Raw genomic sequence first — 57,671 nt, forward strand, 5'->3', positions numbered from 1 at the left:
GTGCCCGGACTCCTCGAGCCGGCGGACGACGAGCGCCGCCCGGGCCACCGCGAGCAGGCGCCGGTCGCGGCGGACCTCGACGAGCGTCCGGTCGGCGTGCTCCCGGCGCGCGGCCGTCAGGACCCGCTCCCACAGCCACGCCGCGACGAGCGGGGCGACGACGCGCACCCCGGCGGCCAGCAGTGTGCTCGGGTCGCTCTCCCACGACCGCACGCCGTCGACCTCGGGGCCGACGAACTCGTGCGTCCCCGCGAGCAGGCCGGACACCGCGGAGACCGCCCACACCGCGGCGGCGTCGGCGCCACCGGGCCGGCCCGCGAGCGCCGACGCGCGCGCGAGGAGCGCGGAGCTGACGAGCGCGAGCTCGAGGAACCCGGCGAGGCCCACCGCGGCGACGAGCGTGAACCCGAGCACGTCCATCGCGACGCTCGCCATGCCCTGCGCGGCGAGGAGCGTCGGGACGACCGCGGCGAGCGAGGCGACGACCGTCGCGTGCTGACGGGCGCGGCGGGCCGCCTGCTCGGCGGGGGAGAGAGGGGCGGCGGGTGCGCCGGCGGGGGCGGTGACCGCCGCGGGTGCGGGTGCGGGCGGGGCGTGGGTCGTGGCGGGCGTGCTCATCGGTCTCCCTCGACGGCGGCGGGCTCCGGCCGCGCGCCGGACGCCTCAGGTCACCCGTGCGTCGTGGTCCGTCGTCGTGCGCGCCGCCGCGACGTGGCACGGCGCGGTGGGCACGGGACGAGGGTACGGACGTGGGACGAATCCGTACAGATCGGGCGGCGTGGCGTCGCGCGGTGTCCCGGTGGCGGCGGCGTCGCGAGCCCGCGGGTCCCGCGGCCGAGCGGGTGAGGTCGACGCGCGGGGCGGCGGTGACCGGCGGCCGGACCCATCCGGACCGCCCGTCGCGCCGAACGGCGGTCATGGACCTCCTCACGCTCGCGCTGATCGGACTGGTCGGCGGCCTCATCACCGGGATCTCGCCGTGCATCCTGCCGGTGCTGCCCGTCATCTTCTTCTCGGGCGGCGTGCAGAGCGCCCGCGGCGGCGGGGGTGGGGCCGGGCCCGCTGTCGTGCGGACGCCCGCGCTCGCCGGGCTGCAGGTCGGGGCGATGGCCCAGCCGTCGTTCGGGACGGGCGCCGGGGCGGCGGTCGCCGGGCGCGTCGCGGGGGCGTCGGCCGCGGTCGACCGCACGGGGGACGACGGCGTCGGCGCGACGGGTGACGGCGCTGCCGGCGCGCGTCCCCGGCGCGGCCTCACGAGCGAGGCGTGGCGTCCGTACCTCGTCATCGCGGGCCTCGTCACGAGCTTCACGCTGTTCACCCTGCTCGGGTCGTTCGTGCTCGCGCTGCTCGACCTGCCGCAGGACCTGCTGCGCTGGGCGGGCATCGTCGTGCTCGCGCTGCTCGGCGTCGGGCTGCTCGTCCCGCGGTTCGAGGAGATCCTCGAGCGGCCGTTCCAGCGGTTCGCCCCCCGGAAGAACCGCACCGCCAACCGCAGCGGCTTCCTGCTCGGCCTCGGCCTCGGCGCGGTCTACGTGCCGTGCGCCGGGCCGGTGCTGGCCGCGATCACGGTGGCCGGCGCGACGGGCGACATCGGCGTCGGCACGGTCGTGCTCACGGTGTCCTTCGCGCTCGGCGCCGCGCTGCCGCTGCTCGTCTTCGCGCTCGCGGGCCGCCGCGTCGCCGAGCGGGTCAAGGCGTTCCGCGAGCACCAGCGCGGCATCCGCGCCACAGGCGGTGTGCTCATGCTCGCGCTGGCCCTCGCGCTGACGTTCAACGTCACCGACGCGATCCAGCGCGCCCTGCCCGGGTACACCGAGGCGCTCCAGGACCGGGTCGCCGCGAACGAGACCGTGCAGCAGCAGCTCGACCTCGGCGGCCTCGTGACCGCGGAGAACGAGCAGCTCGCGAACTGCACCGACGGCGCGACCGAGCTCGAGGAGTGCGGACCCGCACCGGCGCTGCGCGGCATCGACACGTGGCTCAACACCGAGGGCGGCGCGCCGCTCGACCTCGCCGACCTGAAGGGCCAGGTCGTGCTGCTCGACTTCTGGGCCTACTCCTGCATCAACTGCCAGCGCTCCGTCCCGCACGTCGTCGCGTGGGACGAGGCGTACCGCGACGCGGGGCTCCAGGTCATCGGGGTGCACACGCCCGAGTACGCGTTCGAGCGCGAGACGCGCAACGTGGTCGACGGCGCCGAGCGGCTCGGCATCGAGTACGCGATCGCGCAGGACAACGCGTACGGCACGTGGACCGCGTACCGGAACCGCTACTGGCCCGCGCACTACCTCATCGACGCGGACGGCGTCGTCCGGCACATCTCGCAGGGCGAGGGCAACTACGAGGCGACCGAGGCGATGATCCGCGAGCTGCTCGAGGACGCCGACCCGGGCGTCGCCCTGCCGGCGCCGACCGACGTCGTCGACACGACGCCCGAGGCCGAGGGCATCACGCCCGAGACGTTCCTCAGCGTCGGCAAGCGGTTCAACTTCGGCGGCGAGGAGTACCAGGAGGGCATCGGGACGTACACGTTCCCGGACCGCCAGCCCGCGGACTCGTTCGCGTTCGACGGCGAGTGGACGACCGACTACCAGGCAGCCACCGCGGGCGCCGACGCGCGGCTGCGGCTGAGGTTCACCGCGAACGACGTGTTCCTCGTGCTCGGCGGGGAGGGCACGGTGCACGCGACCGTGCGCGACGAGGAGGGCCGGGTCGTCGAGGAGCGGGACGTCGAGGTCGCGGGGGCGCCGACGCTCTACCCGCTGCTCGAGTCCGCCGACGGGCCCGTCACCGGGACCGTGGAGGTCGAGGTGCCCGCGGGGCTCGCGGCGTACTCGTTCACCTTCGGGTGACCGGGGCGCCGGGGACGCGCAGGGCGCCCGGCACGTGCGGCCGGGTTCCCGGCTGCGGCGTGCTCCGGACAGCGGCGTCCTCCGGACAGCGGTGAGCGGGCCGGCGTGGTCGTGGACCGCGCCGGCCCGCTCGTCGTCCGTCCGCAGCCCGGCCGCCTGCGCTCGACCGGCTGCGGTTCGACGGCTGCGGCGCGACGCCTACGGCTCGACGACGACCCCGCGCCAGAACGCGACGTGGTTCGTGATCTCCTTCGCCGCGTCCTTGGGGTCCGGGTACGCCCACGCGACGTCCTTGGCCTCGGGGCCCGCGTCGGCGACGGACCAGTAGCTCGCCACGCCCTTCCAGGGGCACGTCGTGTGGGTGTCGGTCGCCTCGAGCAGCTCCCAGTCGACCGACTCGGGCGGGAAGTAGTGGTTGCCCTCGACGACGACGGTGGCGTCGCTCTCGGCGAGGGTCTGTCCGTTGAAGGTTGCGCGCATGGGGCCAGCATGCGCCCGGTCCCGCCGTCCGACAACGGGACGACGACCGCCCCGGTGTGGCCGACGTCGCACCGGCGGCACGGCGACCCGGGATCGACGTCCTGCCGGCGCGGTGCGCGGGCGGCGATGATGGTCCGGTGCCCACGCAGCCAGCCGACGACGAGCTCGAGCTCATCCGCCAGTCCGGCGCCGCGCTGCGCGTCGGGCGCCTGAGCCTGTCCGCCGGCACCGGCTCCTACCGCGTCAAGGCGTCGATGGCGCGCGTCGCCCGGGCGCTGGGCGTCGACCGCCACGAGGCGCACGTGACGCTCACCGAGATCACGACGACCTCGCACCGCGGCAGCAGCTTCCGCACCGAGGTCGCCGAGGTCCGCACGATCGGCATCAACGCCGACCGGCTGTCCCGCCTCGAGGTCCTCGCGTCGCGGCTCGAGGCCGACGCCGAGCGGGGCCGGCTCGCGACGGTCGACGAGGTGAACACCGCGCTCGACGACATCGCGTCGCGCCCCCCGCTGTACCCGGCGCTGCTCAACGCGCTGTGGTCGGCCGTCGCGTGCGCGGCGTTCGCGTTCCTCAACAACGCCGGCCCCGTCGAGATCGTCGCTGTGGCGTTCGGCGCGGGGCTCGGCCAGCTCGTCCGGCGCGCGCTGCTGCACCGGGGCTTCAACCAGTTCGGGGTGACGATGCTCGCCGCCGCGACGGCGTGCGTCGGGTACCTCGCGTTCGTCGAGGTGCTGTTCGAGCTCGGCGCGACGGAGGCCCACCACCAGGCCGGGTACGTCTCCGCGGTGCTGTTCCTCATCCCCGGCTTCGCGCTCGTGACCGGCGCGCTCGACCTCGCGCGGCTCGACTTCTCCGCGGGGACGGCCCGCCTCGTGCACGCGCTCATGCTGCTGACGTCGGCCGCGCTCGCGCTGTGGGGCGTGTCGGAGGTCGTCGGGCTCTCGCCGGACCCGGTCGCGCCGATGGCGCTCGACCCGGGCGTCCTGCTCCTGCTGCGGTTCGCCGCAAGCTTCCTCGGGGTGCTCGGCTTCGCGCTCATGTTCAACAGCCCGTGGCCCATGGCGCTCGGCGCGGCGACCGTCGGGATGGTCGCGAACGTGCTGCGGCTCGTCCTGGTCGACTCCGGGGTCGTCGCGCAGGCGTCGGCCGCCGCCGCGTGCCTCGTCGTCGGGCTGCTCGCGGCCGTCGTCGCGCCCCGGCTGCACGTCCCGCGCATCACGATCTCGGTGCCGGCCGTCGTCATCATGGTCCCGGGCGTCACCGCCTACCGCGCCGTCTTCCACCTCTCCAACGGCGAGACGACCGACGCGCTCGTGTACGCCGTGCAGGCGGGGCTCGTCGTGGTGTCGATCTCGATCGGGCTCGCGGTCGCGCGGATGCTGACCGACCGGACGTGGGCGTACGAGCGCTGAGCGACGTGCCGCGGCGCCGGCCGGCGCGGGCCCCGGCGGCGCCCGGGGGCGGAGCGGGGCGGTTGTCCGGAAGGCGCTCCGCGGGTGCTCGGCGGGTGCTCAGCGGCGGCTCGGCGGGCCCGTCCTCACCGCTTTGCCGCGCACCGAGCCGGGCAGGTACCCTGTGCGAGCCTGGAGACGTCGCATAGCCAGGTCTAGTGCGCGACCCTGCTAAGGTCGTGAAGGGGCAACCCTTCCGTGGGTTCAAATCCCACCGTCTCCGCTTCTGATCGGCCCCGGACCACGCGGTCCGGGGCCGATCTGCGTCCCGGGCACCGCCCGCCGCTCAGCCGTGCGCGGCGGTGCGGAACCCGGCGGGCGGTGCCGAGACCCACAGGCACAGCATGAGCAGCGCCCACAGGGCCGCGGCGTGGTTCTCCCCGGCGTCGTGGCGGCGGAGCAGGTCGGCGACCGCCGCGGTGTCGACGACGCCCGCGTCGGCCAGCACCGCGGGGGTCAGCGTGTCGTGCAGCAGCGGGCGCAGGCCCCCGCGCAGCCAGCGCCCGAGCGGCACCGTGAACCCCTGCTTGGGCCGGTCGACGAGCGCGGGCGGCACGCGGCGGTGCAGGAGCTCGCGCAGCAGCGACTTGCCCACGAGCAGCTCGGGGGGCAGGCGCAGCGAGAACTCGACGACGCGGTGGTCGAGCAGCGGCGCGCGCGTCTCGAGGCTCACGGACATCGCGGCCCGGTCGACCTTCGTCAGGAGCTGGTCCGGCAGGTAGCCCGTGAGGTCGCTGACCATGGAGCGGTGCCGGAGCGCCACGTCGCCGAGGTGCCACGGCCCGCCCGGGTACGGCGGGACGGGACCGCCGGTCATCCGCGCGACGGTCCGCGGGCTCGTCACCGCGAGCAGGGTGCGCGCGACGTCGGGCGCGGACATCCCGGCGATCCGCGCGATGCGCCGGACCGACGGGGGGAGCCGGTGCGCGACCGCCTGGGCGGCCCCCCCGACGGGCGCGAGAGCCCGCGCCGGCGCGGCGTACCGGCCGAGCTTGTCGTAGCGCTCGTAGCCGCCGAACGTCTCGTCGCCCCCGTCGCCCGTGAGGCACACCGTGACGACGCGCCGCGCGCTCGCGGCCACGAGGCGCGTGGGCAGCGCGCTCGCGTCGGCGAACGGCTCGCCGTAGATCTGCGGGAGCTCGGGCACGAGCGCGAGCGCCGCCGACTCGTCGAGGTGCAGCGCGTGGTGCTCGGTGCCGAGGTGCTGCGCGACGAGGGCCGCGTGGGGGCTCTCGTCGTGCACCGCGTCGGTGAAGCCGACGGTGAACGTGCGCACCGGGCGCTGCGCCGTCTCCGTCATCAGGGCCGTGACCAGCGAGGAGTCGATGCCCCCGGACAGGAACGCGCCGACCGGGACGTCCGCGACGACCTGCCCGCGCACGGCCCGGCCGAGCAGGCCGTCGAGCGTGTCGAGCGCCTCGGCGCGGTCGATCTGCAGCCGCGGTGCCGCGAGGTGGTCCTCGGGCCGCCAGTACGGCTCGACCTCGACCCGGTCGTCGCGCAGACGGAGCACGTGTGCCGGGGGGACCTTGCGGATCGCGGCGCGGATGGTCCACGGCGACGGCACGTTCCGGAACGCCAGGAACAGGCGCACGGCGTCGTGGTCGAGGTCGGTCGGCACCCACGGCAGCCCGGCGAGCGCCGCGATCTCGGAGGCGAACGCGAACCGGCCGCCGACGTGCGCGTAGTAGAGCGGCTTCTCGCCGATCCGGTCGCGCACCAGGGTCAGCATGCGGTCGTCGCGGTCCCACACCGCGAACGCGAACATCCCGACGAGCCGCTCGACGCACGCCTCGCCCCACTCGACGAACGCCGCGAGGACGACCTCGCTGTCGGTGCGGGACCGGAACACGTGGCCGCGCCCGACGAGCTCCGCGCGGAGCTCGTCGTGGTTGTAGATCTCGCCGTTGAACGTCAGGACGTACCGGCCGCTCGGGCTGAGCATGGGCTGGTGGCCGGCGGGGGTCAGGTCGACGACGGAGAGCCGCCGGTGCCCCAGGACCACGCCCGGCCCGGCCCACGTGCCGCTGTCGTCGGGACCTCGGTGCGCGAGGCGCACGAGTGCGGCGTCGAGGTCCTCCGCGACGGCGCCCTGCGCCAGCACGCCAGCGATACCGCACATGCGTCGCCCCCCCGGGCTGGTCCTCGACCGCAGCGAAATCCACCATAGCGGGACGAATCACCCACCTCGGCGGGTCGTCCGGGGTGAAGTCACGATCCGAGACGGGGCACGGCGCCCGGGTGCGGGCGCCGTGCCGGAGCCTCACGCCACGTCGAAGAAGCGGCGCGTCGCGGGCAGCCGCCGCAGCACGAACCGGTCGAGCAGCAGCACGACGAGCAGCGACGCCCCGAACAGCGGCAGCGCCACGCCGAGGACCACGACCGCGACGGCCAGCAGCGGCGTCGCGCGCAGCGGGAGGGTGCCGCGCGGCGCGCCGGCCCGGCCCTGGCCACGCGGCCGGCGGCGCCACCACATGAGCGGCCCGGTCACGCACATCACGACGACGGCGACGCAGAACGCCGCGGTCAGCACCAGGTTGGGCGTGCCGAAGCGCCGGCCCTCGTGCAGCGCGATGCCCTGCGCGACCGTCTTGGCCAGCGCGGGGTAGTCGTCGTACCCGTACTGCGACACGACCGTCCCGCCGAACCGGTCGACGTGCACCGAGCGCTCCCGGCCCGGGTCGTCGAACGCGTACCCGATCACGCTGAGCACCCCGTTCTCGTCGCGCGGCAGGGCGACGGTCATCGGGTGCGCGAGCCCCTCCTGCGCGGCCAGCAGCAGCGCGGTGTCGACCGTGGCGACCGAGCGGGTCGGCGCGTCCGGGTCGCTCGTCGGGACGGGGCTCCTGCCCTGCGCCCACGGGACCTCGTGGGTGTGCGGGAGCGACTCGTCGAGCGTCGAGACCGGGTCGGACAGCGCGCCGTGGTCCTGGCTCCACATCGACGTGCCGGCGCGCGTCGCGAGCGACTGCACGTTCGCCCCCCAGATCCCGGTCCACGGCAGGCCGCTGACGACGAGCATCAGCAGGCCGCCGCCGACGAACGCGCCCGTCCAGGCGTGCGTGGTGCGCAACCGGGCCTGCCCGGTGCCGGCGCGGCGCTTGCGGGCCCGCGCGTGCCGCCCGCGCCAGAACAGGTAGTAGCCCGAGAGGGCCATGACGATCGCCCAGCACGCCCCGAGCTCGAGGACCGCGTCGCCGACCGCGCCGGCCATGAGGTCCGCGTGCAGCCGCACCGCGGTCCCGCTGAGCGTCGTGTCGGGGTTCAGGTCGCCGAGGATCTTCCCGGTCCAGGGGTCGACGAACACGTCGAGCGGCGTCCCCGCGGCGGTCTCGAGCGAGAACCGCAGCGGGTCGGTCTCGGTCGCCGGCTCGGTCATCGACACCACGGTCGCGTCCGGGTACGTCGCCGCGACGCCGATCCGGTAGGGCTCGAACCCGGCGAGCTGCGCGCCCTCCGGGGGTGCGTCGACCCGCAGGAGCTCGGGGTGCAGCGCGGGCTCGAGCTGGAAGCGGAACAGGTAGATCAGGCCGGTCACGGCCAGCACGAGCACGACGGGGATCACGAGGAACGACGCGTAGAAGTGCCAGCGCCAGAACGCGCGGAACAGCCCGCCGCGCGGGCGCGGGGCCGCGGGGGCGGTGGGCGTCGTGCCGCCCGGGGCGGCGGGTGGCTCGGGTGGGGCGAGGGTCGGGTCGTCGACAGCGGGCATGCGGGATCTCCGGGGGAGCGACGGGGCGCCGGGAGGCGGTGGGCAGGGCGGGATCGCCTGGAGTCGGTTGCGCGGGCGCACCCGCCCGGCGTGGTGACGGCCGGGGCAGGAGGACGCGCGACGTCGAGTCGTCCGGGAGACGACGCGCGACGCGACGACGGAGGCGGTCAGCCCTGCGGGGGACCTCGCCGGCACACGCCTCCCGCGGCGACGAGCGGGGGCTGGCCGGCGTCGAGCTGCCAGCCCGGCGACGGGGCGACGCGGTCAGCGAGCGTGGGCGCCCCGGCGCGGGGCAGGTCGCGCAGGGTGGCCCACGCCCAGAGCCGGGCGAGCAGGGCGTCGCCGTGCGCCAGCACGAGCGCGGTCAGCACGGTCGCGACGACGTGCCCGAGCAGCATCGGGAGGCCGGTGTGGTGGTCGGGTCCGGCGGCGGAGGCGACGTCGGTGGCCGAGGCGTGCGAGGCGTGCCCGTCGCCGTGCGGGCCGGCTCCGTGCGCGACGTGCGCCGTCATGACGCCGCCGTGGCCGGTGGCGTGCGCGGCGCCCGCGGTCGCCGGTGCGCCGGCGGTGCCGAGACTCAGCGCCTGGTGCAGGCCGAGCTCGAGCAGGCCGAGCGCGGTGGTGAGCGCCCCGGGACCCCACGTGCGGCGGGCCAGGACCGCGGCGACGGGCAGCACCGCGAGCCAGAGCAGCAGCACGGTTCCGAGCGCCGGGACGCGCCCGCCGCCGGACGCATGGGCACCGGCCGCGAGGAGCACGGCGAGCAGCGCGAAGACGGCGGCGCGGGCCACGCGCACGCGGCCGCGCCACGGGCTGCTCATCTGGCGAACGCTAGACCGCCGAGCACCCGCAGCAGAGCGAGCCGAAACGTTACGCAGATCGTCCCGCTCACAACGGCGGCCCTGTGCGGCCCAGGAGTAGGCGGTGCCCGCACGGACGCTCGGTTTGGGTCACGGCGCTCGGGCGGGTATCCTCCTACACGGCCCGCAAAGGCCACGCGCCCGTAGCTCAATGGATAGAGCATCTGACTACGGATCAGAAGGTTGGGGGTTCGAGTCCCTTCGGGCGCACAGCACATCACGAAGGCCGGCACCGTCACGGTGCCGGCCTTCGTCGTTCCGGGGGAGCCGGGCTCGCGTCGTCCGGGCGCCCGGCGGCGCCGGCCGTCAGAACCCCGTCGGCTCCCGCGGCGTGTACGGGGCCTCGAGGGTGCGGACCTCGTCGTCGGTGAGCTCGACGTCGAGCGCCTCGACCGCGTCCGCGAGGTGGTGCGGCTTCGTCGGGCCGACGATCGGGGCGTCGACCACCGGGTTGCGCAGGACCCACGCGAGCGCGACCTGCGCCATCGGGATGCCGCGACCCTCGGCGACCTGCTGCACCGCGTCGACGACCGCCCGGTCGCCGTCCCCGAAGAACCGCTGCCCGACGGGGTCGTTCGTGAAGCGCGTCGTGCTCTCCCCGAACGGCCGCGCGAGCCGGCCCTTGGCGAGCGGGCTCCACGGCAGGGCGCCGACGCCCTGGTGCGCGAGGAGCCCGAACATCTCCCGCTCCTCCTCGCGCTGCATGAGGCTGTACTGGTCCTGCATCGACACGAAGCGGGTCCACCCGCCGAGGTCGGCGGCGTGCTGCATCGTCGCGAGCTGCCACGCGTACATCGAGGACGCCCCGATGTACCGGGCCTTGCCGGCCTTCACGACGTCGTGCAGCGCCTCCATCGTCTCCTCGACCGGGGTCTCGGGGTCGAAGCGGTGGATCTGGTAGAGGTCGACGTAGTCGGTCCCGAGCCGCGTGAGGGACGCGTCGACCTGCTCCAGGATCGCCTTGCGCGAGAGGCCCTGGCCGCCCGGGCCGTCGTGCATCCGGAAGAACACCTTGGTCGCCAGGACCAGGTCCTCGCGGCGGGTGTACCGCCGGATCGCGCGCCCGACGATCTCCTCGGAGCTGCCGTCGCTGTAGACGTTCGCGGTGTCCCAGAACGTGATGCCGAGGTCGAGCGCCTGCCGGAAGACCGGCTCGGCCGCGTCGTCGTCGAGCGTCCAGGCGTTGGTGCCGCGGGACGGCTCGCCGAAGCTCATGCAGCCGAGCGCGATGCGGCTGACCCGGAGGCCCGAGGTGCCGAGGCGGGTGTGCTCCACGTGCTGCTCCGTCCGTCGTGGGGGCCGGGCGCGGGCCGTGACCGTCCGCGCCGGCGGTGCGTCCGTCCTACCGGACGTCGCCCGCGCCGCGCGAGCGGTACGCGGTCCAGACCGTGTACAGGCCGAGCGCGACGACGACCGCGCCGAGCCCGCCGATGACCCAGTTCCAGACGCTCGCGTCGCCCGAGGAGAGCGCGTCGTACTGGAAGCCGATGACGACGGCGCCGAGGACCGCGCGGTAGGTGCCGGTCCACCACCAGCGCTCCTGCGTCGGCGGCTGCGGCTCGTCCGGCTCGGGGGTCGTCTCGGGGGAGGGCTGCACGGAGGACATGCGCCCAGGGTCCCACGGCGGGGACCGCCGACCGTGACGGCGGGGACCTGCGGACCGGCGCCGTCTCGCCGATGATGGAGGGGTGACGGACACACCGGCGCTCAGCGGGCAGCTCCTGGTGGCGCGCTCGCGCTTGTCCGACCCGAGCTTCCACCGGGCCGTCGTGCTGCTGCTCGACCACGGCGACGAGGGCGCGTTCGGCGTCGTGCTCAACCGGCCCGTGCCCGTCGACGTGGACGTCGTGCTGCCCGCGTGGCAGGACGCCGTCGCCGAGCCCGCGGTCCTGTTCCAGGGCGGTCCGGTCGGGCTGGACGGCGCCCTCGGCGTGGCCGTGGCCCCGGTCGGCGCGGCCCTGCCCTCGACGGTCGACCGGATGGTCGGGCCGTTCGGGCTCGTCGACCTCGACTCGGACCCGGCGGACCTCGTGGGGCGCGTCACGGGCGTCCGGGTGTTCGCGGGCCACTCGGGCTGGGGTGCGGGGCAGCTCGAGGAGGAGATCGAGGAGGGCGCCTGGTTCGTCGTGCCGGCCGAGGCGGACGACGCGATGACGTCCGAGCCCGACGACCTGTGGCGGCGCGTGCTGCGCCGGCAGGGCGGCGACCTGGCGATCGTGTCGACGTTCGCGGAGGACGCGAGCCTGAACTAGCGGGACGGGTCGCGCCCGCGCGGACGAGCGTCCCCGCCCCGAGCCGCAGGGCGCGTCGTTCCCGAGCCGGACGCGCGACGGCGCCCGCCGACCGGAGTGGTCGACGGGCGCCGTCGGGCACGCGCCGGGGTGGCCGCGCGTGGCCGCGTGGTCGCGCGGTCCCGCGGTCAGGACAGCGAGGCGTCCGACGTCGCGAGCACCGGGTAGTCGACGTAGCCGCCCTCGTCGCCGCCGTAGAACGTCGCGACGTCCGGCTCGTTGAGCTCGGCGCCCGTGCGGAGCCGGTCGACGAGGTCGGGGTTCGCGAGGGCCCAGGTGCCGACCGTCACGACGTCCGCGATCCCGGTCTCGAGGTCCTTCACGCGGGTCGCGAGGTCGGCGCCGCCGCGGTTCACCAGGAGCGAGCCGGGCCACGCGGCACGGATCGAGGCCAGCAGGTCCTCGTCGCCCGCGTGCAGCACGTGCAGGTAGGCCAGGCCGAGCGGCGCGAGCGCGTCGACGAGCGGGCCGTAGACCTCGTGCGTCTGCGTCTCGACGATGTCGTTGTACGGGTTCCCGGGGGAGATCCGGATGCCGGTGCGCTCCGCGCCGATCTCCTCGGCGACGGCCGTGGCGACCTCGACGACGAAGCGGATGCGGTTCTCGACGCTGCCGCCGTACTGGTCCGTGCGGTGGTTGGTGTTGTCCGCGAGGAACTGGTGCAGCAGGTAGCCGTTGGCGGAGTGCAGCTCGACGCCGTCAGCCCCGGCGGCGATCGCCCGGGCGGCGGCGGCCCGGAAGTCCTGCACGGTCGCGGCGACCTCGTCGGTCGTGAGCGCGCGCGGCTCGGGCATCGGCTGCGGGCCGGTGGCCGTGAACATGACGCCCTCGGCGGCGACCGCGGACGGCGCGACGAGCTGCCGGTGGTGCGGGGTGTTGTCGGGGTGCCCGACGCGCCCGACGTGCATGAGCTGGACGACGAGGTGGCCGCCCGCGGCGTGCACGGCGTCGGTCACGAGCCGCCAGCCGGCGACCTGCGCGTCGGTGTGCAGACCGGGCGTCAGCAGATAGCCCTGACCGTCCTCGGACGGCTGCGTGCCCTCGGTGATGAGCAGGCCGAGCGACGCGCGCTGCGCGTAGTACGTGGCGTTGAGCTCGGTCGGCACGCCCTCGGGCGTCGCGCGGTCGCGCGTCATCGGGGCCATCGCGAGGCGGTGGGTCAGCGCGAGGCCGCCCACGGTCACGGGCTGCCACAGCGGGCTGTCCGCCGAGGTCGCGTCGTGCACGGGGGTCGAGGTCGTGGAGGTCATGGCGTGCTCCCAGGTCGGTCGTCCAGTTACCTGTTCGGACAGGTAAACGGGTCCAACCCGCATCTCGGTCAGGACATTCCCGGCCGTCCGAGGTTACCGAGCGGTAGTCTGCTGCTCGAGCAGGGAAGCGCCTGCGCCGACGCCGAGGAGGGGTCGCGATGGAGAGCTCGCTGCGGATGCCGAGCGCGGCGGCGACCGGCCCGGCCAGCCACGCGGTGTTCCGCGTCGCGCGACTGCACCGGATGCTCGCCGGCGCGCTGCTCCGGGAGATCGGGCTGCACCCCGGTCAGGAGCTCGTGATGATGCAGCTCTGGGACGCGGGGCCGCAGCGCCCGGCCGACCTGGTCCACGCGCTCGACTCCGACACCGCGACGATGACCCGGACCGTCCAGCGGCTCGAGCGCGCGGGCTTCGTGCGGCGCACCCCGTCGCCGACCGACCGACGCGCGGTGATCGTCGAGGCCACGCCGGCGAGCCAGGGGCTGCGCGAGAAGGTCGAGGTGCTCTGGGGGCGGCTCGAGGGATACACGCTCGACGGCCTGGCCGACGGCGAGCGCGCGCAGGTGCTCGACGCGCTCGCGGTGCTCGAGCGCAACCTGGAGGTCGCGACGTCGGAGCAGTGCGCGTTCCGGGTGGCGGCGCCGCGGGGGTGACCCCAGCGCTCGGTCAGTCCCAGAACGGGGGCAGGTCGTCCTCGTCGAGGGAGCTGGTCGGGGGGATGTCGGTCATCTGGCTCATGTCCACACTCTCGGCAGTGCATCGCCGCGACTGAGGGGACCAAAGGCCTGGACAGGGGGTGAGACCGGGCCGGTACGGGAGGCGGCGGGCCGGGAGCGGGCTCGGGGCCGACGGGGTGCTCGACCGCGTCGCGCGTCCCGGTGCTGGTGAGAGCCGCTGTCCGGGCGTCGGAGCAGTGCCGTGGGGACGCCGGCTGGACGGCCGGAGCGGTGCGGGAGGTGCGCCGTCGACGACTGTGTCGTCGGCCACGATCGCTCAGCCGACGCCGCCCGCGGAGACGAGGGACTCGACGGCCGCCCGGAGCCCGTCGCTCGCGCGCTGGGCGTCGTCGAGGTAGCCGGCCACCATCGCGCCGTCGCGCAGCATCATGAACGTGCGGGCGGCGCCGGCCGCGTCGGGGTGGCCGCTGCGCTCGAGCGCGTGGCGCGCGACGCCCTCGAGCCACGCGCGGTGCTCGACGACGGCGGCGTGCACGGGGTGCGCCGGGTCCGGGTACTCGGCGGCGGCGTTGATGAACGGGCAGCCGCGGAAGCCGGTGCGGCAGATCTCGCCGCCCATGCCCTCCACCATCGCGCGCAGCAGGGCTGCGGCGTCCTGCGGGTCCTGCGGCTCGACGCCGACGCGGGCGCGGACCTCGGCGTCCTGCGCGCGCAGGTAGGCGACGACGAGCTCCTCCTTGCCGGGGAAGTGCCGGTAGAACGTGGCCCGCGTGACCTGCGCCTCCGCGACGATCCGGTCGACCCCGACCGACGTGGATGCCCTCGGTGTAGAAGAGCCGCGACGCGGCGCGCAGCAGGCGCTCCCGGGCCGCCGAGGTGCGCTCGGGGGCGGGGGCGGTCGCACTGGTCATGGCGTCACAGTAGGCGGCGGCCGGGTCCCTGCCAAGGCGAAAAGAGGGAGAACGTTCGGTCTTGCGCGCGCGGCGGATCGGTGCGACGGTGGACACGGAAAGAACGATCGTTCTCCTGATGCTCCGCCGTCGCTCCCGCAGAAGGGTCCACACCATGAACGCCGTGTACACCGCCGTCGCCACCGCCACCGGGGACGGCCGCAACGGCCACACCCGCTCGTCCGACGGCCTCGTCGACCACGACCTCGCGACCCCGAAGGAGATGGGCGGCGCGGGCGGCGCGACGAACCCCGAGCAGCTCTTCGCCGCCGGCTACGCCGCGTGCTTCCACTCGGCGCTGAAGATGGTCGCGCGCACCCGCAAGCTCGCGATCACCGACTCCGCGGTCACCGCCGAGGTCGGCATCGGCCCGATCGAGCCCGTCGGCTTCGGCCTCACGGTCGCCCTGCACGTCGAGCTCGACGGCGTGGACCAGGCGACGGCGGAGGAGATCGTCGCGACCGCCCACACCGTCTGCCCGTACTCCAACGCGACGCGCGGCAACATCGACGTGACCCTGGACGTCACGGTCGCCTGAGGCCCCGGCCCCCGGCGGACGCACCGGCCCCGGCGCCCGGCGGACGCACCGGCCCGGCCGGCCCACCGGGCGCCGCGCCCTCGTGGTCAGCGGCAGGCCCGCTTCACGCAGCGGGCGAGCCCGCCCGCGTCGACCCCGTGCCGCTCGAGCAGCGCGCGCACGCCCTCGTCGGCCAGCAGGCACAGCAGCAGCCCGCACGTGTCGAGGTGCGTCGTCGTGCCGCCCGCGCCCGGGTCGATCACGACGGGTGGGGTGTCGTCGCCCCGCGCCCACACCGCGAGCGTCCGGAGCTCCTCGCGCGTGAACCGGTCGCCGCGCAGGTCGGCCCCCGAGGCACGCACCAGGACGCGGTAGACGCCGGACGTCGTCGTCGCGACCGACGTCGTGAAGGCCCCCGGCCCGGTGGACGGCATCGCCTGCTCCCACGGCGCTCCCGCGGGCGGCGTGACGTGGGCCCGCACGGAGACGCTGTGGCGCAGCGGCACGCCGCTGTCGGTGAGCGTCGCCCGCACCAGGCCCGACGACCCGGGGAGCCGTGAGGCCTGGCTCACCGCGACGCCGAGGTTCAGCGCGCTGCGGGCCTGGACGCTCAGCGTGTACGGGACGCCGTGCGTGTCGATCGCGAGCGTCACGAGCCGCAGGACCTGCGCCGCGAGCTCACGGTCCTCGAGCGCGTCGAGCCGGTGCCGCAGGTCCGTGAGCCACCGCTTGAGCCGGCCCCGGTCGACGGTGAGCACGACCTGCCAGCGGCCCTGCGCCGTGGGCGGCACCAGGACGTCCGCGGGGACGACCCGCAGGGCGCGGTAGGCGTCGCCCACGGCCTCCTCGGCGCCGGCCCCCGCGGTCACGGACGTGCCGTCGGGCGCGACGACCTCGACGTCGATCACGCCGACCATCTCCCCGAGCAGCAGCACGTCCGTGCGGATGTCCGCGCTCGTCAGCCGGAACGGCTCGACGGACCGGCCGCCGACCGGCACGAAGCCGTCCGGGTCGACGACGACCGCCGCGTTGGTGGCCCCCGCGAGGACCTGGGCGAAGTACTTCTGCAGCAGGAGCTGGTCGTGGACCCCGGGGTTGCCCGTGAGCATGACGTACCCGCCGGTGCCGTCGGCCAGGTCGGAGAGCGCGATGGGGTTGAGCTGCTCGGGCGTGCCGAGGCCGATGCCGAACACGCGGCTGTGGACCGACGAGGCGGCGGCGGCGATGGTCTTGTCGGCGGTCTCGTGGCCGTCGGTGAAGACGATCGTGGCGGTGCTGTCGTACTGGCCGGTGACCGCGGCCAGCTGCGCCGCCGCGAGCTCGAGGCCGTCGCCGATGGCCGTCAGCCCGCCGGGCGTGACCACGGTGTCGGTGATGGCGTCCGCGGCGAGCAGCCGCCCGGCGCCGCCGATCATCGGCCCGGCCGGGGCGACCGGTGTGGCGGGCGACGCGTCGACGTCGAAGCGCACCACGCCCACGCCGTCGGTCGCGTCGAGCAGCGCGACGAACAGCGGCGCCGAGTCGTGCAGCACGTCCATGCGGCTCTTGAGCGGCAGCCCGGAGGGCAGACTCACGCTGCCCGACCGGTCCAGTACCAGCGACGTGCCGACCGTCGGGTTCGGCACGACCGTCGCGGTGATGTCGACGACGAACACCTCGCCGGTGCTCGCCGTCAGGGTCGCGGTGCCGGCGGCGGCTGTCCCCGCCGCCCCGGGCGTGAACAGGACCCACACCAGCACGTCCCGCTCCTCGTAGCCCTGTGGCTCGGGCGACGTCACAGGTGTGTCGAGGATCGTGAACGGCCCGGTCACCGTGGCGTCCACGGCGATGCTCGCGACCGACCGGACCCGCAGGCGCACCGCGCGGGCCGTCGGCAGGTGCTCGACGACCCCCACGAACCGCAGCTGGTCGCCGGGCAGCGGTGCCACCTGCTCGACCGACGTCGGCAGCGTGTCGTAGGCGGGCGGACGGACCACGGACGGGTCCCGGCAGTCCTTGACCACGACGGCCGACGACGCGCCGACCCACGGCTCGATCGGCGCGCCGAACTCGACGGTCCCGTCCCAGGGCTGGAGCGTCGCGCGGATGCTCTCCGGCCCGGTCGTCTCGGACTGGTCCCCGTAGACGAGGTCCGGGTCGAGCCGCCACTCCTCGCCGGGCTGCGCCTGCCACATCGCGAAGAGCCGGTCGACGTTGCTGTGCAGCAGGAACACGAACGGGTCCTCGAAGGCCCGGTGCGAGTCCTGGATCGTGCTGCCGGACCCGAAGAAGCCGTGCGTCGTGTTGTGCGACGCCTCCACCGCGGTGCGGAACACCGTCCACTGCTGGGCCTGCGGCGTCCCGTCGGTGCTCGTGAGGATGTCGGCGTCCGGCTGCACCGCGGGTGCCCCGGCCTGGCAGAGCCGCACGACCTCCATCGGCGGGTCGGTGAAGCTGCCGGTCTGGTCCCGGCTGCCCGCGAGCACGCCGCCGTTGTGCAGCGCGGCGAGGGGCCCGTCGAGCATCCCGTCGGCCCGGCCCAGCAGCGCCGCGGAGAGCAGCGCGACGGTGCCGCCCTGCCCGTCCGACGCCGCGCGCGGGTCCTCCGTCCAGTCCCAGTAGTGCAGCGCGACGTCCGGGTCCGCCTGCTGGAGCAGCGCCTCGTACCGGTTGACGAGCTCCCGGTGCCACGGGAGGAACGAGTTGCCGCCGTGGTTGTGGGTGGCCTCGTGGATCTGGTCCTGCTTGTCCCAGTACGACACCCCGTCGAGGAACGTCGTCAGGTCGGCCTGGAGCACGGCGTCGACGTAGGCCTGCTGCTCGGCTGCGCTCAGGTGCGCGAAGTTCCGCCGGATCGGTCCGGACATGGTGCCACCCCCTCGTGGTCGTCGGGGGGAGGACGTCCGGGCGGCTGCCGCGATACGTCGTCGACGTGCCGGGATCAGCGGGGGCGGCCGCCGCGGCCCTTGCGTGCGCCGCCGTCTGCGGCGTTGCCGCGCCGACGCGCTGCCGCGGCGGCGCGGTCGCCGGTGGCGGACCTGCCGGTGCCCGACTTCGCGGTGCCGGACCTGGCGGTGCCGGACTTGGCGGTGCCCGACTTGGCGGTGCCGGACTTCGCGGTGCCGGACTTGGCGGTGGCGGACTTGGCGGTGCCCGACTTCGTGCTGCCGGACTTCGCCGTGCCGGACCTCGCGGTGCCCGCCGTGCCGGTCGCCCCCGTGCCGGAGCCACGCGCCGCCGGCTCGCCGCCGGCCGCCCGGCCGCGTGAGCTGTTCGCGGTGCGGCCGCGGACGATGCCGATCATCTCCTCGACGCGGTCGTCGTGCCGGTCGGTGACCCACGCGAGCGCGACGGTCGACGTCGGGGCGTCGGTCACGGGCCGGTACGTCACGTCGCGGCGGTGGTGCAGGCGCGCGAGGGACTGCGGCACGACGAGCACCCCGACCCCCGCGGCGACGAGCTCGACGGCGTCCGCGGTCGTGGCGGGCGGGTCCACGAGCGGCGCGGTGCCGGGCGGCTCGGCCCACGCGAGGACGTCGTCGGCGGGGACCAGCAGCGTCTCGTCGACGAGGTCGGCGGCGGTCACCTCGTCGGCCGCGGTCACGACGTGGTCCTTGGGCACGACGACGACGCTCGTCTCGGTGTAGAGCGGGATCGCGCTGAGCGCGTCGCGGTCGACCGGCAGGCGCACGAGCCCCGCGTCGACGTCCGGTCCGGCGAGGGCGGACCCCTGGTCGCCCGGGGTCGACTGCACCAGCGTGAGCGGGACGTCGGGCAGGCGCTCGGACCACACCCGCAGCCACTTCGCGGGGTTGACGCCCGGCACGACGAGGAGCCGGAACGGGGAGACGCCGTCGGGCGTCGGGGCGGTCGCGTCGTCGGGCACAGGCACCTCCGGTGCGTCGTCCGGTCGGGCGCCGGAGGGAGGCCGGCGCCGGGCGGCACGGACCCGGTCAGGCTACCCGGCGGCGTCGTGCGGCCCGGAGGGGCGACGCCCGGCGGCGTTCCGGGGGCCGACGGCGCGGCCCGGCCCGGCGGCGCACCGTCCCCACCCGGGCGACTCGTTACCCTGGGCCCTGTGAGCGCCGCGAAGAAGTCCCAGACGATGAAGCCCTCCACAGCGGCGCAGAAGCTCGACGTGTACCTGCCGGCCACGCCGCCGGAGTTCCGTGAGCGCGCCGAGATCTCCCGGGAGGAGCTCGCCGAGCTCCAGAAGAACCCGCCGCAGTGGCTCGTGGACCTGCACCGCGACGGCCCGCACCCGCGCAACGTCGTCGCCGCACGCCTGCGCGTGTCGATCAGCGGGCTCGCCCGCGGCGGCGTCACCGAGGCGCTGACCAGCGCGCAGATCACCGAGCTCATCGAGAACCCGCCGTCGTGGCTCCCGCGCGAGCGCGCGATCCAGGCGGAGGTGCGCCGCGAGGAGCAGCGCCTGCGCGAGCGCCAGCAGGGCATCGGCGAGCGCCCGGACGGCACGCGCGACGAGCTGGGCGCGGACGACGACGCCGTCGCGGAGCCGGTCGCCGACCCCGCGGAGTGACGCGCGCGGGGTGACGCCTGTGGCTCAGCGCCGCCGCACCACCACGTCGTGCACGGTGTGCCCGAGGTCGAGCCCGCGCTGCTCGAACTTCGTCACCGGCCGGTGCGCGGGCCGGGGCGCGAAGCCGCCCGCCGGGTTCTCCAGCTCGGGGTCCGCCGTGAGGACGTCGAGCATCGCGTGGGCGTACTCCTCCCAGTCCGTCGCGCAGTGCAGCGTGCCGCCCGGGCGCAGGCGTGAGCGCAGCAGCGCGACGTGCTCGGGCTGGACGATCCGGCGCTTGTGGTGCCGGGCCTTGGGCCACGGGTCGGGGAAGAAGACGTGCACGGCGTCGAGCGAGTCGGGCCGTACCCGGTGGCGCGCGAGCTCGAGCGCGTCACCGTGCGCGACCCGCACGTTCGTGAGCCCGGCCTGCTCGACGAGACCCAGCAGGTTCGCCAGCCCGGGCAGGTGCGCCTCGACGGCGAGGTAGTCGCGGTCCGGGTCGTCGGCGGCCATCGCTGCGGTGGTCTCGCCCATGCCCGAACCGATCTCGAGCACGAGCGGCGCCGACCGGCCGAACAGCGTGGCGGTGTCGAGCCGCCCGTCCACGTCGAGCGGCATCGGACCGTGCGCGTCGTCGTGCACCGAGAAACCGAGCACCGGCCACAGCCGCGCGAGCGCGTCCTCCCGGGCCGCACCCAGCGCGGCCCGACGCGGGTGGAACGTGCGCACCGGGGCGTGCGGCGTGGCGGCGACGTGCCGGAAGCCCTGCGACGGTTGACCCACGGGGCCAGGGTACGAGCCGGACGGGACCGGGGTCGATGCCGGCTCCGGAGGGCGGTCCCGGTGCCCGCTCCGCGACGCTCGTGGCTGCGACCAGCACGTTCGGACACGCCGAGCTGCCACGCCGGACAGCGTGCCCGCTTCCGCATGTTCATCCGGGGGCTTCCCACAAGCGCCTGTGAGGGCGCTAGCATCCCTGCCCGAAGGGGATTCGTCCTCTTTGCGCAGGGGGCACTGCGTGAGTCGACGCTGCCCTCTGCGGGCCCTCCTTTCCTCACGCCCAGCGCTCAGCCACGTCTGCCGTCAGCGACGGCAGCCCTGCTTGCGTGCCGGCCCGTGCCGGTTCGTCGGGCAGTGCTTCGCGATCTCCACCGGGGTGGTGGCGGTCGTCAGGGTGGGATCTCTAGGGGGCTCGTGGTGCGCACGGCGTGGCGGTCGTTGGTTGCTGGTCTCGTGGCTTCGGCAGTCGCGGTGACGGTGGGTGGGCTGCCCGCTGTCGCCACGGTGGAGGACGACACGTCCTCTGCCGACGTTCACCGGTCGTGGGCCGTGTCGCTCCTGACGTCGGGGACACCGTCGGTGCGGCGAGCCGCCGAGGCGGCGTTGCTGGGGTCGGACGCGGACCTCGAGGCGTTTGCGGACTCCGGGTTCGACCAGGCGCTGGATGCCGACTACCGAACGTCGGCGGACGTGCTGGCGAGCACGAACGGTCCGCACGTGAAGAGCGCAGCGTCCGCGGCCTTGGCCGGGTCGCCAGCGGAGCTGCGCGCGTTCGTCGACGGAGGCTTCAAGTCGGCGTGGTACGACGACGAGCGCCTGCGGGTGATCGCACTCCTGGAGGCGAGCGGGCCGCACACGTACGAGGCGGCGCAGGCGGCGCTGGACAGCTCCGATCCGGCCGCGTCGTCGGAGTTCCTGTCCTCGGAGCTGGCGACGGTGCAGTACAACGACGAGCGGTTGCTCGCTCTGACGATGGTCGACGGAGGGGAGAACAACAGCGGTCCGGCGCTGGACGAGGCGGCGCAGGTCGCTCTCGAGGGCACGGCTGAGAAGAAACCCACTCCCGAGGACCTGCACGAGTTCTTGGTGAACGGGCAGCACGTCGCGCGGGCACGCGATGAGGAGATGGCCACCGTCCGCGGACTGACCGAGCAGAGCAAGCAGGCCGGTCAGGTGACTGCGACGGAGTCGTTGGCAGCTTCGCAGGCGTCGGGGCGCGCGGAGAGCGCGGCGGAGCTGGCGAGATCCGCCGCCCAGGAGGCGTTGGCGGAGGCCAAGGCTGCGGGCGGTGCTGCGGAGGGGGCCTCGTCAGCGGCGGGCCGCGCGGCGGACGCGGCAGCCGCGGCAGAAGGGGCTGCTTCAGAGGCGGTTTCGGCGTCGAGCGCGGCGCTGCGCGCTGCGCAGGCTGCTGCAGACGGGGCACGGAAGGCGACGACGGCGGCGTCGTTGACGGCCCAGGCGGCTGCGGCTGCGCACTCAGCGGCCGCGGCAGCACGCACCGATGCAGGTCGAGCGGGTGACGCGCTCACGGCGGCCGAGGCCGCGCGGAAGGCAGCGGCGCAGGTGGCTGCCTTGGAGGCAGTCCGCAAGGAGCGCGATACGGCGCTGGACGAGGCCGCCAAGGCGGCGACGGCGGCGATCAGCGCGAGCGTGAACGCTGATGCGGCGGCCGTCGCTGCCGACAAGGCGTCCGGTCAGGCCGGCGTCTCCGCGGCGCAGGCGAAGCGGACGAAGGCCGCTGCGCGAGCCGCCAAGGCGGAGGCCGCGCGGGCGGCTGAGGCAGCCCAGCGGAGCTTGGGGTTCGCGCAGGCGGCGGCGGCGGCGTCGGACCAGGCCTTCGACTTCGCGCAGAAGGCCGGTGAGCACGCGACGCGCGCCGCGGCCGCTGCGGAGCAGGCTGCTGCGCAGGCCGGGGCCGCGGGTCAGGCCGCGGCCGAGTCGGCCGCCCACGCCGAGCAGGCCACCGCAGCGTCCGAGCTCGCGGTCGCGGCTGCACGGCAGGCGGAGGAGGTCCAGAAGCTCGCTCGGGATGCCGACGCCGCCCGGCTCGCGGAGGCGACGGATCAGGGAATCAGCGACGCGCAGGACGCCGCGGCCGCCGAGCGGGCTGCGGGCGCCGTGGCAGGGGAGATCGCTGCCGGGTGGGACCGAGGAGTGGCGTGGGACACCGAGGAGGACGACAGGGTCTCCCAGTCCACCCGGAACCTACTGGCGAAGGCGAGCGCTGAGGGCGCCGCCGTCCGTGATGTCCTGAGCTTCGGGCGACGGGCGGCGCTGGCGTTGGTGGGCACCGGCGGAGAGTGGACCAAGGCCGCCGCCGCGGAGGCGCTTGCCGGGGACGAGGTGATGCTGCGGTCCTGGCTCGCACAGGGTCGTACTCAGGCCGCAGGGCAGGACAACCGAGCGCGGGTATGGCACCTGGTCGACACCCTGCCCGACGGACCGGAGAAGACGGCGGCGCGGGCGTCCCTCGAGGGGAATGACGCTGCGGTCGCGACGTTCCTGAGGACTCGGGCGTACCCCGGCAAGGTCGTCGACGACCGCTCCGCGATGCTGCGGATCCTGGCAGCGAACCCCGGAGTGACCCTGTACAACGCGACGCAGGATGCGTTGGAGGGAACCCCGCAGGAGGCTCACGAGTTCCTCCGCACCGGGCAGCACGTCGCCCGCGCCGCCGACGATCGCTTGCGCATCCTGGGGATGCTGGAGACCGCAGGCCCTGAGGTCGAGGCTGCTGCCCAGGTCGCCCTGGCCGGCCCGGCGTCGTACGCGAGCTACTTCCTGACCGTCGGTCAGTACGAGGCGGCCCAACGAGACGCGGAGCAGGCCGCGCACGTCCACGCGGTGCAGGTCCTGGTCCGCGAGGCACAGCGGTACGCCGAGAAGGCTCTCGAAGACGCCGCCGAGGCGCGGCGCGTTGCCGCGGTGGCCAAGGGTGCGGCTGCCGAGGCCGCCACTCACGCCAGCCAGGCGAAGGCTGCAGCCGACCAGGCCGCCGTCTACGCCGACCAGGCCATCCAGTCCGCCGCCGCAGCCAAGACGTCCGCCGAGCAGGCAGCCGCTTCTGCCCAGACCGCCGAGGACGCCGCCACCAAGGCACAGGCCTCGGCGGACCGAGCAGCGCGCTCCGCGGTCACCGCGGGCGCTGCGGCGAGCCGTGCGGCGAGGGATGCCGCGTCCGCTCAGCTCGCGAAGTCGTCCGCGCGCGAGGCCGCTTCCGCGGCCGCACAGGATGCCGCGGCGGCCGAGCAGGCGGCCCAGGCCGCTGCAGCGACCTACACGGCTCGGGAACGCGAGGTGCAGCGCGCCAGGCGCAGCACCGAGCCCGGCAGCGCCCCCCGCGACGCCCCCGCCGGCGCTACGACCGCGAGCGAGACGCAGCGGTACTGGAACTGCCTGACGTCGGTCGACACCGCCCTGGGCTCCCCCGGCATGTGCAAAGACGGGCTCGTGGCCTTCGGCAAGGCGCTGCTCAACCCGGCCAAGTGCGACACGCCGTCGAACCGTGACTCCCTGGGCTGCCGGATGTACAGCGAGTTCCAGAAGGTCGCGGGCGGCAACGACGAGCTGAAGTGGGACCTCGCCCAGCTCGCCCTGGGCGTGTGCGGGCTGATCCCCGGCGCCGGTGAGGTCTGTGACGGCCTCGACGTGGCGGTCTCGGCCGCCCGCGGTGACTGGGGCGGTGCGCTGCTGTCCATGGGCGCGATGATCCCCGGGATCGGCGCGGCGGCCGGCCTGGCGAAGGTCACAAAAATGGTCGACAAGCTTCGCGGCACGATCAAGATGGTCATCGCCCAGGCCGATGAAGCGGCAGTCCTCGCCAACAGGGTGAGCGGTTGCTCCATCGTGAACATGGCGACGTCGCAGGCGCGCACGGCCCTGTCGGCCCCGGTTGCCGAGCGCCCCATGGCCCTGGCGCTCAACGTGTCGACGGCCCGCGCGGGTGGTGGGCCGTCGGACTGCACGCCGCTACCCAGCATCGACCCGGGGGCGGGGCTTCAGGTTGTGCACAATGGGCAGACCAACAAGCCCACAGGCACTTCCAACACGATCGTCGTCGCCGACCCTGCCGACGCTGCGGCCATCGCTCGAAAGACTGCCGAGGACACCGCGCGAGACGCGCGGAACGCGCGGGATGCCAAGGAGTTCGCCGTTCGCCAGTTGCCGATGAAGACGACCGCGGCCGTCGACCCGGTCACGGGGAGGGTCACGACGGGGTTCTCCGGCGAGTTGTTGACGCCGCCTGCGGGCTTGCAGGAGCGGATGCCCACCGAATCGGTCCGTCCTTGGCCGGTGAACAACTGTGGTGAGGTTGCTGCGTGCACAAGGCAACTAGAAGGAGTTGCCGACATCGTGGAGCAGCGAGCGATCCTCGACCGGCTGAAGATCATCACCGTATTCACTCGCACCGGCCAGGTCGACCCGCCGTGTCGGAACTGCGAGGTCTGGGTGCCGAAGCAATGACGATGAGCGCATTCGAGTTGCTCCACCGGGCAGGCTGGACGCAGTTTCGACGAGTCGACGTCGACGAGACCGTCAGCCGGTTGCAAGCGTCGGGGTACGCCGTGGTCCCTCCTTATCGCGAGCTCATCGCGCAGCTCTTGGGTTTGGTGGTCCTTTCCGAGGATGGCAAGAACTCGCTGGAATTCGACATGGACGGGATCGCCGCTCGCACTGACGCCGAGCTGTGTGAGGCGTACGGCGAAGACATCGGGCGAGCGGTGACCCCGGTGGGCTTTTATTCCGACATGGTGCTCTGGGTTGACGAGGTCGGAGAGTTCTGGGGGAGCTTCGACCTTCAGTACGGACGCATTGGGCAGAATATTCAGGAAGTTATTCAATGGCTCCTCGTCGACCCAGCAAGCATGCATATGTTCGATCGTCGGCTTCCTGACTAAAGGAGAGCGAGTATCGCTGGGCGAGGCGCCTGTCGCGGCTGACGGAACCGCGTTGATCTCATCGCTCCTTGATCCTGATCGCATCTGTCGATCTGTGCATCACGGAGGCGTGTCGCCGGTTCGATTTTTCGAGAAGCGGTCACCCCGCTTGATCACGAGCAACAGATCGGAGAATGGCATGAAGCGAGCTGTGGGTTGGGTCGGGTTGTCTGCCGCGGCAGTAGGTGTCGCCGTGGCACTGGGTGGTGGCGGAGCGGCGGTGGCGGCCGACGGTGCCGGGGCCGAGGTGGAGTCGTCGCTGGTGGAGGACTTCGCCTACCCGGGGGCGGATGCCATTTTGGCGGAGCACGGGTTGAAGCTGATCGCCGGCGACGGTCACATCCTGTTCGAACCGTCGGAGGACGGTTGGTGCGATGCCGCACTGATCAAGGTCGAGAAGCACATCATCACGGGCACGGTACGGAAGGTGGTCAACTACTGCTTCGAGACCTCGGGGACGCGGGGGTTCTTGACGCTGGAGGTGCCGGAGACGGCCGCGGTGCGGGGTGGGGACGAGCCGCTGGAGGCAACCGCTCTTCTGCAGAGCGGAGAAGAGAAGACCTACGACGTGCCGGCGAACCGCACGGTAGGACTGGATGTCGATCCTGCGAACGCGAGGGCGCCCAAGTCGATCCTGCTCGAGCTGCGGTTCGGTACGTGGGAGACGAGCGCAGAGTGACCGCGACCAGAGGTGGTGTCCGCGGGTCGTGTGTGGCTCGGGTTGGTGTCGCGGCGGTGGTGTTGCTGGGGGTGGGCGTCCCCGCCGCGCAGGCGGTAGAGGGGGCCGCCCCGACCGGTCCGGCCGCGGCGGCGACGGTCAAGATCAACGTCGGCCAGGACCGGGCGTGCTCCGGGGCGCTCGTGGACTCGTGGTGGGTCCTCACCGCGAAGTCGTGCTTCGTCACGACCCCCGGTGAAGCGGTGCCGCTCGGCAAGCCCGCCGTGCCCACCACCGTCACGATCGGCCGCGCCGACCTGACCACCACGGCCGGCCACGCCGTGGCCGTCGACCTGGTCGTGCCGCACGCCGACCGTGACGTGGCCCTGGTCCGGCTGGCGACGGAGGTCACGAACGTGCCTCCGGTCGTGGTCGCGGCCACCGCCCCCGTCGTCGGCGAGGCGCTGACGGTGACGGGGTACGGGCGGACGGCGACGCAGTGGGTGCCGGACACGGCGCACGCCGCGACGTACACGGTGAGCGTCGTCGACGCCGGCACGCTCGGCATCCAGGCGCAGAGCGCCGGAGCGACGATCTGCAAGGGCGACGCCGGCGGGCCCGCGCTGCGCAGCACCACCGGCGGCGGCGTCGAGCTCGTCGCGATCCACCACACCGCGTCGCAAGGTGGGTGCCACGGATCGACCACGACGGCTCAGAGCGCGACGGAGACCCGCGTGGACGACCTCCGTGGCTGGCTCACCCAGAACATCCGGCCGGACTGCGCCCCGGCGCCGATCGTGCCGGCGGGGACCCCCAACATCGGTGACGGGCAGCTCGTCCGGGTCCCGAGCGGGAAGATCTTCATCGTCGCGGGCGGCGGCAAGTACGAGCTCACGTACGCGGACTGGGCCGCGATGGGCCTGCGCGCCTACACGGACGTGTCGCAGGCGACCGTGGACGCGCTGCGGTCCGCCCCGCGCGACAACACGTACCTCCGCGACCCGGACGGCACCATCCACCGGGTCGTCAGCGGTGCTCGTTACGGCCTGTCGCAGGACGAGTGGATCGCGCTCGGCAAGCCCGGGTACGTCCAGGTGCCGGCCGGGTTCATCGCGAACGTGTCGGCCGGGGCTCCCGGCGGGCCGGTCCTGCTGCACGATCGCGTGAGCGGGGTCATCCACCAGGTCGTCGGCTGCACCCGGTACCCGCTTTCGCTCGAGGAGTGGCAGGCGCTCGGCTCGCCGGCGTACCTGACGGTCCCGTCGGGGTTCATCGCCCGGGTCCCGGTGGGTGTCCCGACGTCGTACGCGCTCCTGCGTGACCGCACCACCGGTGGCATCTACCAGACGCTCGGCGGCGCGAAGTACGTCCTGTCGCCGGCGGAGTACCAGCGGCTGGGCTCCCCGGCGTACACGGACGTCCCGGCGAAGCTGCTGGGACAGGTCACGGGGACCGTGCCGAGCGGGTCGCACGTGATGCGCGACGTGACGTCGGGCGCCATCTACCGGGTCGAGGGCGGCAAGAAGCGCCTGCTCACGCCTGCGGACTGGGACGCGCTGGCGGACAAGCGCTACGTCGACGTCCCCCCGGCCTGGCTGGGTCTGATCCCGCAGCAGTGAGGCCATGACGTCGCCGGGCGGTGGACCCGCCCGGCGACGTCGGCCCCTCCGCACGCGGGGGAGGGTTCGCAGAGCGACGGTCGGCTCACCCGGTCGGTCGTCGCAGAAGCGTCCACACGAGGGGCATGCGACGGGAAGCCGTCGAGCAGCGGGCACGCGTCCCGCGGCGGACGAACGACACGAGAGCAGGGGACTGATGGGCATGCGTGGGTCGTGGGTGGCCAGAGCCGCCGTGGGTGCGGTCGTCCTGGCGTGCGTGGGGGCACCGGCCGCCTACGCCGTGCAGGGCGCCGTGCCGAGCGGGGCGGCCGCGACGGCGACGGTGAAGATCAACGTCGGGGAGGCACGCGCGTGCTCCGGGGCGCTGCTGAACGAGTCGTGGGTCGTGACCGCGAAGTCGTGCTTCGTCGACGCCCCCGACGCCGTCGTGGCGCACGGGGCCCCGACGCTCCCCACCACCGCGACGGTCGGTCGCACGGACCTGACGGGCACCGCCGGCCACGTCGTGCGCGTCGACCGCGTGGTGCCCCACCCCGACCGGGACGTCGTGCTGGCGCACCTGGCCTCCCCGGTCACCGGCGTCGCGGGGGTCCCTGTCGCGACGACCGCCCCGGTCACCGGCGAGGAGCTGACCGTGACCGGGTTCGGGCGCACGACGACGACCTGGGTCCCCGACACCGCCCACGCGGCGACCTTCACGGTCGCGGCCGTCGAGGCGGGGACGATCGGCCTCCAGGCCGACGAGCCGGGGGCCACCATCTGCAAGGGCGACGCCGGCGGGCCGGCGCTGCGCACGACCGCCGGGGGCGCCGTCGAGCTCGTCGCGATCCACCACACCGCGTCCCAGGGCGGGTGCCTCGGCTCGACCACGACCGCGCAGGGCGCGACCGAGACCCGCGTGGACGACCTCCGCCAGTGGATCACGTGGAACGCGACGCTCACCCAGGAGCGAGCGGTCGGTCTGGTCGAGGCGGTGACCCCGGAGTCCGGCGAGGTCACGATCTCCGGGTGGGCGTGGGACCCGGATACGTCCCTCCCCACGGACGTGCACATCTACATCGACGGTGTGGGGGTCCCGGTGCACGCCGACCTGGACCGGCCGGACGTCGCCGCCGCCCGGGGCACCGCTCCGACGCGCGGGTTCGTCCACACCCGGACCCTGGCCGCAGGGGAGCACACGGCGTGCGTCTACGCGATCAACATCGGCCCCGGCGACAACACCGGGCTCGGGTGCCACGCGTTCTCGATCCTCACGAAGGCCCCGGTCGGCGTCGTGGACGTCGTGATCCCGGACTCCGGCCGCGTCAGCCTCAGCGGGTGGGCCTGGGACCCCGACTCGTCCGCGCCGACGGACGTGCACATCTACATCGACGGTGTGGGCGTCGCGGTGCGGGCCGACCTGAACCGGCCCGACGTCGCCGCGGCGTTCGGCACCGCCCCGACGCGGGGGTTCGCACACACCCGAGACCTGGCGCCGGGCGAGCACACCGCGTGCGTCTACGCGATCAACATCGGCCCGGGGGACAACACCGGGCTCGGGTGCCACACGTTCTCGGTCGACACCAGGACCCCGGTCGGCGTGGTGGACGCGGTCACGGTGAACGCCGGTGAGGTCACCGTCTCCGGGTGGGCGTGGGACCCGGACACGTCCGCGCCGACGGACGTGCACATCTACATCGACGGTGTGGGGGTCGCGGTGCGGGCCGACCTGAACCGGCCCGACGTCGCCGCGGCGTTCGGCACCGCCCCGACGCGGGGGTTCGGGCACACCCGCGCGGTCGGCCCGGGAAGCCACACGGCGTGCGTCTACGCGATCAACCTCGGCCCGGGGGACAACACCGGGCTCGGGTGCCATGTCTTCCACGGGTAGTGCGGTGCCGGCGCCGTGGCGGTCGTGCCGTCCGCGCGCGGTGACCAGCGGGCACCGGCCGGCCGGTCCGGGTGCGCGTCCGGGGCCACGCGACGGACGCCGATCGACCGGTGCTGTGACGAACCGACGAGCAGGGGAGTGATGGGTGTGCGCAGGACGGGGATGATCCGGGTCGTGGTGGCGGCGCTGGCGCTGGCGTGCGTGGGGGTGCCGGCCGCCTACGCGGTGCAGGGCTCGACGCCGACGGGGCCGGCCGCGGCGGGGACCGTGCGGATCGAGGTCGGCAAGGAGAGCCGGGCGTGCTCGGGCGCGCTCGTGGGCTCGTGGTGGGTGCTCACCGCGAGGTCGTGCTTCACCGCGGCGCCCGGGACCCAGGTGGCGTGGGGCGCGCCGCCCGAGCCGACGAAGGTCACGGTCGGGCGCGTCGACCTGACCGGCACCGCCGGGCACGTCGTGCCGGCGGCGTGGCTCGTGCCGCACCCCGACCGGGACGTGGTCCTGGTGCGGCTGGCCTCCGCCGTCACCGACGTGGCGCCGGTGAAGGTCACCGCCACGGCCCCGGTCGCCGGGGAGACGCTGACCGTCACGGGCTACGGGCGGACCACCACCGAGCTCGTGCCCGACACCGCGCACGCGGCGACCTACACGGTGAGCCTCGTCGGCCCCGGGACCCTCGGCATCGAGGCCGCGAGTGACGGTGCGACGATCTGCAAGGGCGACGCCGGCGGTCCCACGCTGCGTACGTCCGCGACGGGTGCGGTCGAGCTCGTGGCGATCCACCACACCGCCTCCCAGGGCGGTTGCCTCGGCAGCGCGACGACGGCCCAGGGCGCCACCGAGACCCGCGTGGACGACATCCGCGACTGGGTCAACCAGAACACGAAGGCCACGCCTGGCGCGGACACCATCGGCGTCCGTGGCGGCGCCACGTGGTACCTGAACGACCAGAACGACGCGTCCGCGCCGGAGAAGGTCTTCCTCTACGGCAACCCGGGCGACACCGTCGTGGTCGGGGACTGGAACGGTGACGGCGTCGACACGATCGGCGTCCGGCGTGGCGCCACGTGGTACCTGAACGACCAGAACGACGCGTCCGCACCCGAGAGGATCTTCCTCTACGGGGACCCGCAGCACACCCCGCTCGTGGGCGACTGGGACGGCGACGGCGTCGACACGGTCGGGGCTCGCCTCGGGGCGACGTGGTACCTGAACAATCAGAACGACTCGTCGGCGCCGGACAACGTGTTCATCTACGGGGACCCGCAGCACACCCCGGTCGTGGGTGACTGGGACGGCAACGGGACCGACACGGCCGGGGCTCGCCTCGGGGCGACGTGGTACCTGAACAACCAGAACGACTCGTCGGCCCCGGACAACGTCTTCATCTACGGCGACGCGCACAACACCCCGCTGGTCGGCAACTGGGACGGCCGGTGATGGCGCCGTTCGACGCAGCGGCAGAGGGTCGTACCGCAGCCCCGGCAGCGACCTCCGGCGAGCGGGGAGCAGCGCGGGTGTCGAGCACGCGGAGCCGGGCGGGCGGAGCTGCGGTGGCGCGGCGGTCGTGGGTCGTCCGGACGCTCGCCGGCGCACTGGCGCTGACCGCGGGGGTGGTCCCCGCCGCCTCGGCGGTGCAGGGCAGCGCACCGACCGGGGCTGCGGCGGCTGCGACCGTCAAGATCGCTGTCGGGGAGGTCCGCGCCTGCTCGGGAGCGCTGGTGGGCCCGTCGTGGGTCGTCACCGCGAAGTCGTGCTTCGCCGCGACGCCCGGCGCCGCGGTCGCCCAGGGCGCGCCGACCGAGCGGACCACGGCCACCGTCGGGCGGACGGACCTGACCAGCACCGCGGGGCACGAGGTGGCCGTGACGCTCGTCGTGCCGCACCCGGACCGGGACCTGGTGCTGGTCCGGTTGGCGGCACCGGTCACCGACGTGGCCCCGGTGGCGGTCGCGACCACAGGCCCCGTTCCCGGTGAGGACCTCACCGTGACCGGGTACGGCCGGACCACGACGCAGTGGGTCCCGGACGTCGCCCACGCGGCGACCTACACCGTCACCACCGTGAACCCGGGCACGGTGGACCTGCGGGCAGCCTCGCCCGACGCCTCGGTCTGCAAGGGCGACGCCGGAGGCCCGACCCTGCGCACCACTCCCGCCGGCGGGGTCGAGCTCGTCGCGATCCACCACACCGCGGACCAGGGCGGGTGCCTCGGCGCGAGCACCAGCGGGCAGGCCGCCCGGGACACCCGCGTCGACGACCTCCGCGACTGGATCACCCGGAGCACGACGCCCACGCAGCAGGTGGCGCTCGGCGGCTCCCGGATCGCGGTCCTCACGGACGACCGCCGGGCGCAGGTCAAGGACGGCGGCCTGCGGGCGGACTGGGTGCAGCTCCTGGGTGCCAACGCGAAGCAGGTCGTGGTGGACGGCACCCGGATCGCGGTCCTGGCGGAGGACGGGGTGGCCTGGGTCAAGGACGGCGCGACGACCGCCACCTTCGTGCCGGTGTTCACGAACGTCCGGGAGATCGCGTTGTCCGGCAACCGCATCGGCGTGCTGACCCGCGGCGGTGAGGCGCGCGTCAAGGAGGGCGACCTGTACGCCCCCTGGGTCGTCGAGGCGACCGGCGTGACGTCGCTCGTGCTGTCGGGCAACCGCATCGGTGTGGTGAACGACGGCGGTGAGGCGCACGTGAAGGAGGGCAGCCTGTCGGCCGACTGGGTCGTCGTGTACCCCGGGGTGAAGTCCCTGGTGATGTCGGGCAACCGCATCGGCGTGCTGACGAAGAGCGGTGAGGTGCGGGTCAAGGAAGGCGGGCTGCGGGCCGACTGGGTCGTCCAGTCGAGCGGGGTGACGTCGCTGTCGCTGTCGGGCAACCGCATCGGCATCCTGAAGAACGGTCAGGCGCACGTGAAGGAGGGGCCCCTGGGGGCCACGTGGGTTCTCGAGGCCTCCGGCGTGACGTCGTTGGTGTTGTCGGGCAACCGCATCGGCGTCGTGGACCAGGCGGGGAAGGCGCACGTGAAGGAAGGCGATCTCTACGCGGGATGGGTGGTCGTCTGGCAGTAGGCGACTTGCCGGCTGGGACCCGGGGGCGGCGCCGTGCGCGATGGCCTCCCGAGCGAGCCGGGACGGCACGCACGGGCGGGCGGTCAGCACCAGCCGGCCGCCCGCCGGCGCGTGCGGCTGCGGGTGGACGCACCCCGGACCCGGGCTCGGGGCGTGCAGCTCAGTCGTCGTCGGAGCCGGAGGAGCCGTCGTCCCCGTCGTCGTGCAGCTGGGGGGTGCCGTCCGCCGCACAGGCCGCGCGCACGGACGTCCGGTCGTCGCCGCTGCGGAGCTCGACCTCCACCTCCTCGGGGCCCGCGCGCTTCACCTCGACGGCCCAGCCGTCCGCGGGGGTCGCGTACTGCAGCTCGATGACGGTGCCGCGGCAGGCCGCGCCCACGCTCCCGCCCTCGACGTCCCAGGCGCGCGCGACGACGGCTGGCTCGGTCACCGGAGGAGCGGCGGTCGGCGCCGGGGCCGGTGTCGCGGTCGTGGTCGGGGTCGCCGTGGCGGGCGGGGAGGACCCGGTCGAGGGCAGGGCGGCGAGCCGCCGCGCGACCTCCGCCTCGCTGAGCACCGAGCCGCTCCCCGGGCCCCCGACCGCGCTCACCGCCCAGCCGGTCACCGACCCGGCGAGCAGCACGGCGGCGAGCCAGGCGGCGGGGACGGCGAGCCGTCGCCGGGCCGTCGCCCCGGCGCTCTCGCGGGCGGTCGGCACCGCGGGGCTGCTGCCGCTCTCGTCCATGCCTGCATGCTGCCGCACCGCCGGACGGCGCCAGGACAAGGCGCGGTTAAGAGGACGACAAGACGTGCCCGCCCGCGCGGCACGAGGCTCCCCCGACGCCGGTCATGGCCTACCGTCCCTGGTGTGGCTGACGTGCTGATCGTCGAGGACGACGCGACGATCCGGACCGCGCTCGTCCGGGCGCTCGGCGCGCGCGAGCACTCGACGATGACCGCGCCGACCGCGCTCGAGGGGCTGCAGAGCATCGTCAGCCACCGCCCGGACGTCGTGCTGCTCGACCTCGGGCTGCCCGACCTCGACGGCGCGACGCTGCTCCCGATGATCCGCTCGGTGAGCGACGTCCCCGTGATCGTCGTCAGCGCGCGCGACGACGGCCGGGACATCGTGGCGCTGCTCGACGCGGGCGCCGACGACTACCTGGTCAAGCCGTTCGCCGTCGACCAGCTCGACGCGCGCATCCGGGCGGTCCTGCGGCGCGCGGAGCCCGAGCGGCCACCCGCGGAGGTCGCCGTCGGGGGGCTCGTGATGGACGCCCGGGCACGCACCGCCGTGCTGGACGGGGTCGCGCTCGAGCTGAGCCCCAAGGAGTTCGACCTGCTGCTGTACCTCGCGGAGCGCGCCGGCGAGGTCGTGAGCAAGCGGGAGCTGCTCGCGAAGGTGTGGAACCAGCCGTACGGCGGCGCCGACAAGACCGTCGACGTGCACCTGCACTGGCTGCGCAAGAAGCTCGGCGAGACCGCGGAGCACCCCCGGTACGTGCACCGGGTGCGCGGGGTGGGCGTCAAGGTCGCCTCGCCGCCGTGAGGCCGCTCCTCGTCCGGTACGGACTCGCGATGACGTCGGTCGTGCTCGTCGCGTTCCTCGTCCCGCTCGCGGTCCTCGCGCGCGGGCTCGCGGAGCAGCGGGCGCTCGAGCAGGGCCGGACCGACGCGCAGCGCGTCGCGGTCTTCGCGGGCGGCGCGACGCAGGACGACGCCCGGCTCGAGGCGGCCGTGCTCGCGAACGACGCCGGCGCGCACCCGACCACGGTGTTCCGCCCCGACGGCACGAGCCTCGGCGACCCCAGGCCGCGCACGGCGGCCGTCGACCTCGCGGCCTCCGGGCAGGCGTTCACGGCGCGGGTCGACGGCGGCGTCGACGTGCTGCTCCCCGTCGCGGGCGCGGGCGGGACGACGGTCGTGCGGACCCACGTGCCCGACGACGAGCTCCGGGCGGGCGTCACGGAGGCGTGGCTCGTGCTCGCCGGGGTCGGGGTCGTGCTGCTCGGCGGGACGGCGCTCGCCGGCGACCGGCTGGCCCGGCGCGTCTCGCGCTCGGTGCGCGAGCTCTCCGGGGTCGCCCAGCGGCTCGGCGGCGGGGACCTCGAGGCCCGCGTCGAGCCGTCCGGACCGCCCGAGGTCGCCGCCGTCGGGCGCGTGCTCAACGGGCTCGGCGCGCGGGTCGCGGACCTTCTCGCCGCCGAGCGCGAGCTCGTCGCGGACCTGTCGCACCGGCTCCGCACGCCCGTCACCGCGCTCCGGCTCGACGTCGACCTGCTCCCCGACCCGCGCGAGCGCGCGCGCCTGACCGCGCACGTCGACCACCTCGTCGAGGCGGTCGACGACCTGGTCCGCACGGCACGCGAGCCCGCGGCGTCCCGGTCCGGGGCGCGCTGCGACGCCGCCCACGTGGTGCGCGAGCGCGCACGCTTCTGGGCGGTGCTCGCCGCGGCCCAGAGCCGCCCCCTCACGGTCGACGTGCCCGACGCGGTGCTCGACGTCGGCGTGGCCGCGACGGACCTCGGCGCCGCGCTCGACGTGCTCGTCGACAACGTCCTGACGCACACCCCGGAGCGGACCCCGCTCGCGCTCGCCGTGCAGCCGGGCGCTCCGGTGCGGGTCGTCGTCGAGGACGCCGGGCCGGGCCTGGCTCCGGGCGACGTCGAGCGCGGGCGCAGTGGCGCCGGCTCGACGGGGCTCGGGCTCGACGTCGCGCGGCGCACGGCGGAGCAGGGCGGCGGCCGGCTCGTCGTCGACCGCGGGCCCCTCGGCGGGGCCCGCGTGACGCTCGAGCTGCCCCCGGCCTGACGAGCCGGTCGGCCGCCTTAACCGCACCTTGTCCTGGCCTTGCCGCCGCGCTCACCGGCACGGCGCGACTGTGAGGTCGACGCGGAGGTACCGCGTCGATCCACCCCCGGAGGCCTGACATGCGCTGGACCCGACGCTCGACCCTGACCCTCACCGCTGCTGCCGCCCTCGTCGGCGTGGGCGCCGTCGCGTTCGCGCAGGCGTCTGCCCCCGTCGACGGCCCGACGTCCGTGCCGCGCGTCGTCGACGTCTCGCCGTCGCCCACGAGCAGCCCCGACGACCGCGTGGGCGACGACCGCGGGGGCGACCACCGGCGCGGCGGTGACGACGACCCGACGCCTGGCCCGTCCGCGACGCCCGGCGTCTCGCCGTCCGCCGTGCCGAGCGCCAGCCCGTTCCCGCACTCGTCCGCGAGCCCGTCCTCGTCCTCCAGCCCGTCCTCGGCCCCGGGCACCGACGACAGCGACGGCCGGGTCGGTGGGGGCCACGGCTCGGACGACCTGGGCTGGGACGACAGCGACGGCCGGGTCGGTGGCGGGCACGGCTCGGACGACCTGGGCTGGGACGACCACACTTCCGACGGCCGCGGGGGCGACTCGGACGACGACCGCCGGGACGAGCGGGGCTCGGACGACGACCACGACGACGACTCGCGCGGGCGGGGCTCCGACGACAGCGGCTCGGACGACAGCCACGACGACGACTCGCGCGGCCGCGGTTCGGACGACTGACCGGCCGCACAGCACAGGTGCGTCGCGGTGGGTGGCCGGTCGGTGCGACCGAGCGGCCACCCACGCGGGGGAGGTCAGGACGCCGAAGGGATCTCCGCGAGCAGCGCGAACGTCTCGCCGAACCGGCCGCGCAGCACGGCGATGCGGCCGTAGGGCGTGTCCTCGGGTGCGCTGAGCACCGTCCCGCCGAGGCTCGTCGCGAGCGCCGCCGACGCGTCGCAGTCGAGCACCCCGAAGTACGTGCTCCACGACGGGCGCAGGTCGCCGGTCGGGCTGGGCATGCTCTCGCCGTACTGCCCGATCCCGGCGACCTCCCGGTCACCGAGCTGGAGGCTCACGTAGTCGAAGCCGGGCCCGCTCATGTCGACGACCTGGTAGTCGAACAGCGACGTGTAGAACGCGCGGGCGGTCGTCGAGTCGGTGCCCATGTGCTCGCTCCAGACGACGGAGCCCGGCACCCCGACGACGTCGACCCCGGTGTGCGACCCGGCCTGCCAGAGCCCGACGACGGCGCCGGTCGGGTCGGCCAGCACGGCCATCGAGCCGAAGCCCATCACGGTCAGCGGCGGCATCAGCAGCGTCCCGCCCGCGGCGGTCGCGCGCGCCGCCGCGACCTCGACGTCCGAGGTCGCGAGGTACGTCGTCCAGGCCGGCGGCGCGGGCTCGGTGCCCGGCATCGGCGTCCCGATCCCGGCGGCGGCGTGGCCGTCGAGCGTCGCGGTCGTGTAGTAGCCCGTCTCGGGGGAGCCCTCGTCGAACTCCCAGCCGAGGAGGGGGCCGTAGAACTCCCGTGCGGCGTGCCGGTCCGGCACCATCACGTCCGCCCAGCCGGGCGTGCCGTCGGGCCAGGGCTCCTCGTGGATCATCGCGTGCTCCTCGGTCGGGCGGGCGACTGCTCGTGGCCACATCCCACACCCGCGCTCCCACACGCCGGAGCGCCGCCGCCGAGCCCGGCACGATCGGGCGCCGGACCTGCTGCCCCCCGCGCGACCGGTACCCCTCCGCCGCGCCCCGCGGGAACGACGAGCGCGAGGACGACGAGCGCCGCGACGACGAGGGCGGGGACGCCGAGGGCGGGAACGACGAGGGCGGGAACGACGAGCGCGGGAACGACGAGCGCGGGGACGACGAGGGCGGGCACGACCGACGTGCCCGCCCTCGTCCCGCTGCACGCCCCCCGACGTGCCCGGTCCCGCCACGCGACCCCCCTGGTCACGCGACGGCCTCCGGCCCTGCTCCCTGCTCCACGTGCGCCCGGGCGGCGGGCCCGGTGCACGGTCGAGAGGCCGCACGACCCTGGGACGCCGTTGTCCCAGGGCCTGCAGCCGGCCCACAGGGAGGGCCGGACGTGTCCGGTTGGATGGGCCGGACACGGAACGGGAGCTCAGGCGGCGGTGCGCCCGAGACCCCGGAACTCCCAGCCGGCGGCACGCCACTCGGCGGGGTCGAGCTTGCCGCGCGCGTCGATGATGCGCGGGGACGTCGCGACCTTGGCCAGGGCGGCCGGGTCGAGGCTCGTGAACTGCTTCCACTCCGTGAGCATGAGCACCACGTCGGTGCCCTCGACGGCCTCCTCGGCCGACGTCGCGTAGGAGAGGGTCGGGAAGCTCGCCCGCGCCGTGTCGCCCGCCTCGGGGTCGAACACGGTGACCTGCGCGCCGCGCAGGTGCAGCGCCGCGGCCACGTTCAGCGCCGGCGAGTCGCGCACGTCGTCGGTCAGCGGCTTGAAGGCCGCACCGAGGACGCAGATGCGCCGGTTGAGGACGGAGCCGCCGAGCGCCTCCATCGTCATGTCGATGACGCGCTCGCGCTGGCCCATGTTGATCTCGTCGACCTGCTGCAGCAGCGCCGCGGCACGGTAGGCGCCGAGCTCGTTGGAGCGGTGCATGAGCGCACGGATGTCCTTGGGCAGGCAGCCGCCACCGAAGCCGAGACCGGCGTCGAGGAACTGGCGGCCGATGCGGACGTCGTGGCCCAGCGCGTCGGCCAGGACCGTCACGTCGGCGCCCGCGGCCTCGCACACGCCGGCGATCGCGTTGATGAACGAGATCTTGGTCGCGAGGAACGCGTTGGCGGAGACCTTGACGAGCTCGGCGGTCGGGAGGTCCGTCACGACGACGGGCGTGCCCTCGGCGATCGGGCCCGCGTAGACCTCGCGCATGATCGCCTCGGTGCGGGCGTTCGTGCCGCCCAGGACGATGCGGTCGGGGTGCAGCGTGTCGTCGACGGCCTTGCCCTCGCGGAGGAACTCCGGGTTCCAGAGGAGGTCGACCTCGACGCCCTCGGGCGTGAGCCCCGCGATCAGCTCGCGCAGGCGGGCCGCGGTGCCGACCGGGACGGTCGACTTGCCGACGATGACGCCGTTCTTCGTGAGGTTCTTCGCGACGGTCGACGTGGCGGCCTCGACGTAGCCGAGGTTCGCCGCGTGGCTCGTCTTCATCTGCGGCGTGCCGACGCAGATGAAGTGCACGTCGCCCCAGCGCGCGGCCTCCTCGAGGTCCGTCGAGAAGGTCAGGCGGCCGGTCGCGAGCTGCTTCTCGAGCAGCTCGGGCAGTCCGGGCTCGAAGAACGGGACCTTGCCCGCGGCGAGCGCGGCGACCTTGTTCGCGTCGGTGTCGACGCCCATGACCTCGAAGCCGAGCTCGGCCATCGAGACGGCGTGCGTCGCGCCGAGGTAGCCGGTGCCGTAGACCGAGATCTTCAGGCCGGCGGGGACGGTGGCGTCGGCCGCGACGGCGGCGACGGTGGTGGCGGTGGTCTTGCTCACGGGTTCTCCCTGGGTGCGGTGCTGACGGTGGCCGACGCGGCCGGTGACGCGCTGGGCGCGTGGACAGGTGCTGCTGCGGGTCGTGCGGCCGCCCCGGCGGCGTCGAGCGGCGTGGAGCCCTCGACGAACCGGGCCAGCGGGTTCGTGGTGCCGGCGGTGAACGCCTCGGTCGAGGCGCGGCGCGAGTCGATGCGCCAGTCGTTGGTGACGAGCTCTCCCCGGACCGTCGAGGTCACCGTGAGGTTGAACCACGCGAGGCCGACGATGTCGTCGTTCTCCGGCAGCGTGAGGGCCTCGAAGAGCGAGGCGATCCACTGCGGCTTGGTGCCGCCGACCTCGGACGCCCCGATCTCGGCGAGCAGGATCGGCTTGTCCGCGATCGCGCGGAGCTGGTCGAGCGAGCGCCCGAACGTCCAGGCGAACGTCGAGTCGTTGCCCGCGCGGTACGGCGGGCGGTTGTAGCCGGACAGCCCGACCCAGTCGACGTACTCGTCGCCCGGGTAGAGGCCCTCGAGCACGCCCGGCGCCTGGAGCGACGCGGGCAGGTTGTTGACGATGTTCGGCGCCCAGACCCAGACGACGAGGTCGCCCGCACCCTCCTGCTCGAAGATGTCGTGCACGTGGCGCCACATGGCCGCGTAGTCCCCGACCCGGTTGCCGTTGATCGGCTCCCCGGTCTGGGTCCGCTCGGCCCACGGGTACCAGTCGCCGTTCATCTCGTGGTCGAGCCGGATGCCGAGCGGCAGACCGAGCGCGACCACGTCCCGGGCGTACTGGCGCAGGTACGCGTCGTACGCCCCGGGCACGCCGGCCGCGGGGTCACCGAGGACGACGGGCAGCGAGTAGGCGGGCTGGTCGAGCTCGTCGTTCGGGGCGTCGCTGGGGTGCGACTCCCACGTGAGCAGCGGCATGAGGCCGCGCGTCCACGCCGCGGTCACGGCGTCGGCGCGGAACGGCTTGTCCCACCCGCTGAACCAGCCGACCGTCGTCGGCGTGATCCCGGCCTTCGCCGCGACGTCGTCGAACGTCGCGAAGCTGAACGGCGCCTGCGCGGTGTACAGCCCGAGCTGCCGCCTCGTCGGGTTGACGAGCTCGGCCTTGCTCGGCGCAGTGGGCCGCCGGGTGACCGGCGCCGCCGGACCGGCCGGCTGCGTCGGGTTCCTCGTGTTCGCGGGCCCGGTACCGGGCTCGCGGGCCGCCTTCTTGGTGCTCGACGCGCTCCCGGCCGCGCCCGAGCGGGCCGAGGACCCGCCCGTGGACGACCCCGTGCCGGCGGCCGCCTTCTTCGCGGCGGCCTCCCCCTGCGCGGCCGCCGCCTCCTGCTCGCCCTTGAGGCGTGCCGCCTGCTCCTTGCCGAGCGTCTCGCGCAGCCCCCGGGACTGCGCGCGGCTCTCGGCGAGGTCCTCGCGTGCCGCCGCGAGCTCCCGGGCCAGGCGACGCTCCTCCGTGGAGGGCGTCGCCGTGGCCGCGGCGGCGACGGGGTGTCCGGTGGCGGACACGTCCGGGGTGTTCCACACGGTCAGCGCGACCACGACGAGCGCGGCAGCCACGGCGGCGGTGAGGACCCGCCCCCGGGCGGTCAGGCGACCGATCGTGGGAGCCCACCAGGCGCGGCCGAGGGCCGCGGCGGACTCGCTGAGCGTGCGGCGGTCAGACATAGAGGAGCGACTCCAGCGCGAGGATCCCGACCGCGATGACGTAGGGGATGCCGGCCTTGGGGTTGAGGTGGCGACGGCGCGAGCGCTGCGCGGGCGCGGCCGAGGCGGTGCGCACGGGGCGCTCGCGGACGGCCACGGCGGCACCCGGGCGGGTGTCGACGACGTCGGCCGGCGCGGTGCCGTAGAGCGCGTCGAGCTCACGGAGCAGCTCGTCGGACATCGGCTCGATCGGCTCGGTCGAGCCCTGCGGCGCGAGGCGGCGGGCCGGTGCGGCCGCTGCCACGGGTGCTGCGTCGCCCGTCGTCAGGTTCGCCGCGGAGTCGACCTCGCTCTCGCCACCGGCGTAGGCGCCGGCACGCGTGCCCCACCCGGAGGCGTGCGCCATGCGCAGGAAGCCCAGGAGGCGGATCGGCATGAGGAAGAACGTCGAGACGATGATGAAGATCGGCAGCCGGAAGAAGTCCGAGGGGACCTCCTGCAGGTGGCGGATCTGGCGGATCGCCATGGACAGGACCGACGAGACGACCATGAGGCTCACGACCCAGGCCCAGCCGGCGCGCTGGCCGTAGGTCTCGAGGATCGCCTGGTACAGGTTCACGCCGGTGCCGGTCGCGGCGCGGTACAGCCAGCCGCCGAGGGTCCCGACCAGCAGGAACGGCAGGATGATGTCCGCGAGGAAGAACATCGCGAGGACCGGGGCGTGCCCGAGCATCCAGGGCAGCATGCGCAGGGTGTTGTACTGGCTGCCGCGGGCCCAGCGGAGCTGCTGCTTGAAGAGCTTCTTCACCTGCAGCGGGGCGTCCGTGTAGACGAGGCTCGTGTGCTGGTACACCGTGCGGTAGCCGGCCTTGAGCGTGAGGTTCGTGAGCGTCCGGTCGTCGGAGACCTCGAGGAACACGCCCATGAACTTCTGGGTCATGAAGTCGTCCATGACCTTCATCAGGATGTCGCGGCGGAACGCGATCGTGCGGCCCGGGAGGCAGCCGACCTGGCCGAGCACCGACTGCGCGGGCATCGAGTACAGCGAGCGCGAGTTCTCGAGCCAGTCGGCCCAGCGGGTGATCCAGGAGCGCTCGGGCTCGAGGATGCGCTGACGCGTGGTCACGCCGCCGACGCGCGGGTCGGCGAACGGCTTGACGAGCTCGCTGAGCGCGCCCGGGGTCCAGATCGTGTCGGAGTCGAGCAGCACCGTGATCTCGTACCGCGACATCTCGGTGCCGATCTTGACGGCGTTGCGCTTGCCCGGGATCGGGGTGTGCACCCAGCGCACGAGCGGGGCGAACTCGTCGCACACCGCCTGCAGGTCCGGGTTCGGCTTGCCGTTGATGACGACGATGACCTCGTCGGGGTTCTGCTCCGTCACGCGGGTCAGCACGTCCCGGAACAGGTCGAGCGGCTCGTCGACGACGGGCACGATGATGCTCGTCCGGGCGTGGTGCTCGGCGGTGAACGGGCGGTAGCGCCGCGAGAGCACCACCTTGGCGACCCAGAGGAGCCACACCAGGGCGGAGAACACCGAGAACAGGTAGATCTCGGCGTGGTCCACCCACATGTGGCGCAGCTGGAGCAGGAAGATGAACATCAAGGTCCTCAGGTGTCGGCGACGTGCGGGCACAGCGGCGCCCGCCCGCGAGGGGCGATCAGCGATGGACGGCTCGAACCGTCGAGGAGACACGCGAGGGTGTGGTGGGCGCGCTCGCCCCGGCGCCGATCGGGGTGACCCGGATCTGCGTCCAGCCCCCTGTGGCTTCGGCACTCGCCGCTCGGTCCCCCGAACGGCTGAAGCAACAGTCACCCGGACGGAGGTGAAAAAGCAACCCTCCGGAAGGTAATTCTCTGGGCGGTGTGACGGACCCCACTAAAGGCTTGCGAAGGTCCTCCGAGAATGTCCGATTGACACGATTCCGTAAATCACCCTAAAAGCACTCCGCACCTTTTTCGGACAAGCGTCCAGAAGTGCCTCCTGGACGCTTGTCCTGCATTCACCCGGGCGCTGCCGGGGGTGCTGTGCTACGGCGCGCGCAGGGCCCCGAGGCGCGTGTCGAGGAAGTCGAGGACCTCGGTCAGGTAACGGCTGCGGGCCGGCTCCGGGGACAGCGCGAGGTCGTGCGCGCCGCCCGGCACCGGGACGTACGTGACGTCCGGGCCGAGCCGCGACGCGAGGGCGGCGATGTGCGCGACGTCGAGCACGCTGTCGGTCGTCAGGAGCTGCTCGTGCCAGCGGTCCTTCGGCCCCGTCGCGTCCGACGACAGGACGAGCACCGGGCAGTCGACCGCGAGCCCGCGCGCGACCCGCCGGTGCGCGCGCCGCACCGTGCGCACCCAGCCCGCGCGCGCCGGGAATCCCTCGTGCGGCTTCCAGGTGAGGTCGAACTCCCACTCGCCGCCGGTCGCGGAGTGCAGCGCGGTCCCGTAGTGCTCGGCGATCTTCCCGACGACGAGCCGGGGCGCGGGGCGGCCGACGACGTCGATCACGCGGGTGAAGATCGTCCGCTCGAACCACGTGCCGCGCAGGTCGAGGTACGGGCTGTTGAGGACCAGGGCGTCGACGGGCCTGCTCGCGCGGCGCGCGTGCGCCCACAGCGACGCGACGAGCCCGCCGGTCGAGTGCCCGAGCACGACGACCTGGTCGTGGTCCTCGCGCAGCAGCGCGACCGCCGCGTCGAGCTCCTCGGCGTACGTCGCGAGCTCGGTCACGTAGTTGGGCTCCTGCCACGGCCGCAGGGACCGCCCGTACCCGCGCAGGTCGAGCGCGTAGAAGTCCTCGCCGTGCGCCGCGAAGGCGTCGCCCACGTGCGCCTGGAAGAAGTAGTCGACGAAGCCGTGCACGTACAGCACTGCCCGGCGCGACGTCGGCTCCGGGCCGTCTCCGACGGGGTCGACCTCGCGGTGCACCAGCGTCGCGACGGCCTCGCCCTGCGCGTCGGGGCGCAGGTGGATCGTGCGCGCGGTCCAGCCGGCGCCGAGCACGTCCGGCACGGGCTCGCTCACGTGGACCGGGGGGCGGACCGCCGCGGCGTGCGCGCCGGGGCGTCCGGGGGCGGGGGCGTGCGCGTCGTGCGGCGTCTGCGCGTCGTCGAGCATGCGCCGATCGTCGCACGCGCCGAGCACCGCGAGCCCGCCACGGCGCATCCAGCCGGGAGCGGTGCGCGCGAGGCGCAGCACCCGCGGCTCGGGCGGACCCGGCCGGCCCGTCCCAGGTCCAGGAACGGCGAGGACAGCACGACGATCGCGCCGGCGGGCAGCAGCAGGACCCGCCCGGGCGACCGGGAGTCGCGCGCCAGACTTGAGCGGAATAGGCTCAACTCTGGACGGGTTGCACCGCACGGAACGCCGTGCGCGCACCCGAGAACCCGCGCAGCACGACAGCACGACCCCGGAGGCACCACGTGGACGCCAAGCTCACGACCAAGTCCCAGGAGGCCCTCGGCGACGCCATCCAGCAGGCGTCCGCCGCCGGCAACCCCCAGCTCGAGCCCGCGCACCTGCTCAGCGCGCTGCTCGCCCAGCAGGGCGGCGTCGCCAACGCCCTGCTCGACGCCGTCGGCGCGGACCGCTCGGCGCTCGGCCGCTCGGTGCGCGCGACCCTCGTCGGCCTGCCCGCCGCGAGCGGCTCGGCCGTCGCCCAGCCCACCGCGTCGCGCGCGACGGCCGCCGCGATCGACGCCGCGTCGTCGGAGGCCCGGGCGCTCGGCGACGACTACGTCTCGACCGAGCACCTGCTGCTCGGCCTCGCCGCCGGCCAGTCCGGCGTCGCCGACGCGCTGCGCGCCCAGGGGGCCTCGCGTGACGCCCTGGCCGCCGCGCTGCCGACCGTGCGCGGCACCGGGCGCGTCACGAGCCCCAACCCCGAGGGCACCTTCCAGGCGCTCGAGCAGTACGGCGTCGACCTCACCGCCGCCGCGCGCGACGGCAAGCTCGACCCCGTGATCGGCCGCGACTCCGAGATCCGGCGCGTCGTGCAGGTCCTCTCGCGGCGCACCAAGAACAACCCCGTGCTCATCGGCGAGCCCGGCGTCGGCAAGACGGCCGTCGTCGAGGGGCTCGCGCAGCGCATCGTCGCGGGCGACGTCCCCGAGTCGCTGCGCGGCAAGCGGCTCGTCTCGCTCGACCTCGCGGCGATGGTCGCGGGCGCGAAGTACCGCGGCGAGTTCGAGGAGCGGCTCAAGGCCGTCCTGGAGGAGATCAAGTCCTCCGAGGGCGAGGTCGTCACGTTCATCGACGAGCTGCACACCGTCGTCGGCGCGGGCGCGTCCGAGGGCAGCATGGACGCGGGCAACATGCTCAAGCCGATGCTCGCGCGCGGCGAGCTCCGGCTCGTGGGTGCGACGACGCTCGACGAGTACCGCGAGCGCATCGAGAAGGACCCCGCGCTCGAGCGGCGGTTCCAGCAGGTCTTCGTCGGCGAGCCGTCGGTCGAGGACTCCATCGCGATCCTGCGCGGCCTCAAGGAGCGCTACGAGGCGCACCACAAGGTGACGATCTCCGACGCCGCGCTCGTCGCCGCCGCGACCCTGTCGGACCGCTACATCGCCGGGCGCCAGCTCCCCGACAAGGCGATCGACCTGGTCGACGAGGCCGCGAGCCGCCTGCGCATGGAGCTCGACTCCTCGCCGGTCGAGATCGACGTGCTCCAGCGTGCGGTCGACCGGCTCACGATGGAGGAGCTCGCGCTCGGCACGGCCGACGACGCCGCGAGCCTCGAGCGCCTCGAGAAGATCCGCGCCGACCTCGCCGACCGCCGCGAGGAGCTCGCGTCGCTCACCGCGCGGTGGGAGAAGGAGAAGGCCGGCCACAACCTCGTCGGCGACCTCAAGGCGAAGCTCGACGAGCTGCGCAGCGCCGCGGACAAGGCCCAGCGCGAGGGCGACCTCGCGACGGCCGGCCGCCTCCTCTACGGCGAGATCCCGACCGTCGAGAAGGAGATCGCGGCCGCCGAGGAGCGCGAGCAGCAGGCCACGCTCGGCGCCGACGGGGACGGGCTCGCCGGCCCGGCGCCCGCGCCGATGATCGCCGACAAGGTCGGCCCCGACGAGGTCGCCGAGGTCGTCTCGGCATGGACGGGCATCCCCGCCGGGCGCCTGCTCGAGGGCGAGAGCGCCAAGCTCCTGCGCATGGAGGACGTGATCGGCGAGCGGCTCATCGGGCAGCGCCCCGCGGTCGCCGCGGTCTCCGACGCCGTGCGCCGGGCCCGCGCCGGCATCTCCGACCCCGACCGCCCGACGGGCTCGTTCCTGTTCCTCGGGCCCACGGGCGTCGGCAAGACCGAGCTCGCGAAGGCGCTCGCGGACTTCCTGTTCGACGACGAGCGCGCGATCGTCCGCATCGACATGTCGGAGTACTCGGAGAAGCACGCGGTCGCCCGGCTCGTCGGCGCCCCGCCCGGGTACGTCGGCTACGAGGAGGGCGGTCAGCTCACCGAGGCCGTGCGGCGCCGGCCGTACTCGGTCGTGCTGCTCGACGAGGTCGAGAAGGCGCACCCCGAGGCGTTCGACATCCTGCTCCAGGTGCTCGACGACGGCCGCCTCACCGACGGCCAGGGCCGCACGGTCGACTTCCGCAACGTCATCCTCGTGCTCACGTCGAACCTCGGCTCGCAGTTCCTCGTCGACCCCCTGCTCGACCCCGACGCCAAGCGCGACGCCGTGATGAGCGCCGTGCGGTCCGCGTTCAAGCCGGAGTTCCTCAACCGGCTCGACGACGTCGTGCTGTTCGACCCGCTGACCATCGGCGAGATCGGGCGCATCGTCGAGATCCAGGTCGCCGCGCTGGCGGCCCGGCTCGCCGATCGCCGGCTCTCGCTCGACGTGACGCCCGCGGCGCGCGAGTGGCTCGCGATCGAGGGGTTCGACCCGGCGTACGGGGCGCGGCCGCTGCGCCGGCTCGTGCAGAAGGAGATCGGCGACCGGCTCGCGCGGATGCTGCTCGGCGGCGAGGTGCACGACGGCGACACCGTCGTGGTCGACCGCGCGGGCGACGGCGGGCTCGTGCTCTCGTCGGGCCGGGCGGTCACGGTCGCCTGACTGCGGCGGGCGGCGGCGGTGGGCGAGCGGTCACCTGACGGGACGGGGTGGGCCGGACGAGGGGCCGTACCGGTCGCCCGGACGGCCGCGGCTCAGCGCAGCAGGTCCCGCACGTCCTCGCGCCGCACGGCCACGACCGTGAGGTCGTCGAGCTGCTCGCCCGCCCCGGCGACGAGCGTGAGGACGGCCTGCGCGGCGTCGTCGGCGCTCGCGGTGCCGCGCACCGCGGCCTCGACGACCCCGAGGTCCGCGACCGTGCCGCCGATCGCGTCGAGCACGGCGTCGCTGAACATGAGCAGCAGGTCGCCGGGGTCCAGGTGCGTCGTGCCGCTGCGGCGCGACGCGCCCGGGTCGACGCCGAGCGGGAGGCCCAGCGCGGGCAGCCGCTCGCCCCCGCCGTCGGCGCGCACCAGGAGCGAGAGCCCGTGCCCCGCGTCGGCGTACGTGACCGTGCCCGTGGTGATGTCGATGCGCGCGTGGAACACCGTGACGAACGCGCCGGCGTTGGCGAGGTCGGCCTCCATCGCCTCCTCGGCGGCGACGAGCGCCGCGGCGACGTCCCGCTCCGGGCCGAACGAGCGCAGCACCGACCGGGACGTCGCCGCGAGGATCGCCGCGCCGGTGCCCTTGCCCATGACGTCGGCGAGCGTGACGACGAGCCCGCCGAACACGGGCTGCCAGTCGTAGAAGTCCCCGCCGACGGAGCCCGCGGGGGAGAAGCGGGCAGCGACCGCGTACCCGGGGACGTCCGGGAGGCTCGCGGGCAGGAGGCTCGCCTGCACCTGCGCGGCGCGGGTCAGCTCCTCGCGCTGCGCGGTGACATCGCGCATCACGGTGACCACGCCGCCGCCGGCCTCGTCGGGCAGCAGGGACGAGCTGAAGCTCAGGACGCGCCCGCGCGGGACCCCGACGTTGCGCACCAGCAGGTCGAGGTCGTGCACCTTCTCGCCGGCGAGGGCGCGACGGTACGGGAGCTCGTGGTCGGGCAGCGGCGAGCCGTCGGGCCGGTAGAGGCCGTAGTAGGAGCTCGCCGCGACCGCCCCGGTCGTGCTCGTGATCCCGCCCATGAGCTCGGACGCGCGCCGGTTCCGCAGCACGATGCGCCCGTCGCGGTCCGTCACGGTGACGCCCTCGTCCATGGTGTCGACGATGGTCGCGAGCAGCCCGGCCTGCGTCCGTGCCTCGTCGCCGGCCGCCCGGACGTCGCGCACGAGCCGGTCCCGCTCGTCGCGCGCGAGCGCCAGCGCGAGGCCGATGACCGACACGAGCCCCACGTAGAGCTGCGCGACGACGACCTGCGTGACCTGGTCCCCGACGGCGGCGAACGGCCCGATCCCGGCGAGCGTGAAGAGGATCGCGGTCACGCCCATCGCGGAGTCGTGCGCGACGACGAACCGCGTCCGCAGCCGCGTCCCGGTCCAGACGGTCAGCGCGATGAGGGGGAACGCGAGCGGCAGGCTCTCGAGCGCGACGAACCACAGCCCGTACATCGCGGGCGGGAGGATCACGGCGGCGACGTGCTCCCCGAGGCGCGTCGGCACCCACCGTGCGGAGCCGCCGGGCCGGGCCTGGGCGGAGCGCCGCTCGTGCAGCCACGACCCGATGCTGAACCCGAGGGTGCCGACGACGAGGATGCTCACGGTGTTGCGGACGACCCAGACGAGCACGAGCGGCCAGGACCAGCCGTCGCCCGAGAGCCACGACACCGCGGGCACGAGCAGGCCCGAGACCAGCGAGCTGACGACCGCGGTGAGCACGAGCCACCACAGCTCCTCGACCCGCACGAACGGCGTGCGCCCCGCGCCGAGCCAGATCCGCGGGCACCAGCGGCTGAACAGCACGCAGAACGTCCCGGCCTGCGCGACGGACGCCGCGCTGAGCACGAGCGCCTCGGGCGGCGGCGTCCCGGTCATCACGTTGACGACCCAGGTGACGGCCGCGAGCACCGCGAGGTCGATGCGCGGCAGCGAGCCGTTCGCGCGCACCGCGAGCCACAGCACCGCGACGCCCGCCGCGGGCCAGACGAGGCTGACCTCGCCGCCCTCCAGGACCGTGAGCCGCCCGACGAGCGCCGCGCCCGCGTAGATCGCGGCGAACCCGACGAGGGTCCGCCACGACGTGTGCGCCGGGCGCGCCTGCGTCGGTGCCGGCACGCCCGGCACAGGCGGCGCCGACGTCGGCGTCCGCGCGACGGCAGCCGTCAGCGCACTGGGCACAACGGAACCCCCCGATCCGCGTGAGAACTTTGCCATTCGGAGGTTACGCGGGCGCCGCGGGACGAATCGGGCAGGAGCCCGACGAAGCGTCCCCGCAGCGGGTGATTCCTGACCGGACGGTAGCGTCTGGGCTCGTCGCGGGCCGTCCGGTAGCGTCCGGCGGATGACCGACGCGACCCCGACCGTCCCGTTCAGCGACCCCGCCCTGCTCGCCGAGCTGCTCGCGCAGGAGGAGCGCCTCGTGCTCCCGCACCTCGACCACGACGACGCCTGGCGCCTCGGCACCCTCGTCGCCGGCCTCGCCGAGGAGCGCGGCCTGAGCGTCGTCGTCCGCGTCGAGCTCGACGGCGAGGAGGGCCCGCACACGGTGTTCCAGCGCGCGTTCGCGGGCTCCACGCCGGCCAACGACTGGTGGCTCGGGCGCAAGGCCGCGGTCGTCCGGCACTTCGGGCACTCGTCGTTCGCGGTCGGCACCCGGTTCCGCGTCGAGGGCACGACGTTCGAGGAGTCCGCGGGCCTCGATCCCGAGCGGTACGCCGCGCACGGCGGCTGCGTGCCGCTGCGGGTCGGCGGCGCGATCGTCGGCGTGCTCGGGGTCTCCGGGCTCCCGCAGGCCGAGGACCACGCGCTCGCGGTCGAGGGGCTCGAGGCGTACCTGCGCCGGTAGCGTGCCCGTCATGACCGCCGCACGCGTCCTGCCCTCCGCCCTGCCCGCCCCCCGCTTCCCCGACCCGGCCGACGCGCCGCCGCTGCGCTGGGGGATCCTCGCGCCGGGCTGGATCGCCGGCATGTGGGCCGAGACCGTCCTCGCGAACACGAACCAGCGGATCGTCGCCGCCGGCTCGCGGTCCGCCGAGCGCGCGGCCCGGTTCGCGGCGCAGCACGGCATCGAGCGCTCCTACGGCTCCTATGCGCAGCTCGTCGAGGACCCCGACGTCGACGTCGTCTACGTCGCGAGCCCGCACAGCGAGCACCGCGAGCAGGCGCTCCTCGCGATCGCGGCCGGCAAGCACGTGCTCGTCGAGAAGGCGTTCACGCGCAACGCCGCCGAGGCCGCCGAGGTCGTGGCCGCGGCCCGCGCCGCCGGGGTCTTCGTCATGGAGGCCATGTGGACGCGGTACCTGCCGCACACGGACGTGGTGCGCCAGCTGCTCGACGACCGCGCGCTCGGCGACGTGCACCTCGTGACCGGTGACTTCGGCGTGCTCGCCGACCCGGAGCCCTCGCACCGGCTGCTCAACCCCGAGCTCGCGGGCGGCGTGCTGCTCGACCTCGGCATCTACCCGCTCGCGTGGGCGCAGCTCGTCGCGGGCCACGCCGGGGGAACGGGCGCCACGGCCCTCGCCGTCGAGCCGACCAGCATCCAGGCGACCGGCGTGCTCGCGCCGACCGGGGTCGACGCGCAGGCGCTCGTGCAGCTCGGTTGGGCGAGCGGCGTGCAGGCGCAGGTCTTCACGACGATGCTCGGTGCGACCGCGCAGACCGGCACGGTCACGGGCTCGCGTGCGCGCCTCGAGCTCGGCGGGGAGTTCTTCACGCCGACGAGCGTGACGATGGTCGCGGGCGACGAGCGCGTCACGTGGGACGACAACCGCATCACGGGCCACGCCGGGCTCTGCTTCCAGGCCGCCGCGCTCGCCCGGTACGTCGCCGAGGGCCGCACGGAGTCGCCGCTCCAGCCGCTCGACGAGACCGTCGCGGTGCTGCGCACGGCCGACGAGGTCCGCCGCCAGCTCGGGGTCGTCTTCCCGGGCGAGTGACGCCCGCGGGCACCGCCGTGCGGTCCGCCCGCCGCACCCCGGCGGACGGTGGTGCCCCGGGCCCGGCGCGCGCAGCCCCACGCAGAGGCCGCGCACGCCGCGGCCTGCACATCCGCTCCTCGGGACGTCCACAATCCGCTCGCCGTGGGGGGGTGTGGGAGCGCTACCCTCGTCCGTGTCGGACGCCTGACCAGGTGCTCCGTCTCCGGGGGCGAGACGACCGAGGGGGCGACGTGACTGACGAGTCGCTGCGCGGGTACGCGAAGGGGCGGGCCAAGCGCGAGGGGATCCTCGACGCCGCCACGGTCCTGTTCGGCGAGGTGGGGTACCGGGCGGCGTCGCTGCGCGAGATCGCGGCGCGCGCGGGCCTGTCGCACCCCGGGCTGCTGCACCACTTCCCGACCAAGGAGTCGCTGCTCGCCGCGGTCCTCGACCGCCGCGACCGGCTCGACCGCGCGCAGTTCGAGCTCGACACGAGCCAGGGCGTCGACGCCCTGCGCCACCTCGTCGACGTGGTCGCCCACAACGCGCAGTCGCCCGGGCTCGTCGAGCTCTACTGCGTGCTGTCCGCCGAGGCCACCGCGCGCGACCACCCGGCGCACACGTTCTTCGTCGACCGGTACGCGCGCGTCGTCGCGCTGTGCGTCGAGGCCTTCCGGGTCGCGGAGGCCGAGGGGGCGCTCCGCCCGGGCACCGACCCGGAGACGGCCGGGCGCTCGCTCGTCGCGCTCATGGACGGCCTCCAGCTGCAGTGGCTGCTCGACCGGGACGCGGTCGACATGGCCGCCGCCGTGCGCGAGCACCTCGACGACCGGCTCGCGGTCCGCGTCTGAGCCGGGCGTGCCGGCTGTGAGCCGCAGGCCCCGGGCGTGGCGTCGGACCGGCTGGTAAGCAGGACCTCGACACCCGCCGCACGGAAGAACGAGGTCGACGATGACTGTGCCCGCCGAGCCCCGCGTCGAGGAGCTCCTCGCGCGCCTGACCCTCCCGCAGAAGGTCCGCCTGCTGACGGGCGCCGACTTCTGGTCGCTGCACGCCGAGCCGGCGGTCGGCCTGCGGACGGTGGTCGTCTCGGACGGGCCCTCGGGCGTGCGCGGCGCGGAGTGGGACGAGCGGGACCCGTCGCTCAACCTCCCGAGCGCGACGGCGCTGGCCGCGACGTGGGACACCGACCTCGCCTACCGCTACGGCGTCGCGGCGGCGCACGAGGCCCGGCGCAAGGGCGTCGACGTCGTGCTCGGCCCCACGATCAACCTGCACCGCAGCCCGCTCGGCGGCCGGCACTTCGAGGCGTACTCCGAGGACCCGCTGCTGACCGGCGAGCTCGCCGAGGCGTTCGTGCGCGGCTGCCAGGACAACGGCGTCGGCGCCTGCCCCAAGCACTACGTCGCGAACGACTTCGAGACCGAGCGGTTCTCCGCGTCGGTCGAGGTCGGCGAGCAGGCGCTGCACGAGGTCTACCTCGCGCCGTTCGAGCGGGCCGTCACGGGCGGGCGCGCGTGGACGGTGATGAGCGCGTACAACGCCGTCGGCGGGACGACGATGACCGAGCACCCACTACTGAATGAGCCGCTCAAGGGCTCGTGGGGCTTCGACGGCGTCGTGATCTCCGACTGGACGGCCGTGCGCTCGCTCGCATCGGCCGCCGCGGCGCAGGACCTCGTCATGCCCGGGCCCGAGGGGCCGTGGGGCGACGCGCTCGTCGACGCGGTCGAGTCCGGCGACGTCCCGCTCGACGCGGTCGACGACAAGGTCCGGCGGATCCTGCTGCTCGCCGCCCGGGTCGGTGCGCTCGAGGGGGTCGACGCCGGCAGCCACGGCGCCGTCGTCGGCTCGGCTCCCGCCGCGGAGGGCGCGCGCCGCCCGACCGACGACGCCGACATCGCCCTCGCCCGCGAGGTCGAGACGCGCGGCATCGTGCTCGTCCGCAACGACGGGATCCTCCCGCTGCTCGGGGGTGCCGCCCCGGCGCCGACCAGCGTCGCGGTCCTCGGCCAGAGCGCGCTGCGCCCGCGGACGCAGGGCGGCGGCTCGGCGACGGTCGTCCCGGTCGGGACGGTCTCGCCGCTCGACGGCCTGCGCGCGGCGTTCCCCGACGCGACGGTGACGCACGCGACCGGCGCGCTCGTGCACGACGGCGTGCTGCCGTTCCCGCTCGACGAGATCCGCGACCCGCGGACCGGCGAGCCCGGCATCCGCGTGCGCTTCCTCGACGCCGAGGGCGGCGTGCTGCTCGAGGAGGTCCGGCGCGCGACCGACCTCATGTGGCTCGGCAACGCGCCCGTCGGGCACGACTTCGACGCCGAGACCGACTGGACGCCCACCGAGAGCGGCCCGGTCGAGCTCGGCTGGGCGGTGCTCGGCCGCACGGCGCTCGCGGTCGACGGCGAGACCGTGCTCGACGAGGAGCTCGCCGTGGCCCCCGAGGACTTCGGCGCCGCGCTCATGGCCCCGCCGAGCGTCGCGGCGCGCGTCGAGGTCGAGGCCGGGCGCACCTACCGCCTGCGCTGGACGCACCCGATGACCGGCATCCCGTCGATGCCCGACGGCTCCGACCTGCCCGGCGTGCTCGGCTTCACGGCGGGCTGGCGTCCCGTCGTCGACCGGCCCGACGACCTGATCGCCGAGGCCGTCGAGGCCGCACGCGCGGCCGACGTCGCGGTCGTCGTGGTCGGCACCAACGAGAAGGTCGAGTCCGAGGGCTTCGACCGCACGCACCTGTCCCTGCCCGGGCGCCAGGACGACCTCGTCGCCGCGGTCGCCGCCGCGAACCCGCGCACGGTCGTCGTCGTGAACTCCGGCTCGCCCGTCGTGATGCCGTGGCGCGACGACGTCGCCGCGGTGCTGCTCACGTGGTTCGGCGGGCAGGAGTACGGGCACGCGCTCGCGGACGTGCTCACGGGCGCCGCCGAGCCCGGCGGGCGGCTGCCCACCACGTGGCCCGCGACGCAGGAGGACGTGCCGGTGCTCGACGTGACCCCGCGCGACGGCGTCGTCCGCTACGACGAGGGCGTGCACCTCGGCCACCGCGCGTGGCTGCGTGCGGGCGTGGCGCCCGCCTACCCGTTCGGCTTCGGGCTCGGGTACACGACGTGGTCCTACGACGACGTGCAGGTCGGTACCGACCCCGCCGGGGACCGGTGGGTCACGGTCACCGTCACGAACACGGGCGACCGGCGCGGGCGCGAGGTCGTGCAGGTCTACCTGAGCCGGCCGGGCAGCGCCGTCGAGCGTCCCGTGCGCTGGCTCGCCGGGTGGACGGTCGTGTCCGCCGACGCCGGCGCGCAGGCGACCGCCGACGTTCGCGTGCGGCCGCGCGCGTTCGAGCACTGGGACACCGACGTGCACGGCTGGTCGACCGAGCCGGGGGAGTTCACCGTCGAGGTCGCGCGCCATGCGGGAACCACGGACCTCACGACGACCGTCGAGGTCTGACGCGGCGGCGGGGCCGGCGGCTGCTTCCGCCGGCCCGACCGCACCGTTCGGGGGCCGCCGCGTGCGCCCGGCGTCCGCCCGTCGGGGCCGGACGCCCTGGTCAGGCGCGCGTCCCCGTGCCGTCCGCCGGGCTCTGTGCGAGGCTCGGGAGCGCCGGCGTCGGGCGCCCGACCGGACGCGCCGAGAGCCTCGATGACGAGGAGATCCGATGGAGGACTTCACCCAGACGCTGGGGGCGGGGCCGCTGCTGGGCATCGCCGCCGCCGCGATCGCGCTGATCCTGCTGCTCGTCATCAAGTTCAAGCTGCACGCGTTCCTGACCCTCGTCGTCGTCTCGCTCCTGACGGCCCTCGCGACGCGCATCCCGATCGGGGAGATCGCACCCACGCTGATCACCAGCTTCGGGAACACGCTCGGGCCGGTCGCGCTGCTGATCGGGCTCGGCGCGATGCTCGGCAAGCTCATCGAGCACAGCGGCGGCGCGCGGGTGCTCGCCGAGAAGCTCGTCTCGGTGTTCGGGGAGGAGCGCGCGGCGTTCGCGCTCGGTGTCGCGTCGCTGATGCTCGGGTTCCCGATCTTCTTCGACGCCGGGCTCGTCGTGATGCTGCCGATCATCTTCGCGGTCGCGCGGCGCCTCGGCGGCACCAACGTCCTGCTCTACGGCATCCCCGCGGCGGCGGCGTTCTCCGTGATGCACGTGTTCCTGCCGCCCCACCCCGGACCGGTCGCGGCGACCGAGCTGTACGACGCGAACCTCGGCCTGGTGCTCCTGGTCGGCCTCGTGATCGCGCTGCCCGTCTGGTACGTGTCCGGGTACGTCTGGGGGAAGCGCGTCGGGCGGAAGTACCCGCTCCCGGTGCCCGGGCTGTTCGGCGAGCTCGACGACGACCAGCCGGTGAACCCGCCGTCGGTCCGCACGGTCGTCCTCGTCCTGCTGCTCCCGCTCGTCCTCATCTTCATGAACACCGGGCTCGACTCCGCCGAGGCCGCCGGCGCGGTCGACGGCGACGCGCTGTGGGTCCAGGCGCTGACCCTCCTCGGCACGTCGAGCGTCGCGCTGCTCATCTCCGTGCTCGTCGCCGCGATCGCGCTCGGCACCCGCCGCGGCGAGTCGGGCACCGCGCTCGAGAAGGTCCTCGACTCGGCGCTCGGGCCGGTGTGCTCGGTCATCCTCATCACGGGCGCGGGCGGCATGTTCGGCGGCGTGCTGCGCGCGTCGGGCATCGGCGACGCGCTGTCGACGTCGCTCGAGAACATCGGGCTGCCCGTGATCGTCGCGGCGTACGTCATCGCGGTCGTGCTGCGCCTCGCGCAGGGCTCGGCGACCGTCGCGCTCGTGACGGCGGCCGGGCTCATGGCCCCGGCGGTCGGCGCGGGCGACTACAGCGCGCTGCAGATCGCGTGCATCGTGCTCGCGACCGCGGCCGGCTCCGTGTTCGCGAGCCACGTGAACGACTCGGGCTTCTGGCTCGTCGGCCGGCTCATGGGCATGGACGTCAAGACGACCCTGCGCACGTGGACGGTGCAGCAGACGCTCGAGTCCGTGCTCGCGTTCGCGCTCATCTCGGTGATCTTCGTCGTCGCGTAGGCCGGCACGGAGACCGCCTGCACCCGCGCCGCCGGCTACGCCCGCTGACGCTCTCGTCGGGGGTGCCGCGCGCGCCCGCCCTGGCTACGGCAGCGTGACGCTCCCGTCGAGGAAGGACCCGGTGATCCCGCCGCCCTCGACCGTCGCGAGGCACAGCCCGGTGCGGTCGCCCCGGCCCCACGACTCCTCGGTCGGCGCCCAGGTGACCGGGCGCACGCCCTGCTCGACCTCCGCGGGGCTCAGCGCGCACGCCGCCGCCACGCGCGCGTCCGCGGACTCCTGACCGGGCCAGATCGCGTCGCGCGAGAACGCGTACTGGGTGACCACCTCGGCCGCGTGCGGGTCGGCGCACGGCACGGCGGACACGGAGTCGACGGGCCCGTCGGGCGGCAGCTCGGCGAGGCAGACGCCGGTCACGAGCTGCGCCGCGTGCACCTCGCGCGGCGCGTCGACGTCGCCCGCGAGCGGACGCTCGGCCCGGGAGGTGAGGACCGAGCCGAGGACGACGCCGGTCCACGCGAGCGTGCCGAGCACCCCGAGCGCGATCCCGGCGAGCGCGAGCCGGCCACCGCGCCGCCCCCGGGAGCGCACGCGCGCCCGGGCGACGAGCCCCAGCACGAGCGCGAGCGGCCCCCCGCCGAGCGCACCCACGACGACCGACACCCAGGCGGTCGGCTCGGTGGGTACCGCGGGCGCCTCCCAGCCGGGGGCGTAGTACGGCGCGTCCGACGACGCGAACGGGTCGGCGGGCCGGTCGGGGCCGGGTCCGGACGGCTGCGGGCCGGGCGCTGCGCTCATGGGCACGAACCTAACCGAGCGGCGCCCGCCCTCGAACGGGACAGGTCCGGCGGAGGGCACACCGCGCCGGCCCGGCCCGCGGGCGCGTGCTCGTAGGTCGGGCCCGCGCCGCCCGCAGCCAGGGCCGTTCGGCCGTTCCCTCGCGAGGGGGTCGCTCAGGGGCCGACGGGCTCGCCGTCGACCGTGAGCCCGCCCGCGACGAGCGAGCCGGTGAGCTCGCTGTCCCACCCGTCGAGCACGCAGTAGCCGGACGTGCGACCCGCGGCGTACTGGTCGGGGTGCGGGTAGAAGACGTCGACGCCGACGGGGTAGCCGACGATCCGCTCCGCGAGGTCCGACGCGACGACCTGGCAGTCGGTCCACGCCTCGTCGTACGCGGGGTCCTCGCTCTCGAAGTCGAGCACGACCGGGCCGGACATCTCGACGACGGCGACGATCTCCCCGCCGTGCGGCTGCGCGCAGTCGACCGTCCGGGCCTCGACGAGGTCGTAGTCGTACGGGACACGCACGAGGCAGTCGCCGGGCTCGAGCGCGTCGGTCAGCTCGTACTGCGGCAGCGTGTCGTCGTACATGCCCTCCTCGAACCCCTGCTCGAAGCTCTCCGCGAGGCTGCCCGTGCCGTCAGGGTCGGTCGTGAAGCCGTAGACCATGAGCCCGATGAGCGCGACGAGCCACAGCGTCATGATCGCGCCGACCCAGATGCCCGCGACCGCGAGCCCGCGGCCACGGTGGCCCGTGCGCCGGATGCGGCGCAGCGCCGCGATGCCGAGGCCGATGCCGACGGGCCCGGTGATCCCGCCGAGGAAGACGCCGGCGCCGCTCGTGGAGATGGCGGCGATCGCGAGGCCGTCGTGCGGCGCGTCGGACTGTCCCCACGTGCCGGGCGGCGGGTATCCGTAGCCGGGCTGGGCGTACCCGGGCTGGCCGTACCCCGGCTGCACGTAGCCGTACGGGGTGGGCTGACCGTAGCCGGCTGACTGCGCCTGGCCGTAGCCCTGCTGCGGCTGCGCGTACGGGGAGCCGGGCGTCGGGTAGGGCGCCCCGGGGTGGCCCGTCGCCGACGCGCCGTCGTACGGGCCTGCGGGCATCGAGCCGTACGCACCTGCGGGCGTCGACCCGTACGCACCTGCGGGCGTCGAGCCGTACGCGCCCGCCGGGTCCGCGCCGTGAGCGCCCTGCGAGGCGGTGCCGTACGCGCCGGCCGAGCCCGCGCCGTAGGAGCCCTGCCCGGTCGTGCCGTACGCGCCCTGCGAGCCCTCGCCGTAGGGGCCCGCCGGGGCGGTGCCGTAGGGGGTGCTCGGGGCGGGGGGCGGCGTCGGGGCCGCGCCGTACGGGGGCGTCGGGCCCGCGGGGGCGCCGTCGTGCGCGGACGTCCCTGGCTTGAGCAGCGAGACCGCCTCGTAGCCGCTCGGCGCGGGCGCGGTGGGGT

Annotated in this window: 43 protein-coding genes and 2 tRNA genes (2 of these 45 running past the window's edge); 24 read left to right on the forward strand and 21 right to left on the reverse strand. The window is 74.7% G+C overall.

The window, feature by feature from the left end; genetic code table 11:
• Positions 1–618: the 5' portion of a helix-turn-helix domain-containing protein gene (locus tag CCE01nite_RS21290; RefSeq protein ID WP_170223951.1), read on the reverse strand. Its footprint begins 552 nt before the window's first position; 618 of the gene's 1,170 nt are visible here — the first part of the coding sequence; the start codon lies at positions 616–618; the stop codon falls past the left edge of the window.
• A 299-nt stretch (positions 619–917) separates the two neighbouring features.
• Here CCE01nite_RS21290 and CCE01nite_RS08145 point away from each other — a divergent pair, with 299 nt between their 5' ends.
• Positions 918–2,852: a cytochrome c biogenesis protein DipZ gene (locus CCE01nite_RS08145; RefSeq protein ID WP_034628816.1), complete on the forward strand. Its 1,935-nt coding sequence runs from the start codon at positions 918–920 to the stop codon at positions 2,850–2,852.
• A 198-nt stretch (positions 2,853–3,050) separates the two neighbouring features.
• Here CCE01nite_RS08145 and CCE01nite_RS08150 read toward each other — a convergent pair whose 3' ends face one another.
• A complete protein-coding gene (locus tag CCE01nite_RS08150) occupies positions 3,051–3,332 on the reverse strand; it encodes a DUF427 domain-containing protein (RefSeq protein ID WP_034628813.1) in 282 nt (93 codons plus the stop codon).
• Between the two features lie 137 nt (positions 3,333–3,469).
• Here CCE01nite_RS08150 and CCE01nite_RS08155 point away from each other — a divergent pair, with 137 nt between their 5' ends.
• Together CCE01nite_RS08155 and CCE01nite_RS08160 are read left to right on the forward strand one after the other, a co-directional pair.
• Entirely contained in the window at positions 3,470–4,747 is a 1,278-nt protein-coding gene (locus tag CCE01nite_RS08155; protein ID WP_034628851.1) for a threonine/serine exporter family protein, read from the forward strand.
• Between the two features lie 173 nt (positions 4,748–4,920).
• Positions 4,921–5,009: transfer RNA gene (locus tag CCE01nite_RS08160), tRNA-Ser, on the forward strand.
• Positions 5,010–5,072: 63 nt separating this feature from the next.
• Here the strand turns inward: CCE01nite_RS08160 and asnB are convergent.
• From asnB to CCE01nite_RS08175, 3 genes are all read right to left on the reverse strand, one after another.
• Positions 5,073–6,908, reverse strand: coding sequence for an asparagine synthase (glutamine-hydrolyzing) (gene asnB, locus CCE01nite_RS08165; protein WP_084142620.1), 1,836 nt, complete (start codon positions 6,906–6,908; stop codon positions 5,073–5,075).
• 141 nt (positions 6,909–7,049) lie between these two features.
• Positions 7,050–8,498 (reverse strand): PepSY-associated TM helix domain-containing protein, encoded by a 1,449-nt coding sequence (locus CCE01nite_RS08170; protein WP_084142619.1) that lies wholly within the window; start codon positions 8,496–8,498, stop codon positions 7,050–7,052.
• A 167-nt stretch (positions 8,499–8,665) separates the two neighbouring features.
• Entirely contained in the window at positions 8,666–9,319 is a 654-nt protein-coding gene (locus CCE01nite_RS08175; RefSeq protein ID WP_034628810.1) for a hypothetical protein, read from the reverse strand.
• Positions 9,320–9,495: 176 nt separating this feature from the next.
• On the opposite strand from CCE01nite_RS08175, the gene CCE01nite_RS08180 reads away from it, so the two are divergent.
• A tRNA-Arg gene (locus CCE01nite_RS08180) sits at positions 9,496–9,568 on the forward strand.
• Between the two features lie 96 nt (positions 9,569–9,664).
• On the opposite strand, the gene CCE01nite_RS08185 is transcribed toward CCE01nite_RS08180, so the two are convergent.
• Positions 9,665–10,633 carry an aldo/keto reductase gene (locus tag CCE01nite_RS08185; protein WP_034628808.1) on the reverse strand — a complete coding sequence of 323 codons (969 nt, stop codon included), beginning with the start codon at positions 10,631–10,633 and terminating at the stop codon, positions 9,665–9,667.
• A 67-nt stretch (positions 10,634–10,700) separates the two neighbouring features.
• Complete coding sequence (locus CCE01nite_RS08190) at positions 10,701–10,964, reverse strand: hypothetical protein (RefSeq protein WP_034628806.1); 264 nt, start codon at positions 10,962–10,964, stop codon at positions 10,701–10,703.
• A gap of 82 nt (positions 10,965–11,046) precedes the next feature.
• On the opposite strand from CCE01nite_RS08190, the gene CCE01nite_RS08195 reads away from it, so the two are divergent.
• A complete protein-coding gene (locus tag CCE01nite_RS08195; protein WP_034628804.1) occupies positions 11,047–11,610 on the forward strand; it encodes a YqgE/AlgH family protein in 564 nt (187 codons plus the stop codon).
• A gap of 167 nt (positions 11,611–11,777) precedes the next feature.
• Here the strand turns inward: CCE01nite_RS08195 and CCE01nite_RS08200 are convergent, their stop codons facing one another.
• Complete coding sequence (locus CCE01nite_RS08200; RefSeq protein ID WP_052104009.1) at positions 11,778–12,899, reverse strand: alkene reductase; 1,122 nt, start codon at positions 12,897–12,899, stop codon at positions 11,778–11,780.
• Positions 12,900–13,057: 158 nt separating this feature from the next.
• On the opposite strand from CCE01nite_RS08200, the gene CCE01nite_RS08205 reads away from it, so the two are divergent.
• Positions 13,058–13,552: a MarR family winged helix-turn-helix transcriptional regulator gene (locus tag CCE01nite_RS08205; protein ID WP_034628801.1), complete on the forward strand. Its 495-nt coding sequence runs from the start codon at positions 13,058–13,060 to the stop codon at positions 13,550–13,552.
• A 340-nt stretch (positions 13,553–13,892) separates the two neighbouring features.
• Here the strand turns inward: CCE01nite_RS08205 and CCE01nite_RS08210 are convergent, their stop codons facing one another.
• Positions 13,893–14,480, reverse strand: a complete 588-nt coding sequence (locus CCE01nite_RS08210) for a TetR/AcrR family transcriptional regulator (protein ID WP_218026456.1) — start codon at positions 14,478–14,480, stop codon at positions 13,893–13,895.
• Positions 14,481–14,641: 161 nt separating this feature from the next.
• On the opposite strand from CCE01nite_RS08210, the gene CCE01nite_RS08215 reads away from it, so the two are divergent.
• Positions 14,642–15,064 carry an organic hydroperoxide resistance protein gene (locus CCE01nite_RS08215; RefSeq protein ID WP_034628796.1) on the forward strand — a complete coding sequence of 141 codons (423 nt, stop codon included), beginning with the start codon at positions 14,642–14,644 and terminating at the stop codon, positions 15,062–15,064.
• An 86-nt stretch (positions 15,065–15,150) separates the two neighbouring features.
• On the opposite strand, the gene CCE01nite_RS08220 is transcribed toward CCE01nite_RS08215, so the two are convergent.
• Together CCE01nite_RS08220 and CCE01nite_RS08225 are read right to left on the reverse strand one after the other, a co-directional pair.
• Positions 15,151–17,889: a tyrosinase family protein gene (locus CCE01nite_RS08220; RefSeq protein WP_034628793.1), complete on the reverse strand. Its 2,739-nt coding sequence runs from the start codon at positions 17,887–17,889 to the stop codon at positions 15,151–15,153.
• A 74-nt stretch (positions 17,890–17,963) separates the two neighbouring features.
• Positions 17,964–18,914, reverse strand: coding sequence for a LysR substrate-binding domain-containing protein (locus tag CCE01nite_RS08225; RefSeq protein ID WP_218026457.1), 951 nt, complete (start codon positions 18,912–18,914; stop codon positions 17,964–17,966).
• Positions 18,915–19,100: 186 nt separating this feature from the next.
• Between CCE01nite_RS08225 and CCE01nite_RS08230 the strand changes: the two genes are divergently transcribed.
• Complete coding sequence (locus CCE01nite_RS08230) at positions 19,101–19,562, forward strand: DUF5997 family protein (protein WP_246056370.1); 462 nt, start codon at positions 19,101–19,103, stop codon at positions 19,560–19,562.
• A gap of 24 nt (positions 19,563–19,586) precedes the next feature.
• Here CCE01nite_RS08230 and trmB read toward each other — a convergent pair whose 3' ends face one another.
• Positions 19,587–20,327: a tRNA (guanosine(46)-N7)-methyltransferase TrmB gene (gene trmB / locus CCE01nite_RS08235; protein ID WP_034628792.1), complete on the reverse strand. Its 741-nt coding sequence runs from the start codon at positions 20,325–20,327 to the stop codon at positions 19,587–19,589.
• Positions 20,328–20,777: 450 nt separating this feature from the next.
• Between trmB and CCE01nite_RS08240 the strand changes: the two genes are divergently transcribed.
• The 7 genes from CCE01nite_RS08240 to CCE01nite_RS08270 all read left to right on the forward strand — a co-directional run bounded on the left by CCE01nite_RS08240 (position 20,778) and on the right by CCE01nite_RS08270 (position 32,476).
• Positions 20,778–24,788, forward strand: coding sequence for an ALF repeat-containing protein (locus CCE01nite_RS08240; RefSeq protein ID WP_169744011.1), 4,011 nt, complete (start codon positions 20,778–20,780; stop codon positions 24,786–24,788).
• Positions 24,789–24,790: 2 nt separating this feature from the next.
• Positions 24,791–25,222 carry an SUKH-3 domain-containing protein gene (locus tag CCE01nite_RS08245; protein ID WP_169744010.1) on the forward strand — a complete coding sequence of 144 codons (432 nt, stop codon included), beginning with the start codon at positions 24,791–24,793 and terminating at the stop codon, positions 25,220–25,222.
• Between the two features lie 232 nt (positions 25,223–25,454).
• Positions 25,455–25,940, forward strand: coding sequence for a hypothetical protein (locus CCE01nite_RS08250; RefSeq protein ID WP_141372165.1), 486 nt, complete (start codon positions 25,455–25,457; stop codon positions 25,938–25,940).
• A 56-nt stretch (positions 25,941–25,996) separates the two neighbouring features.
• Positions 25,997–27,538 carry a trypsin-like serine protease gene (locus CCE01nite_RS08255; RefSeq protein WP_169744009.1) on the forward strand — a complete coding sequence of 514 codons (1,542 nt, stop codon included), beginning with the start codon at positions 25,997–25,999 and terminating at the stop codon, positions 27,536–27,538.
• Between the two features lie 232 nt (positions 27,539–27,770).
• Positions 27,771–29,408: a S1 family peptidase gene (locus tag CCE01nite_RS08260; protein WP_170223952.1), complete on the forward strand. Its 1,638-nt coding sequence runs from the start codon at positions 27,771–27,773 to the stop codon at positions 29,406–29,408.
• Between the two features lie 141 nt (positions 29,409–29,549).
• Entirely contained in the window at positions 29,550–30,845 is a 1,296-nt protein-coding gene (locus CCE01nite_RS08265) for a S1 family peptidase (protein ID WP_141372168.1), read from the forward strand.
• A 113-nt stretch (positions 30,846–30,958) separates the two neighbouring features.
• Entirely contained in the window at positions 30,959–32,476 is a 1,518-nt protein-coding gene (locus CCE01nite_RS08270; RefSeq protein ID WP_052104353.1) for a trypsin-like serine protease, read from the forward strand.
• Positions 32,477–32,636: 160 nt separating this feature from the next.
• On the opposite strand, the gene CCE01nite_RS21295 is transcribed toward CCE01nite_RS08270, so the two are convergent.
• The gene (locus tag CCE01nite_RS21295; RefSeq protein WP_034633283.1) at positions 32,637–33,200 is read right to left on the reverse strand and encodes a hypothetical protein; all 564 of its coding nucleotides are present in this window, start codon (positions 33,198–33,200) and stop codon (positions 32,637–32,639) included.
• A gap of 123 nt (positions 33,201–33,323) precedes the next feature.
• Here CCE01nite_RS21295 and CCE01nite_RS08280 point away from each other — a divergent pair, with 123 nt between their 5' ends.
• From CCE01nite_RS08280 to CCE01nite_RS08290, 3 genes are all read left to right on the forward strand, one after another.
• Positions 33,324–34,004, forward strand: a complete 681-nt coding sequence (locus tag CCE01nite_RS08280; RefSeq protein WP_034633286.1) for a response regulator transcription factor — start codon at positions 33,324–33,326, stop codon at positions 34,002–34,004.
• On the forward strand, positions 34,001–35,266 hold the full coding sequence (locus tag CCE01nite_RS08285; RefSeq protein WP_211254591.1) for a sensor histidine kinase: 1,266 nt from the start codon (positions 34,001–34,003) through the stop codon (positions 35,264–35,266). Before CCE01nite_RS08280 ends, CCE01nite_RS08285 begins: the two co-directional genes overlap by 4 nt.
• Positions 35,267–35,385: 119 nt before the next feature.
• Positions 35,386–35,997: a hypothetical protein gene (locus CCE01nite_RS08290; protein ID WP_052104354.1), complete on the forward strand. Its 612-nt coding sequence runs from the start codon at positions 35,386–35,388 to the stop codon at positions 35,995–35,997.
• Between the two features lie 74 nt (positions 35,998–36,071).
• Here the strand turns inward: CCE01nite_RS08290 and CCE01nite_RS08295 are convergent, their stop codons facing one another.
• From CCE01nite_RS08295 to CCE01nite_RS08320, 5 genes are all read right to left on the reverse strand, one after another.
• Positions 36,072–36,863: a VOC family protein gene (locus CCE01nite_RS08295; protein ID WP_034633288.1), complete on the reverse strand. Its 792-nt coding sequence runs from the start codon at positions 36,861–36,863 to the stop codon at positions 36,072–36,074.
• 518 nt (positions 36,864–37,381) lie between these two features.
• Complete coding sequence (locus CCE01nite_RS08305; protein ID WP_034633316.1) at positions 37,382–38,701, reverse strand: UDP-glucose dehydrogenase family protein; 1,320 nt, start codon at positions 38,699–38,701, stop codon at positions 37,382–37,384.
• 59 nt (positions 38,702–38,760) lie between these two features.
• A complete protein-coding gene (locus tag CCE01nite_RS08310) occupies positions 38,761–40,422 on the reverse strand; it encodes a glycoside hydrolase family 26 protein (protein ID WP_084142871.1) in 1,662 nt (553 codons plus the stop codon).
• Positions 40,415–42,004 carry a glycosyltransferase family 2 protein gene (locus CCE01nite_RS08315; RefSeq protein WP_034633294.1) on the reverse strand — a complete coding sequence of 530 codons (1,590 nt, stop codon included), beginning with the start codon at positions 42,002–42,004 and terminating at the stop codon, positions 40,415–40,417. Before CCE01nite_RS08315 ends, CCE01nite_RS08310 begins: the two co-directional genes overlap by 8 nt.
• A 428-nt stretch (positions 42,005–42,432) precedes the next feature.
• On the reverse strand, positions 42,433–43,506 hold the full coding sequence (locus CCE01nite_RS08320) for an alpha/beta hydrolase (protein WP_084142872.1): 1,074 nt from the start codon (positions 43,504–43,506) through the stop codon (positions 42,433–42,435).
• A 305-nt stretch (positions 43,507–43,811) separates the two neighbouring features.
• Here CCE01nite_RS08320 and clpB point away from each other — a divergent pair, with 305 nt between their 5' ends.
• Positions 43,812–46,445 (forward strand): ATP-dependent chaperone ClpB, encoded by a 2,634-nt coding sequence (gene clpB / locus CCE01nite_RS08325; RefSeq protein ID WP_141372169.1) that lies wholly within the window; start codon positions 43,812–43,814, stop codon positions 46,443–46,445.
• Positions 46,446–46,537: 92 nt separating this feature from the next.
• Here clpB and CCE01nite_RS08330 read toward each other — a convergent pair whose 3' ends face one another.
• The gene (locus CCE01nite_RS08330; protein WP_169744041.1) at positions 46,538–48,598 is read right to left on the reverse strand and encodes a SpoIIE family protein phosphatase; all 2,061 of its coding nucleotides are present in this window, start codon (positions 48,596–48,598) and stop codon (positions 46,538–46,540) included.
• A 226-nt stretch (positions 48,599–48,824) separates the two neighbouring features.
• On the opposite strand from CCE01nite_RS08330, the gene CCE01nite_RS08335 reads away from it, so the two are divergent.
• From CCE01nite_RS08335 to CCE01nite_RS08355, 5 genes are all read left to right on the forward strand, one after another.
• Positions 48,825–49,328 carry a heme-degrading domain-containing protein gene (locus CCE01nite_RS08335; RefSeq protein ID WP_034632210.1) on the forward strand — a complete coding sequence of 168 codons (504 nt, stop codon included), beginning with the start codon at positions 48,825–48,827 and terminating at the stop codon, positions 49,326–49,328.
• Positions 49,329–49,338: 10 nt separating this feature from the next.
• Positions 49,339–50,421 carry a Gfo/Idh/MocA family protein gene (locus CCE01nite_RS08340; protein ID WP_034632243.1) on the forward strand — a complete coding sequence of 361 codons (1,083 nt, stop codon included), beginning with the start codon at positions 49,339–49,341 and terminating at the stop codon, positions 50,419–50,421.
• 233 nt (positions 50,422–50,654) lie between these two features.
• Positions 50,655–51,254, forward strand: coding sequence for a TetR/AcrR family transcriptional regulator (locus CCE01nite_RS08345; RefSeq protein WP_034632206.1), 600 nt, complete (start codon positions 50,655–50,657; stop codon positions 51,252–51,254).
• A 100-nt stretch (positions 51,255–51,354) separates the two neighbouring features.
• Positions 51,355–53,856, forward strand: a complete 2,502-nt coding sequence (locus tag CCE01nite_RS08350) for a beta-glucosidase family protein (RefSeq protein ID WP_034632202.1) — start codon at positions 51,355–51,357, stop codon at positions 53,854–53,856.
• Between the two features lie 208 nt (positions 53,857–54,064).
• On the forward strand, positions 54,065–55,444 hold the full coding sequence (locus CCE01nite_RS08355; protein ID WP_034632199.1) for a GntP family permease: 1,380 nt from the start codon (positions 54,065–54,067) through the stop codon (positions 55,442–55,444).
• Between the two features lie 84 nt (positions 55,445–55,528).
• On the opposite strand, the gene CCE01nite_RS08360 is transcribed toward CCE01nite_RS08355, so the two are convergent.
• Positions 55,529–56,242, reverse strand: coding sequence for a DUF4190 domain-containing protein (locus CCE01nite_RS08360; RefSeq protein WP_141372170.1), 714 nt, complete (start codon positions 56,240–56,242; stop codon positions 55,529–55,531).
• A 155-nt stretch (positions 56,243–56,397) separates the two neighbouring features.
• On the reverse strand, positions 56,398–57,671 hold the 3' portion of the coding sequence (locus CCE01nite_RS08365) for a DUF4190 domain-containing protein (protein ID WP_052104280.1). Its footprint extends 112 nt past the window's final position; 1,274 of the gene's 1,386 nt are visible here — the last part of the coding sequence; the start codon falls outside the window, past its right edge; it ends in the stop codon at positions 56,398–56,400.

It is taken from the genome of Cellulomonas cellasea (assembly GCF_006538745.1).
GTDB classification, from domain to species: domain Bacteria; phylum Actinomycetota; class Actinomycetes; order Actinomycetales; family Cellulomonadaceae; genus Cellulomonas_A; species Cellulomonas_A cellasea.

What these genes read in the sequence shown, in the direction of transcription:
- CCE01nite_RS08145 (WP_034628816.1), top strand. Translation starts at nt 918, where the DNA reads ATGGACCTCCTCACGCTCGCGCTGATCGGACTGGTCGGCGGCCTCATC.
- CCE01nite_RS08150 (WP_034628813.1), bottom strand. Translation starts at nt 3,332, where the DNA reads ATGCGCGCAACCTTCAACGGACAGACCCTCGCCGAGAGCGACGCCACC.
- asnB (WP_084142620.1), bottom strand. Translation starts at nt 6,908, where the DNA reads ATGTGCGGTATCGCTGGCGTGCTGGCGCAGGGCGCCGTCGCGGAGGAC.
- CCE01nite_RS08170 (WP_084142619.1), bottom strand. Translation starts at nt 8,498, where the DNA reads ATGCCCGCTGTCGACGACCCGACCCTCGCCCCACCCGAGCCACCCGCC.
- CCE01nite_RS08175 (WP_034628810.1), bottom strand. Translation starts at nt 9,319, where the DNA reads ATGAGCAGCCCGTGGCGCGGCCGCGTGCGCGTGGCCCGCGCCGCCGTC.
- CCE01nite_RS08190 (WP_034628806.1), bottom strand. Translation starts at nt 10,964, where the DNA reads ATGTCCTCCGTGCAGCCCTCCCCCGAGACGACCCCCGAGCCGGACGAG.
- CCE01nite_RS08200 (WP_052104009.1), bottom strand. Translation starts at nt 12,899, where the DNA reads ATGACCTCCACGACCTCGACCCCCGTGCACGACGCGACCTCGGCGGAC.
- CCE01nite_RS08205 (WP_034628801.1), top strand. Translation starts at nt 13,058, where the DNA reads ATGGAGAGCTCGCTGCGGATGCCGAGCGCGGCGGCGACCGGCCCGGCC.
- CCE01nite_RS08215 (WP_034628796.1), top strand. Translation starts at nt 14,642, where the DNA reads ATGAACGCCGTGTACACCGCCGTCGCCACCGCCACCGGGGACGGCCGC.
- CCE01nite_RS08220 (WP_034628793.1), bottom strand. Translation starts at nt 17,889, where the DNA reads ATGTCCGGACCGATCCGGCGGAACTTCGCGCACCTGAGCGCAGCCGAG.
- CCE01nite_RS08245 (WP_169744010.1), top strand. Translation starts at nt 24,791, where the DNA reads ATGAGCGCATTCGAGTTGCTCCACCGGGCAGGCTGGACGCAGTTTCGA.
- CCE01nite_RS08265 (WP_141372168.1), top strand. Translation starts at nt 29,550, where the DNA reads ATGGGTGTGCGCAGGACGGGGATGATCCGGGTCGTGGTGGCGGCGCTG.
- CCE01nite_RS21295 (WP_034633283.1), bottom strand. Translation starts at nt 33,200, where the DNA reads ATGGACGAGAGCGGCAGCAGCCCCGCGGTGCCGACCGCCCGCGAGAGC.
- CCE01nite_RS08290 (WP_052104354.1), top strand. Translation starts at nt 35,386, where the DNA reads ATGCGCTGGACCCGACGCTCGACCCTGACCCTCACCGCTGCTGCCGCC.
- CCE01nite_RS08295 (WP_034633288.1), bottom strand. Translation starts at nt 36,863, where the DNA reads ATGATCCACGAGGAGCCCTGGCCCGACGGCACGCCCGGCTGGGCGGAC.
- CCE01nite_RS08310 (WP_084142871.1), bottom strand. Translation starts at nt 40,422, where the DNA reads ATGTCTGACCGCCGCACGCTCAGCGAGTCCGCCGCGGCCCTCGGCCGC.
- CCE01nite_RS08315 (WP_034633294.1), bottom strand. Translation starts at nt 42,004, where the DNA reads ATGTTCATCTTCCTGCTCCAGCTGCGCCACATGTGGGTGGACCACGCC.
- CCE01nite_RS08320 (WP_084142872.1), bottom strand. Translation starts at nt 43,506, where the DNA reads ATGCTCGACGACGCGCAGACGCCGCACGACGCGCACGCCCCCGCCCCC.
- CCE01nite_RS08335 (WP_034632210.1), top strand. Translation starts at nt 48,825, where the DNA reads ATGACCGACGCGACCCCGACCGTCCCGTTCAGCGACCCCGCCCTGCTC.
- CCE01nite_RS08340 (WP_034632243.1), top strand. Translation starts at nt 49,339, where the DNA reads ATGACCGCCGCACGCGTCCTGCCCTCCGCCCTGCCCGCCCCCCGCTTC.
- CCE01nite_RS08350 (WP_034632202.1), top strand. Translation starts at nt 51,355, where the DNA reads ATGACTGTGCCCGCCGAGCCCCGCGTCGAGGAGCTCCTCGCGCGCCTG.
- CCE01nite_RS08355 (WP_034632199.1), top strand. Translation starts at nt 54,065, where the DNA reads ATGGAGGACTTCACCCAGACGCTGGGGGCGGGGCCGCTGCTGGGCATC.
- CCE01nite_RS08360 (WP_141372170.1), bottom strand. Translation starts at nt 56,242, where the DNA reads ATGAGCGCAGCGCCCGGCCCGCAGCCGTCCGGACCCGGCCCCGACCGG.